This window comes from Nocardia sp. NPDC004068 (assembly GCF_042874315.1).
GTDB lineage: Bacteria > Actinomycetota > Actinomycetes > Mycobacteriales > Mycobacteriaceae > Nocardia.
On record NZ_JBIAMW010000004.1, the window covers coordinates 1 to 54,574 of the forward strand.

The window sequence follows — 54,574 nt, forward strand, 5'->3', positions numbered from 1 at the left end:
CCCCCAAGAGATGATTGGGTTGATAGGCCGGAACTGGAAGCACGGTAACGTGTGGAGGTGACCGGTACTAATAGGCCGAGGGCTTACCAACGAAGGTGCTACGCGTCCACTGTGCGGTTCTGGAACAACACACGCATGCACCCGCTGCGAGGTCCAGGGTTTCGTACCCCCTGGTGTCGGGGGTTGTTTTTTGACCCTTGTACTCGCAAGCGTGGAGCGCGGAGAGTTCCATAGTGTTACGGCGGTTATAGCGGTGGGGAAACGCCCGGTCCCATTCCGAACCCGGAAGCTAAGCCTGCCAGCGCCGATGGTACTGCACTCGACAGGGTGTGGGAGAGTAGGACACCGCCGGAACAATATTCCCGAGAAGGGGCCCAGCAATGGGCCCCTTCTCGCATATCCGGACCTTTCCGTGCCAAGCTCGAAGACATGCGAACGACCTTCACCGAGCAGCTGTCGATCCGCTACCCCATCGCCTCGGCCCCCATGGGCGGCGAGGCGGACGGCGCCCTCGCCGCGGCCGTTTCGAACGGCGGCGGATTCGGCATGATCGGCGCGGGGCGCGGTAACCGCGACTGGCTCGCGCGCGAGGCGGGCATCGCACGGGCCGCCACCGAAAAGGCTTGGGGCATCGGCTTTCTCACCTGGGCCATCGACGCCGACGCCATCGCCTACGCGCTGGACTTCGAACCGGCCGCCATCATGCTCTCCTTCGGCGATCCCGCGCCCTTCGCGAGCCGTGTGCACGACTCCCCGGCGAAACTCATCCTCCAGGTGACCGACCTCGACGAGGCCCGCCGCGCCCTCGACGCCGGGGCCGACATCATCGTGGCCCAGGGCAGCGACGCGGGAGGCCACTGCGGCGAGAACGGTATCGGCACACTGTCGTTCGTCCCCGCCGTCGTCGACCTCGCGGGCCCCACCCCGGTCCTCGCCGCGGGCGGTATCGCCGACGGTCGCGGACTGGCCGCGGCCCTCACCCTCGGAGCGTCCGGGGCCCTCCTCGGCACCCGCTTCCAGGCCACTCCCGAGGCGCTGGTCTCCGCCGAACTGACCGGGGCCCTCCTCGCCGCCGACGGCCAGGACACCGAGATCAACCGCACCCTCGACATAGCCCGCGGCGCCCCCTGGCCGCACCGCTACCCGGCCCGCACCCTCACCAACCCGTTCCTCGACGAGTGGCGCGACCGCGACGACGAACTCCGTTCGGACACAACGGCATTGGAGCGCTATCGCACCGCGGCCGCCACGGGTGACCTCGACGCGGTCCCCGTCTGGGCGAGCCAGGCCGTGGGTCTGATCAAAACATCCGTGTCGGCCGAGCGGATCGTCGCCGAGATCGTCGCCGAGGCCGAACGAGCCCTCGCCCGCGCCACTGCCGACTGAGCGGGCGACTCAGCCCCCCAGCGCGATCCGCACCGCCTCGGCGGCGGAGTCGACGACCGCACCCGCGTCGACCGGTACCCCCGCCGCGTCCACGACCCGCCAACCACCCAGCGAGACAACGGGAATCCCACCCCGCCGCCGCGCCAACGCGAGTTCCGACAGCGTTCCCCACGATCCGCCGATCACGATCACCGCGTCCGCCGACTCGACCAGGATCGCGTTCCGGGCCTCCCCCATATTCGTGTACAGCACGGCCGACAGCCCCGGACAGACCGCCGCGCGATCGGTGTCGGGCCGCACGCCGATGACCAATCCGCCGGCGCCACCGGCACCCTCGGCCACCGCCGCCATCACCCCGACCCCACCGCCGCACAACACGGTGGCCCCCGCCGCGGCCAACAGCCGACCGACCTCGCGCGCCCGCTCCGCGTCGACCGCCGCGCAATCCCGCGGCCCGCAGACCGCGACCTGAACGCCCATGGCCTCTCCTCCTCATCGCGTGCGGACCGACGACCGCTCGGCTGTACCGGGTATGCCCGGCTTGCCGCAATAAGTATCGCGGCATGTTTCCCCGCCACAATCAACAGCGCGGTGAGAATTCACAATAAGGTTTAAAAAAATCCTCCAAAAAAGTCTTCCCAAGTCGACTTCCGTCGACTAACGTCTCTTTCGGCAAATAGCCAGTGACCCAGCGGACGCAGTTTCTGAAGCGCTTCCCAGGTCAAGGAGACAACTTTCGGCTAACAAACCGAAAGTAGGAGGTCCAACCGAAGAGCCCGATCTTTGACGAGGGGATCGGGCCCTTCGGTAAAGTCCTGCGCAATGTCACAGGAAACGAACGCGGGCAGGATGTACGCCGGGCAGCCCGTAGAAGACCGGCAACGGCAACGGCGTGCGCGTTTTCTGGAGTCCGGATTGACGGTGTTCGCCCGGGACGGCTATGCCAACAGCTCGGTCGGAGCCATCTGCAAAGACGCCGGACTCTCCTCACGGCAGTTCTACGAGGAGTTCACCGGGCGCGAATCGCTGTTGCTCGAGCTCTACGAACATATCGACCGGGAATCGCGCGCTGCGGTGTCCGCGGCGCTGGAGGCGCACGCGGGACACGGGTCGGTCGAGACCATCGAGGCCGCCGTGCGGGCCTACGTCGAGGCCATCGGCCGCGATCCGCGCCGCGCCCGGGTCGCGCTGGTCGAGGTGGTCGGCGCGGGTCCCAAGGTCGAGAAGTTCCGGCTCGAATTGCGGCGGAGTTGGGGTTCGATCCTGGCCGGTGCGGCGGAAGACGCCGCGCTGCAAGGGGAGATCCCGCCGGGTGACTACGAGATGCGCAGTCTCGCCATCATCGGTGCGGTCAACTATGTCGTGGACGCCTGGTGCGGTTCGGAGCCGCGTGGCTCCCTCGACGACGTCATCCGGGTGCTGCGGCGGATCATCATCGGCGCGGTCAGCGCGTAGCTGACGTGCCGGGTTCCGATCTAGACTCGCTGGTATGCACGTCCACGAGGGGGATGGGACGGCCCCGAGTTTCGTTGTCTGCGGGGACAATCCACTGGTCCATCAACTGGCCCTGGAGCTGGTGACCAGGTTCCCGGACGGGAGCGTGACCGTGGTGCTGCCCAATCTCGACGGCACGTACGTCCCCCAGCTGCAACGGCTGGAGCGGGTGCGGATCCAGTGCTCGACCCGGCTCGACGAGGAGACGCTGCGCGCGGCCGGGGTCGCGCACGCCCGCGCGCTGGCCCTGGTTGATCAGGCGGATGTGGAGAACTTCCACGCCGCGCTGCGCGCCTACGAACTCAACGGGCAGATCCGGCTGGTGATCCGAATGTTCAACACCGGCCTCGGGTTTCGCATCCGCAGCCTGTTCGCCGACTGCGTGGTGCTGTCCATCTCCGAGATCGCCGCGCCGTCGTTCATCGCGGCCGCGCTCGGCGAGGAGGCCCTGGACTACCTGCGCATCGGGGAGCGCACCCTGTACGTGTCGAGCACCCCGGAGGCGCCGTCGGGGAAGGTCGTGTGCGCGCTGACCGAGCAGGCGGGCGAGATCCGGTTGCTGCCACCGGAACAGGGCGGGGAGCGGGCGCTGGCGGTGATGGACCGCGCGCCCTACCGCCCCGACCGCGCGGGCCGCTGGTTCCGGGTGCTGCGCAATCTGGCGCGCAACAACCTGGTTCGGCTCATGCTGCTGCTGTTGACCTGCATCACCATCGGGTGCGGGCTGATGATCGCGATCGGAAACGGTTGGAGCGACGCCGTTTACGAGACGCTGCTCGACGCGGCCGGGGCCGCGCAGCCCGAGCACGCGCGCTCGCCCGCGTTCAAGGTGTTGCAGGTCGGGGTCGTCTTCATCGGGCTGGCGCTGACCCCCGTGGTCACCGCGATGGTCGTGGGCGGGGTGCTGCGCGCCCAGCTGTCGGAGACGGCCGGGCCCGATCCGGCGGACTTCACCGATCACGTCGTGGTCGCCGGGCTCGGCAATGTCGGCTCCCGCGTGATGGAGCAGCTGTGCGATCTGGGCGTGCCGGTGGTCGGGCTCGACAACGACGAGAACGCCCGCGGCATCACATTGGCCCGCTCGCTCGGGGTGCCCGTGGTCATCGGGCAGGCCACCTGGGAGGACTCGCTCCAGGCCGTCGGGGTGTCCCGCGCCCGCGCGCTGTTGCTGCTGACCAGCAGCGATGCGGTGAATCTGGAGGCGGCCCTGCTCGGTCAGTACTACCGCGAGGATCTGCGGGTGGTGTTGCGCCTGTTCGACGACGATCTGGCCGAGCGGGTGCAGCGCACCCTCGGAAAGGCCGTGGTGCGCAGCGTATTCCAGCTCGCGGCCGAGGGTTTCGCGATGGCCGTCTCCGAACGCCGCGTGATCGCGACCCTGTCGGTCGACCGCGAGACCCTCCTGGTCGCCGAGGTGCCCGTCGAGGCCGGTTCGGTGTTGGCGGGCAGGCAGATTCGCGCCGCCGACATGTCCGACCACATCCGCATCCTGGCCCTGCAACGCACCGTCGGCGCCGAACTCGAATGGCAGCCCGACCCCGAAACCCTCCTGGCCGAGGGCAACCAACTCGTCGTCGTCACCACCCGCGCGGGCCTGAACGAACTCCTGAGCCGCAGCGAGGGTCGCGCCGCCTGAGCGGAGGGCAACCACCTCGTCGTCGTGACCACCCGCGCGGGCCTGAACGAACTCCTGAGCCGCAGCGAGGGTCGCGCCGCCTGAGCGGAGGGCAACCACCTCGTCGTCACCACCCGTGCGGGTCTGAACGAACTCCTGAGCCGCAGCGAGGGTCGTGCCGCCTGAGCGGAGGCGGCGAAGTAGCGTGCCCGGCATGGAGACTGTTCCGGTCCAGGTGCCCGACGGCAGTATCGTGCCGGTTCGGTTGGTCGCGGCTCGGGGGCCGCATCGGCGCGCGATCACGCCGGACGCGCCGCGGGCGGTGGTCGTGATCATTCCGGGGCTGGGGGTGCCGGGGGCGTACTACGAGTTGTTCGCCGATCACCTGTCCCGGCGCGGATTCGATGTGGCGATCGGCTCGATCCGGGGCAACGGGGACAGCAAACCGGCGCCGGGGCCGTCGAGCGACTACGGCTATCAGGAGCTGGTTTCGGTGGACTTCCCGGCGATGTTCGAGGTGGTGCGCGAGCGGTTCCCGGACAGCACGCCGATCCTGTTGGGGCACAGCCTCGGTGGGCAGTTGAGCGTCCTGTACGCCGCGCGGGTGCGCGGGCGGCTGGGCGGGCTGATCCTGGTCGCCTCGGGCACGCCCTACTACCGGGGCTTCGGCGGGATCGCGCGCTCGGCCATGCTGCTCGGCCCCTCGGCCATCTCACTGACGGCGAATCTCGCCGGGGTCTGGCCGGGGGACCGGATCACCGCGGGCGGCTTCGGGCGGCAGTCCAAGGTGCTGGTATCGGACTGGGCGCGCTTGGCCCGCTCCGGCCGGTTCGAACCGGCCGGAGCGGATATCGACTACGAGGAGCGCCTCGCCCGGCTGACGCTGCCGGTGCTGTCGATCACCATCGCGGGCGACGAACTCGCGCCCCGCGGTTCGGCCGACCATCTGCTCGCGAAGCTGCCCCGGGCGCGGGTGAGCCGGTGGCGGCAGCCGGAACGCCTGGGGCACAACGGCTGGATCGTCGACCCGGCCTCGACCGTCGACCGCATCGAGAGGTGGATCCGCGACCGCTAACGCTCCAGCAGCATCTGGGTGAAGAACTCGTAGATCAGCGCCGCCTGGAAGGCCATCTGCTTGTTGTCGGCCGCGCCGCCGTGCCCGCCCTCGATGTTCTCGTGGTACCAGACGGTGTGGCCCTGCTCCTCGAGCAACGCGGCCATCTTGCGGGCGTGGCCCGGGTGCACGCGGTCGTCGCGGGTGGAGGTGGTCAGCAGGATCGGCGGGTAGGTCGCGTCGGCGCGGGCGTTCTGATACGGCGAGTACTCGCGGATGTAGGCCCACTCCTCCGGCTTGTCCGGGTCGCCGTACTCGGCCATCCAGGACGCCCCGGCCAGCAGCAGGTGGTAGCGCCGCATATCCAGCAGCGGCACCTGACACACGATGGCCCCGAACAGTTCCGGGTAGCGGGTGAGCATGACGCCCATGAGCAGCCCGCCGTTGCTGCCGCCCACCGCGCCCAGCTGCGGCGCGGTGGTGATGTCGCGGTCGGTGAGGTCGCGGGCGATGGCGGCGAAGTCCTCGTACACCTTGTGCCGGTTGGCCTTCTGCGCCTGGGTGTGCCATTCGGGGCCGTATTCGCCGCCGCCGCGGATATTGGTCATCACCCAGGTGCCGCCGCGTTCCAGCCAGCCCATCCCGGACGCCCCGCTGTAGGCGGGCGTGCGGGACACCTCGAATCCGCCGTACCCCGACATGACCGTCGGTCCCGGCTCGCCCCTGCGGTCACGGTGCCGAATCACGAAGTAGGGCACCATGGTTCCGTCGTCGGACCGCGCGAAGAACTGCTCGGTCTCGATCCCGGCCGCGTCGAAGAAACTCGGCTCCTGCTTGAGCAATTCGGTGCCGCCGCCCACCGAACTCGCCAGCAGCGTCGCGGGTGTGGTGAATCCGCTTGTGGTGAGCATGAATTCGTCCCCGCCTTCCAGCGGGTCCAGGTTCAGGACGTTGGTCGTGGCCATGGGCGGGGTGTCGGCGAGTGGCTGGCGTGACCAGCCGCGGGCTCCTTCCCTTGTTCCCCCGGCGCTGCGGGCTCCCTCCCCTGTTCCCCCGGCACGCTTTTCGCCGGGGGAGAGCACGTACAACTTCGTCTGCACATCCTCCAACGTGATCAGGATGAGGTGGTTTTCCGTCCACCCGTACCCGTGCAGCGACGTATGCGCATCGGGAGTGAAGATCACCTCGAAATCCCTTGCGCCCGAAAGGAATTCCTCCAGATCACATGCCAGTAGCGCCCCCGCCGGGTACGTCCTCCCCCCGACCTCCCACGGCGACTTCAACCGCAGCAGCAACCAATCCTTGTACCAGGACTCCGAGGCATCGGAGGGCACGTCGATGTGCCGCAGACCGCCGTCCTCGTCCAGCAGGTAGACGGACTCGTTGAAGAAGTCCGTGGCCCGCCCGACATAGTGCCGCTCGTACCCGGGCGTCCGGTCGTACCCGGCGGAGACGAGCACATCCTCCGTCGAGCCCTCGAACACCGTGACCGCCTCGCTCAACGGCGTCCCGCGCCGCCACCGCTTGGCGATCCGGGCGTATCCGGAGTCGGTCAGCGATCCGGGCCCGAAATCCGTTCCGACATAGACGGTGTCGGCGTCGATCCAGCGGATCTGCGATTTGGCCTCGGGCAGGTGGAAGCCGCCGTCGGCGGGCTCCCGGAACGTCTTTGTGGTCAGGTCGAACTCCCGGACCACCTTCGCGTCCGCGCCGCCGCGTGACAGGCTGATCAGCGCCAGCGTCTGCTCGGGCCGCAGCACCGCGGCCCCGCCCCACACCCAGTTCTCCCCCTCGGCGGCCGCGAGCGCGTCGAGGTCGATCAGCACCTCCCACTCGGGCTCGGGCTTGCGGTACTCCGCGAAAGTCGTTCGCCGCCACAGCCCCTTCGGATGTTCGGCGTCGCGCCAGAAGTTGTACAGCCACGCCCCTCGCCGCGTCGGATACGGCACCCGCGCATCGGTGTCGAGCATGTCCAGAATCCGATGTTCGAGATCCGCGAACCGATCCGAGGCGGCGAACCGCTCCACCACCACCTCGTTGTGCGCCCGCGCCCACGCCAACGGCCGCTCCCCGGTCACCTCCTCGAGCCACAGATAAGGATCCGACACCTGCTCCTCGACGCCTGTCATGTCGTCATTCTCGCCGACGCCCACCGGAACCGGGTGGTCGGAGCCAACCGTACGAACTCACCACACCGAAGGCGGCGCCAAACAACACTGCGTTAGGCTCGAGGTCGTGACTTCCCACTACGATGTCGTCGTTCTCGGTGCTGGTCCCGGCGGGTATGTCGCCGCGATCCGCGCCGCTCAACTCGGCCTGCGAACAGCGATCGTCGAGCAGAAATATTGGGGTGGCGTGTGCCTGAACGTCGGGTGCATTCCGTCCAAGGCGCTGCTGCGCAATGCGGAGCTGGCGCACATCTTCACCAAGGAAGCGAAGACGTTCGGTATCAGCGGGCAGGCGAGCTTCGATTTCGGCGCCGCCTTCGATCGCAGCCGTAAGGTCGCCGACGGCCGCGTCAAGGGCGTGCACTTCCTGATGAAGAAGAACAAGATCGACGAGTACGACGGGAAGGGCACCTTCACCGACGCGCACACGCTGTCGGTCGAGCTGTCCAAGGGCGGCACCGAGCAGATCACGTTCGACAACGTCATCATCGCCACCGGCACCATCACCAAACTGCTGCCGGGCACCCAGCTGTCGCAGAACGTGGTCACCTACGAGGAACAGATCATGACCCGCGACCTGCCGGGTTCGATCCTCATCGTGGGCGCGGGCGCGATCGGCATGGAATTCGGCTACGTGCTGAAGAACTACGGCGTCGACGTGCGCATCGTGGAGTTCCTGGATCGCGCGCTGCCCAACGAGGACGCCGACGTGTCCAAGGAGATCACCAAGGCGTACAAGAAGCTTGGGATCACGATCACCACCGGCGCCGCGGTCCAGTCCATCGAGGACAACGGTTCCAAGGTCACGGTCAGCATCAAGGACAACAAGTCCGGCAATGTCGAGACCGTCACCGTCGACAAGGTGTTGCAGGCCGTCGGTTTCGCGCCGCGGGTGGAGGGCTACGGCCTGGAGAACACCGGCGTGCAGCTGACCGAGCGCGGCGCGATCGCCATCGACGACTTCATGCGCACCAACGTGCCGCACATCTACGCCATCGGCGATGTCACCGCCAAACTGCAACTGGCCCATGTGGCCGAGGTGCAGGGCGTGGTCGCGGCCGAGGCCATCGGCGGCGCGGAGACCCTGCCGATCGGCGACTACCGGATGATGCCGCGCGCCACCTTCTGTCAGCCGCAGGTCGCGAGCTTCGGCCTCACCGAGCAGCAGGCCCGCGACGAGGGCTACGACGTCAAGGTCGCCACCTTCCCGTTCACCGCCAACGGCAAGGCGCACGGCCTGGGCGACCCGACCGGCTTCGTGAAGCTGATCTCCGACACCAAGTACGGCGAACTGCTCGGTGGCCACCTCATCGGCCCCGACGTCTCCGAACTGCTCCCCGAACTGACCCTGGCCCAGAAGTGGGATCTCACGGTCAACGAACTCGCCCGCAACGTGCACACCCACCCGACGCTGAGCGAGGCGTTGCAGGAGGCCATCCACGGCCTCGCGGGTCATATGATCAACTTCTGAAAAGCACTGCGCCGCAACGGCTCCGCGTCCCGATGGGCGCGGAGCCGTTCTCATTCTCGACGGTAGGCGGCCTGCGCCGCGGTGATCGTGTCCAGATTGGATTCGAGGGTGACGACGAGCGCCTCGAGGTGCTCGGCGACGCGCGCGCCGAGTTCGGTGAGGGTGTACTCGACGCGCGGCGGAATGGCCTGCACCACCTCGCGGTGGATCATCCCGTCGCGCTCGAGCGCCTGCAATGTCTGTGACAGCATCCGCTCGCTGACCCCGTCGACCCGGCGGCGCAGCGCGCTGAATCGGTAGGGGCCCTCGCGCAGGGCGACCAGGGCCAGCGTGCCCCAGCGGCTCGCGACGTTCTGCAACACCGGGCGCGAGGCGCAGTTCCGGGCGAAGACATCGGCCTCCAGCGTCGGATCGGCGCTGTCGGCCTGCTGGACGTGCCGCGTGCTCATGACCCCGATGCTACCCATCTCTCCGGTAGGGCTGGAATGTATAGTACTAACTATTAGTTAGTGCTCTTTGTTCCGTAAGGCATTCAACCTGGAGGTAGTCATGACCGTCGCCGTTACCGGAGCCAGCGGGCAGCTGGGCCGACTCGTCGTGGAGGCGTTGATCCGCCGCGGGGCCGGGCCGATCGTCGCGATCGTGCGCGATCCGGCCAAGGTCGCCGATCTGGCCGAGCGCGGCGTCGAGGTCCGGCAGGCGTCCTACGCCGACGCCGAGGCCGTCGAACGCGCGCTCACCGGAGTGGACCGGCTGCTGCTGGTGTCGGGCAACGAGTTCGGCGCGCGCGTCGATCAGCACGCCACCGTGATCCGCGCCGCCGAACGGGCGGGGGTGGACCTGCTCGTCTACACCAGCATTCCCGGCGCCGAGGACAATCCGATGATCCTGGCCGAGGAGCATCGCGGCACCGAGGAGGTGCTCGCGAAAGCCGCTGTGCCGCATACCGTTCTGCGCAACGGCTGGTACTGGGAGAACTACGCGGGCGCGCTGCCCGCCGCCGTCGCGAGCGGAGTCCTCTACGGCGCCGCCGGAACCGGCCGGGTCGCGGGCGCCGCCCGCGCCGACTACGCCGAGGCCGCGGCCGTCGTGCTCACCACCGAGGGCCACGCCGGGCGGATCTACGAACTGGGCGGCGACGAACGGCTCACGTATTCCGATATCGCTCAGGCGATGTCCCAGGCGTCCGGTGCGCCCGTGCGCTATCAGAACCTTCCCGGCGACGACTACGCCGCCGCGCTGGAGAAGGCGGGTATCCCCGCCGCCCATGCCCGCGCCCTCGCCGACGCCGATGTCGCCATCGGCACCGGTGTCCTCGATGTCACGAGCGGCGATCTGCGAAAGCTGCTCGGCCGCTCGACCACTCCCGCGGTCGAGGTGTTTCGCGCCGCGCTGAACGGGTAGCACCGATACGCGCCGTTCGACACGATCCGGCGTCACATGGGATGGGATGGACAGGGGTTCCCGGCTCGGCGGGAACCCCTGTGCCCGTTCAGGATTCGGTCAGCCACTGCACCAGCTGGATGACGATCCCGTTGGGATCGCGGGTCTGGAAGAAGCGCTCGCCCCACGGTTCGGTCGCGATCGGCGTCTCGATCGGCACACCCGCGGCGCGCACCCGCTCGTATTCGGCATCGATGTCCTCGACGACGAAGACCACGAGGGTCCCCTGCCCCGCGTCGCCCGCGATCCGCGCCGGGGCGAAGGTGGGCAGGCCGGTCCGCAGGTAGATCACGTTGAATCCGGCATCGGGCCGCGACAGCGAGTAGAACCCGTCCGCCGACATCTGGACCTCGAATCCGAAGTGCTCGGTCAGGAATGTCGCGGAGGCTTCGGGATCGGGGACGTTCAAGGACAGGGCGGAGCCGGTGATCTTCATGCCTTAAACTCTATACTAAGTACGGAGGTGAGTGCGTGAGCGAGCGCAGCAGCGCGGGAGATCCCGCCCGGACGCTGGAGTTGTTGTGGGGCAGGCCCGAAAACGCGCCGACGCGGGGGCCGAAACAGCGCAGCAGCGTCGCGGAGGTCGTGCGCGCCGCCGTCGAGATCGCCGACGCCGAGGGCCTCGAGGCGCTCACCATGCGCGCGGTCGCCAAACGGCTCGGCCTCACTCCGATGGCGACCTACACCTACGTGCCGGGCAAGGCGGAACTGCTCGATCTCATGCTCGACGCGGTCTACCGGGACATGGATCGCGCCGATCTGACCGGAATGCCTTGGCGGCGCAGGGTTTCGGTGATCGCCGAGGAGAACCGCGACCTGCTGTCCCGGCATCCGTGGGTGGCCTACGTGCCCACCACCCGCCCGCCGCTGGGCCCGGGCCTGGCCGCGAAATACGAGCACGAACTCGCCGCCTTCGACGGCCTCGGCCTCGACGACGTGACCATGGACGCGGCCGTGACCCACGTCCTCGGCTTCGTCACCGCGGTCGCCCGCATCGCCATCGACACCGCCCGCGCCGCGAACGCCAGCGGGATGTCCGATCACGAGTGGTGGGAGCGCACCGGCCCGGTGCTCGCGCGCGTCTTCGATCCCGAGCGCTATCCGCTCGCCGCCCGTGTCGGCGCGGCCGCCGGGAACGCCCATGACAGCGCCTACAACGCCGACCACGCGTGGGAATTCGGGCTCGCCCGGGTGCTGGACGGGCTCGCGGTCCTCATCGAGGGCCGTTAGGGCACCAGCGGCCGAACCTGTTCGGCGACGAACCGCACGAAACCGGCGAGGTCGGGTTCGTCGGCGGTGGGTTGCAGGGTCACCGATTGCGCGCCCGCCTCGGCGAATTCGGCCACGGCGGCGGCGACCGCGTGCGCGTCCCCGGCGACGCCGAGGCCCGCGGTGTCGGCGGCGCCCATCTCGCGCAGATCCGCGGCCAGCCGTTCGGCCGCGCCCGGTCCCGTCGCCACGGACAGGTTGGCGACCACCAGCGGCGGTTCCGGACGACCGGACGAGGCGTGCCCCTCGCCCACGAGAACCGTTGCGGCACGGAACTTCTCGAGGCTCGTGGAGGCGGTGAGGATGACGCCGTCGGCGACCTCGCCCACCAGCCGCAGGGTGCGCGGCCCGGTCGCCGCCGCCAGCACGGGCGGGGCGGCCGCGGGCGGCCACTCCAGGGCCACCTCGTCGAGCCGCACGTACCGGCCGCGCACGCTGACCTTCTCCCCGCCGAGCAGGCGGCGCAGCGCCGAGACGTACTCGCCCAGCAGGGTCACCGGGGATTCCACCCGCGCGCCCGCCTGCCCCATCCACTCCTGCACCCCGTGCCCCACACCCCAGCTGCCGCGCCCGGGGAACATGCGCTCGAGGGTCGCGATCTCCATGGCCGTGAGGGCCACATTGCGGAACGGCACCGGGAACACGCCCACCCCGACGCGCACCCGTTCGGTCCAGGCCAGGGCGGCCGCGGCGGTCGCGACGCCGCCCTCGAAGAAGCTGTCCTCCCACAACCAGAGCTCGTCGAGGCCGGATTCGTCGGCGACGCGGGCGATCTCCCGCAGCCGTTCGGGCGGATTCTGCGGGCGGAACGCGATTCCCAGCGCCGTCATCAGTGGTCGCTCTGGATGCGCAGGGTCGTGATGGTCGCCGCCAGGCCCTCGTACTGGTTGACCAGCAGCACGATCTCGATGAGCCGCCGCTCGTCGTAGTGCGCGGCCAGCGCGGACCAGGTCTCGTCGCCGATGTCGCGGGTGGTGACGAGCTCGTCGACCGCGGTGAGCAGCGCGCGTTCGCGCTCCGACCAGCCGGGCGCGCCCGGACCGACGCGCAGCCGGTCCAGGATCTCGGGGGTGATGCCCGCGCGCCTGCCCAGCCGGATGTGATGGTCGGTCTCGTATTCGCAGTCACGCAGATGCGCCACCCGCAGGATCACCAGTTCGGTGTCGAAGCGGCGCAGTTTTCCGCCCGGCATCAGCCGCCCGGAGTAGTGCAACCAGCCGCGGAACAGGCCGCCGGTGCGCCCCAGCGTGCTGAACAGGTGAGCGTCCGACGTCCCGGCCGCCCGCGAGATCACTTGCCAGGCAAGCCAATTGACGGGCCCCAACTCCCGCAACCGACCCGGTTCGATACGCGGCTGTCTCGAGACCATGCCTCACGCTAACACGGCCCGGTCCGGCCGCACCTGCCCCGAATTCGGTGAGTTCGCGGCCTGCTCGGCGCGGCGCGGGGAGCAGGAGCGTTCGGTGAGCCGGAGCGCCCGGTGAGTCCGAAGCCGCGCGCGTCAGTCCCGCAGGGCCTGACCCAGTTTGGTGAGTTCGAGGGCCTGTTGGGCGCGGGCCAGGACGTGGGTGCGGGAACGGTCGATGTGAGCGAGGAGCAGGTTCAGGGCGGCGGCGAGGTCACCGGCGAGGATGTGTTCGGCGATGGCGATGTGGTCGGCGGTCATCGTCGCGATGCGGTCGGCGGTGGGCACGTCGAGGGAGCGGATCGGGCGTACCCGGGCGTGCACGGTGGCCAAAGCGTCGGCCAGCGCCGTGTTGCCCGCGGCGGCCAGCAGGGTGGCGTGGAACTGCTCGTCGGCGCTCACCAGCTCGGCCCCCGGATCGGGTGGATCCTCCCGCAGCCGCCGCCACACCCCCAGCTCCCGCCGCACCGCCAGCTGATCGTGCGACAGCTCGCCGCGGCAGCGCCGAATCCCCCTGGCCTCCAACACCATTCGCAACTCGTACAGGTCGCCGAGCTCGTCCACGCGCGGCCGGTACGGATACAGTCCGTCGCCGTGCCGTTCCACCAGCCCGTCGGCGAGCAGCCGGGCCAGCGCCTCGCGCACCGGGGTGCGCGAGACGCCGTAGGCGTCGGCGAGGCGTTCCTCGCCGAGCCGTTCGGTCGGCGCGAGCGCCCCGGCCGCCAGGTCGCGGCGCATCGACCGATACACCCGCTCACCCAGTGACACTCGCCCCCTGCGCGACATCGGGTGGCCCCGTCAGATCGCCATCGCCGCGCGCACCGTGGACTCCGCGCCCGCTCCGCCCGCGCCCGTGGAGGCGACGCGGCCCGACTGGAGGACGTAGTACCGCTGCGCGGCCTGCAACGCGAAGCCGATGTGCTGTTCCACCAGCAGCACGCTCAGTCCGCCCCGCTCGGTGAGCCCGATGATGGTGCGCTCGATCTCGGCCACCACCGACGGCTGGATGCCCTCGGTGGGTTCGTCGAGGATCAGCAGCCGCGGCTCGGTGATCAGCGCCCGCGCGATGGCCAGCTGTTGACGCTGACCGCCCGACAGCAGACCGGCCTTGCGCGGCAACAGCTCCCGCAGCGCGGGGAACAGCGTGAGCGCCTCCTCGATCAGCGCCTTACCCCGTTTGCGGCCGTCGGCGACGACCTGGAGGTTCTCGGCGGTGCTCAGCTGCGGGAAGCTCTGCTGGCCCTGCGGCACGTAGGCGATGCCGCGCCGCACTCGCCGCGCGGGCGTCAGTTTGGTGATCGCCTCGCCGTCGAACCGGATCACCCCCGAGCGCACCGGCACCAGCCCGACCGCGGCCCGCAACAGCGTGGTCTTGCCCGCGCCGTTGTGGCCCATCACCGCGACGACGCCGTCGTCGGGCACGGTCAGCGACACCCCGTGGATCACCTCGGTGCGTCCGTAACCGGCGTGGATGTCAACGAGTTCCAGCATCGGCAGCCTCCTCGGGATAGGTTTCCACGGCCGCGGCCGTGCCCAGATAGACCTCCTGGACCTTCGGATCGGCCTGCACCTGTTCGACCGTGCCCTCGCTGAGCACCCGGCCCCCGGCGAGCACGGTCACCGAGTCGGCGAAGGCGCGCATGAAGTCCATATCGTGTTCGACGACGACCACCACCCGCTCGGAACCGATGCGGCGCAACAGGTTTCCGGTCTCCTCGCGCTCCTCGGCGCTCATCCCGGCGACCGGCTCGTCGAGCAACAGCACCGAGGCGTTCTGCACCAGCAGCATGCCGATCTCCAGCCACTGCTTCTGGCCGTGCGCGAGGATGCCCGCGGGCCGGTCCCGCAGCGCGGTCAAACCGGTTGTCTCCAGGGCCGATTCGATGGCGGGTAGGACCGACCTGCGCCGCCGCAGCAGGGTCAGCGCCGAGCGGCCCGCGCCCGCCGCGATGTCGAGGTTCTGCAACACCGTGAGCTGTTCGAAGACGCTGGCGGTCTGGAACGTGCGCCCCACGCCGAGCCGCGCGATCTGGTGCACCTTGCGGTTCAGCAGTTCGGTGCCGGTCTTGCGCGCCGAACCCGTGGCGGGGACCAGGCCGGTGATCGCGTCGATGAGCGTGGTCTTGCCCGCGCCGTTGGGTCCGATGAGGAACCGCAGATCCCCTTGCAGGACGGTCAGATCCACCTCGCTCACGGCCCGGAAGCCGTCGAAGGTCACCGACAGCCCGCGGATCTCGAGGTATTCGCCGTTCATCGCGCCTCCACTTTCAGCTCCTCGGCGGGCACGTCGGGCACCGGCGCGGTCGCGGTGACCGGTTTGCGCAGCCGCCGCACGAAATCCGTTGCCAGCGGCCCGAATCCGGCCAGTCCGGCGGGAATGAACCCGACGACCACGATGAACAGCGCACCCTGGAGATACGTCCAGCCGGACGGGAAGTGTTCGGAGAACGTGGACTGCGCCCACGCCACCCCGATCGCGCCCAGCACCGGCCCGAGCAGCGTGGTCCGCCCGCCGATCGCCACCCCGATCAGGAAGACGATCGAGGGCACCACACCGATGTCGGCGGGCGAGATGATCCCGACGATCGGGGTGAACAGCGCGCCCGCGATCCCGGCGAAGAACGCCGCCACCACATAGGCGACGATCTTGATATTGGCCGGATCGTAGCCGAGGAACCGCACCCGCTCCTCCTGATCGCGCACGGCGATCAGCAGTTCCCCGTACCGGCTGCGCATCAGCTGTCGCGCGATCGCCACCACGATCAGCAGCGCCGCCGCGGCGATGAAGAACAGCATCCGCCGGTTCACCGGATCGCTGAGCCGGAAGCCGAAGAACGCCCGGAAGTCGCTGAGCCCGGTGAACCCGCCGATGGTCTGCTGCCCGGTGAGCAGGATCGCCAGCGCGGCGGTCAATGCCTGGGACAGGATCGCGAAGTAGGCGCCCTTGACCCGCCGCTTGAACACCCCGAAGCCGAGCAGCGCCGCCACCAGCGCGGGCAGCACCAGGATCGCGAGGATCGCCACCGGCGCGGACGCGAACGGCCGCCAGTACGAGGGCAATTCGCCGATCCCGGCGATCTGCATGAACTCCGGCACGTCCTGATGGGTGTGCGCGGCGTCGGCCAGTTGCAGATGCATGGCCATGATGTAGGCCCCGATGCCGAAGAACACGCCCTGGCCGAGGGTGAGCATTCCGCCTCGGCCCCACGCCAATCCGATGCCCACCGCCACGATCGCGAAGCACAGGAACTTCGCCAGCAGATTCAGCCGGAAGTCGCTGAGCACGGCCGGGGCCAGCGCGAACAGGACGATGGCCGCGACGGCGAAACCGCCCGCGGTCCGCAACCACCCACTCATGCCAAACTCCTCGTCCGAACGGTGAACAGCCCCTGCGGCCGCACCTGTAGGAAGACGACGATGAGCACGAACACGATCACCTTCGCCACCGACGCCGTGGTCGAGTACTCGATGAACGAATTCAGCAGCCCCAGCGCGAACGCCGCCAGCACCGTGCCCTTGATCTGCCCGAGCCCGCCGATCACCACGACCAGGAACGCGTCCACCAGATAGCTCTGCCCGATCGTCGGGCTCGTCGACCCGATCAGCGTGAGCGCCACCCCCGCCACCGCGGCCAGCCCCGATCCGATGAAGAACGTGCCGATATCCGTTGCGCGACTGGACACTCCGCTGGTCTCGGCGAGGTCGCGGTTCTGCACGACCGCGCGGATGCGCCGCCCGAGCGGGGTCAGCCGCAGCACCGCCGCGAGGATCGCGACCGCGACCACGGCCAGCGCCAGGATGAAGATGCGTGTCTTGGGCACGACCGTGCCCAGGACGGTGAGCCCGCCCGAGAGCCAGCTCGGCGCGACCACGTTCTTTGCGGGCGCGCCGAAGATGTCGCGCACCAGCTGTTGCAGCACCAGGCCGACACCGAAGGTGACCAGCAGCGTGTCCAGCGGCCGGTCGTACATCCAGCGGATCAGCAGCGTCTCCAGCGCGACGCCGAGCAGCCCGCCGACGAGGAATCCGGCGAACAGCGCGACGATCAACGCCACCCCGGTCGCGTGGATGTACTGCTCGACCAGATACGTCGTGTAGCAGCCCGCCATGATGAATTCGCCGTGGGCCATGTTGATCACGCCCATCTGACCGAAGGTCAGCGACAGGCCCAGCGCGGCCAGCAGCAGGATCGATCCGAGACTGAGCCCGGTAAACAATTGCCCGATCGCCACTTCCATTTGGTAACTCCCTAATTCGCAACGGCCGGTGGGGTTTCCCCCACCGGCCGCCCCTCATCGTCGGCCCGTGGCTACTTCAGGCCCTTGGCCCAGTCGTAGGACTTCAGGTACGGGTCCGGCGTCACCGGCTTGCCGGAATCCCATACCGTGTAGATCAGGCCGTCCGGGTGGATCTCACCGATCCGCGCGGTCTTGGTGATGTGATGGTTGGCGCCGGTCACGGTGACCGGGCCCTCGGGGGCGTCGAAGCTCACCCCGTCGGCCGCGTTCTGAATGTCGCCCACCGCGAACGACTTCGCCTTCTCGACCATGTTCTTCCACAGGAACACCGAGGTGTACGCGGCCTCCATCGGGTCGGAGGTGGGCTTGTCCGCGCCGAACGCGGCCTTGTAGGCGGTGACGAACGCCTTGTTCTGCGGGGAGTCGACGGTCTGGTAGTAGTTCCACGCGGTCAGCTGTCCCGCGATGTTCTGCGGCCCGATCCCGGCGACCTCCTCCTCGGCGATGGACACCGAGACGACCGGCATGTCGGCGGGTTTGAGTCCGGCGTTGGCGTATTCGCGGAAGAACGCGACATTGGAATCGCCGTTGAGGGTGTTGAACACCGCGCCCGCCTTGGCATTTCGCACCTTGTTCACGATCGTGGAGAAATCGGTCGAGCCCAGCGGGGCGTAGTCCTCGCCCTTGATCTCGATGCCGTTGGCCGCCGCGTACGCCTTGATCTCCCGGTTGGCGGTCTGCGGGAACACGTAGTCGCTGCCGACCAGATACAGCGAGGTGATGCCGCGCTGCTTCAGATAATCCAGGGCCGGGACGATCTGCTGATTGGTGGTCGCGCCGGTGTAGAAGATGTTCTTGCTGTCCTCGAGTCCCTCGTACTGCACGGGATAGAACAGCAGCGAATTCAGCGATTCGAACTTCGGCTTCATGGCCTTGCGGCTCGACGAGGTCCAGCCGCCGAAAACCGCCGCGACACAATCGGAGCTGATCAGCTTCTCCGCCTTCTCGGCGAACGTCTTCGGATCCGAGGCGCCGTCCTCGGTGACCACCTGAATCTTCTTGCCCAGCACGCCTCCCGCGGCGTTGATCTGATCGACCGCCAGCTTGGTCGAATTGGCGACCGTGACCTCACTGATGGCCATCGTCCCGGTCAGCGAATGTAGGGAACCGACCTTGATGGTGTCCTTGGAGGTGTCGACGCAGGACGCCGCGCTCGTTCCGGAACCGGAATCGTCGCGAGATCCGCAGCCGGACAGCAACACTGCCGACAGGGCGAGGGCGGTGGGCACCGCGATCACACGAGAGACAGACATGGGCAGAACTTCTTTCTGTATACAGCGGGTGTATCCGCGTGCGCCGAAGAGTAGGCGGGAAGTGTTGCCGCTGAATATTTCTCGGTGACAGCCCGATTTCGAATGTTTCGTCGCTGTGAATTCTGAGGAGCGCCAGCGTTGTACGTAGGGGGTGATCGAGGCGGACTCCGCCCCGGGTCAGCGCAGGACGTACGGGGAGATCGAGCTGCGGTGTTCGCTGATGTCCAGGGATTTGCCCAGCGGGGGGAACGCGCGCTGCGGGCAGTTGGCGCGCTCGCAGACGCGGCAGCCCGCGCCGATGGGAGTCGCCTTGGGGTCGTTGAGATCCAGGCCGTCGGCGTAGACGACCCGACCGGCGTGGCGCAGTTCGCAACCCAGGCCGATGGCGAAGGTCTTGCTCGGCTCGCCGTAGCGGGTGGCGCGGCGCTCGACGGTGCGCGCGATCCACAGGTACTTGCGGCCGTCGGGCATCTGCGCGATCTGGGTCATGATCCGGCCCGGCGAGGCGAAGGTCTCGTAGACGTTCCACAGCGGACAGGTGCCGCCCGCGGAGGAGAAGTGGAAACCGGTGGCGGACTGGCGTTTCGACATGTTCCCCGCGCGGTCGACGCGCACGAACGAGAACGGCACCCCGCGCAGCTTCGGCCGTTGCAGCGTCGAGAGCCGGTGACAGACCGTCTCGTAACTCTGGGTGAAGAACGCCGAGAGCCGCTCGATGTCGTAGCGGAAGTCCTCGGCCACCTCGTGGAAGGTGGAGTACGGCAGCACGGTCGCGGCCGCGAAGTAGTTGGCCAGCCCCAGCCGCGCGAGCTTGCGGGTGTCCTCGGAGGCGAAAGCGGCCTCCTCGACCAGCTTTTCGATCAGGTCGCCGCACTCCAGATAGGCCAGTTCGGAGGCGAGTTTGAACACCCGCTGCCCGCCGGACAGATAGGGCGCGATCTCCAGGCGGCGTTCGGCGGCGTCGAAGCGGTGCAGCACCCCGTCGCCCAGATCGATGCGCTCGACGATCTGCACGCCGTGCGCGGTGGTGAGCCGCCGCGCGATCTCGCGCTTGAGGTCCCCGCCGTGGAACCGCATCCGGGTCGCGAGTTCCTCGGCGGCGGTATCCAATTCGTGGATGTAGTTCTGCCGCTGGTAGAAGAAGTCGCGGACCTCCTCGTGCGGGCGGGAGATCGCGCCCGAACCGCTGCCGTCGGAGAACCGGTCCTCGGTCGCGGCGGCCAGCTGGGCGGTGGTGTTGCGGTAGCGGCGATGCATGTTCACCATGGCCCGCGCCAGGCTCGGATGCGCCGAGACCATCTCCGCGATCTCCTGGGCGTCGGCCTCGATGCCGAGCTCCTGGTCCATCACGACCTCCTGCAACTCCGCGATGAGCCGGGTGTCGTCCTGGGAGGAGAAGAAGCTGGCGTCCACGCCGAAGATCTCGCTGATGCGCAGCAGCACCGGCACGGTCAGCGGGCGGACATCGTGCTCGATCTGGTTGAGGTAGCTCGCCGAGATCTCCAGCTTCTTGGCGAGCGAGACCTGGCTCAGCCCCCGCTCGGTGCGCAGCTGACGCAGCCGCGCCCCGACGTACGTCTTGGCCATATCCCGAGTCTATGGACGTTTCACAGGGGTGCCAACCAGAAGTTAGCAGGTCTGTTGCGCGATGTGTCACACCCGCGCGTTACGGTCGGACGCGTGCTGTTCTCCCGAGTCGTCGAGGCGTCGCAGGCAGTGCGGGCGACGACCTCGCGCAAGACCAAGATCGCCACGCTCGCCGAGTTGCTGGCGCAGGCGGGGCCGGAGGAGCTCGCCCAGGTCGTCGCGTGGGTGTCGGGTGAGCTCGTGCAGGGCCGCATCGGCACCGGCTGGCGCACGCTCACGAGCCTCGACGTCGCCCCGGCGGCCGAACCCGCGCTGACCGTCGCCGCGGTCGACGCCGCGTTCGGCGAACTCGCGGCGACCGCCGGTTCGGGCTCGGCGGCCCGGCGGCGCGAGCTGCTGACCGCCCTGTTCGGCGCGGCCACTCCCGACGAACGCGAATTCCTGCTGCGCCTGCTCACCGGCGAGCTGCGCCAGGGCGCGCTGACCGCGATCGTCGCCGAGGCCGTCGCCCGCGCCGCCGAGGTGCCGGTCGAGCAGGTGCGCCGGGCCTACATGCTCTCCGGTCAGCTGCCGGTGACGGCGGTCGCGGCCCTGACCGGTGGGGTGGCGGCGCTGGCGGAGTTCCGGCTCGAGGTGGGGCGGCCGATCCAGCCCATGCTCGCCTCCCCGGGGGCGACCCTCGACGACGCGCTCGCCGAATTCGACGGCGAGGTGAGCGTCGAGCACAAGATGGACGGCGCGCGAATCCAGGTGCACCGCAAGGGTTCCCGGGTGTGGGTGTTCACTCGCACGCTACGCGACATCACCTCCGGCGTGCCCGAACTGGTCCGGCTCGTCACTGAATTGCCCTGCGAGAGTGTGGTTCTCGACGGCGAGACGCTGGCCTTGACCGATGCCGGGCGGCCGCGGCCGTTCCAGGAGACCATGAGCCGCTTCGCCACCGTCGATCCGGCGCTGCGGCCCCCCGCGGTGAACTCCACCCGCGAACTGCTGCTGCACCCGTACTTCTTCGACTGCCTGCACCTCGACGGCGTCGACCTGCTCGACGCCCCCCTGAGCGAGCGGCGCGCCGCGCTCACGAAAGTGGCGGGCGGGCACGGTATTCCGGCCCTCATCCGCCCCGACGCCGAGGCCGCGGCCGAATACTTCGACGGCGCCCTGGCCGCGGGGCACGAGGGCGTGATGGTCAAATCGCTGTCGGCGCCCTATGCGGCCGGGCGGCGCGGCCGCGCCTGGCAGAAGATCAAACCCGCGCACACCCTCGACCTCGTCGTGCTCGGCGCGGAATGGGGCTACGGCCGCCGTACGGGTTATCTGTCGAATCTGCATCTGGGCGCGCGCGACCCGGACGGCGGCGACCCGATCATGGTGGGCAAGACGTTCAAGGGCCTCACCGACGCGCTGTTGGCCTGGCAGACAGCCGAATTCCCGCGCCACGAACGCACCCGCGACGAGCACACCGTCTACCTGCGGCCGGAGCTGGTGGTCGAGATCGCCCTCGACGGCGTCCAGACCAGCCCGCGCTACCCCGGCGGCGTCGCGCTGCGCTTCGCCCGCGTCGTGCGCTACCGGCCCGACACGGAGGCCGCCGACGCGGACACCATCGACGCGGTGCGCGCGCTGTTACCGCCCGGGGCGTCCTGACAGCCGATTCACAGTTTCGTCGCGGACGACCTCGAGGTTCGGCGCCCACCATCGAGGAGTCGGTTCGTCCCGATATGGATCAACTGCCCTGATCCATCCTCGAGCCGCGGCGGCGCCACCCTCGCGGCGTCGCCGTGGGTTCGGAAACTCAGCGACTTCTCAGGCGCATCGCGGCGAACGCCCCGCTTCCCGGGCGCACACTGGGTACCGAGAACCCCGAACCATTTTGCCCGCTGCCAGGCGACGCTACCCCCTGCGTGTCGCCTGGCAGCACCCTTTTCGGTGCTCGCCTGGCGGGGCCTTCTCAGTACTCGCCCGGCAGCGCCCCCTCAGTACTCGTACTCGTTCAGTCGCGGTAGTCGGCAGCGGCCCGCGTCGATCTCCGACACCAGGTCCGCGTAGGCGGTCGCCAGTTCCGACAGCCGTCGCCAGGCGTCGTGGGCCAGCCAGTCCGGCGTGCTGGTCAGGGCGAGATAGGCGAGCGCGGAGAACTGCGCGAGCCGGTCGACGACCGTGCCCACGGTCTCGGTGTGCAGCCGGGCGCCCCCGGGCGCGGGCGGCAGTTTCGCGATCACCCACCGATCGATCTCGTGCACCAGCTGCGCGCGCTCGCGATCGATCTCGGCGGTCTCGGCCGCGGCGAGCCGCCGCTCGTGCAGTTCGGCCAGCCGCCGCGCACAACGCAGCACGAAGTGATCGCCGGGCTCGAGCCCCCGGCACGCTTGCAGCAGAAGGTCTTTCGGGGGGAGCGATACCACGGCCGCAATATTGCCCGTCCGATATCTCTGATCGGCAACGGAATCCGGTCCGCCCACTGTGATCTTGATCGTTCACGACATCGGGCTGTCGCCCACCTGTGAGATGCCACGATTCCCGGTGCGCGCCTGAACATCTCGCAGCAGCACCCGCAGCAGCTCCGCCAGCTCGTGCCGTTGCTCCGGGGTCAGGGTGTCGAGCAGCTCGAGTTCACGATGCAGCACGGAATCGACCGTGCGCTCCACCAATTCGTGGCCCGCGTCGGTGAGTTCGACCCAGACGGTGCGATTCGCGGGGTCGGTGCGGCGGCGAACCAGCCCGTCGCGCTCGGCGCGGGCGACCCGTTGCGAGATCGCGCCCGGGGTGACGAGCGTGCGCTCGGCGAGCTGGCGGGTACTGAGCGTGTACGGGGACGAACTGCGCCGCAGGACACTGAGCAGATCCAGGGTCGCGGTGTCGACGCCCGCGCCCGCCAGCACCCGGCGGCGGTCCTCACCGAACAGCTTGGCCAGCTGCCACAGCCGCGTGACGATCCCGATCGAATCCGTCGGCGTCCCAGGACGTTCCCGCTGCCAGGCCGCCGCGATCTCATCGGCCCCGTCGGTGTGCTCCATCCGAACCCTCCGCTTGCGATTTAGACCTAAACGACTATCGTTGCTGTCGTACGTTTAGACCTAAACACCCTATCGGAGGCTCTCTGATGGCACGCACAGTCCTGGTCACCGGCGGCGGCACCGGCATCGGCTACGCCATCGCCGAACGCTTCGCCGCGGACGGTGACACGGTCTACCTGACCGGCCGCCGAACCGAGGTCCTGGAAAAGGCGGCCGCCACCCTCGGCCCCACCGCCCACCCCCTGACCTGCGATCACGCCGACCCCGAAGCCGTTGCCGCACTGGTCGACCGGCTGCCCGACCGCCTCGACGTCCTGGTCAACAACGCCGGCGGCAACACCGGCTTCGACCTCCCCGCGGTCGAGAACCTGACCGACCTCGCCCACCGCTGGTGGTCCAACCTCAACGCCAACCTCCTCAGCGCGGTGCTCACGGCCAACGCCGTCGCCGACCGCCTACCCGAAGGCGGCTCGGTGATCAGCCTGGGCTCCATCGCTGCCCCCCAAGGCTCCGACTCCTACGGCGCCGCCAAGGCCGCCCTCGCCTCCTGGAACATCCACCTGGCCCGAACCCTCGGCCCACGCCGAATCACCGCCAATGTGGTCGCGCCGGGGTACATCGCGGATACGGAATTCTTCCGGGACAAGCTGACGGAGGAGCGGCGGAACACGTTGGTGGGCAACACATTAACGGGACGCCCCGGTGATCCGACCGATATCGCCGAGACGGTGTATTTCCTGGCGTCCCCGGGCGCTCGGCACATCACCGCCCAGACGATCTACGTCAACGGTGGCTCGTACGCGACGCACTGAACCACCCGACCGACGCTGAGGGCCGCCCGACGCCACCTCACGAGTGGCCGTCAGGATCGTTCCACCGCGGAAATCGCCGCACTATCCGCCGAGCGACCCCCGCGAAGCCCCCGGATTGCGACTCCCACCGGTCGCCATTCGATGCCCATGCCTCGAGCTGAATTCCGATCCACCGACCCTCGGCGTCGACGAGGCACCGCTCCTCCGCGTTCCCGGCACAAATCGCCTCGACCACCCCGAGCGCGGGAACCGGCCGACTCCGGTCGTCTGCGACGAAGTCCCGCGTCATGGCGAAGCACCATCCGGTCTCGATACGAGCCGACTCGTCATCGAACCGTGTCACGCGGATATGACAGGAAACGTTGCCTTCCTTGGCTTTTCGAGCCGATAGCAAGACCACGTCCTCATAGAGGTACGTCTCGGCGTCGTACTCGACCGCGAGATCGCACAACGCGGCAACGAACTCCTCCCAGGTGCCCTGCACACTCACCGCTGTACTCCTGGTCCCTCGCGACGAGCCCGCCTCATCCCCGCGCAGCGCCCTCTGGCCATATCACCTCGACAGATATCCCCTTCTCCCGCGCCAACGCCACCACGCTTCCGGTGCCGCTGCGCTCGCCGTCCTGCCCGTCCCACACCGCGATCAGCCGATCGCAACTCGCCAGCACGGCTTCGTTCGCCGCCTCATACGCATCGGCGTCCGCCTCCTCGAACTCCATCACCCGAACCGAGGCGGCCCGCCGGACGAACTCGTCGAACTGCGGCGCGTGGTCGGGCTTCACCTTCCGTTCGCGGTATGTGCGGGCGGGCAGCACGACCTCGAGGCGGCCCCCGCAGTCGAGCACGGCTTGGGCGAACACCGAATCAGCCCCGCGCGCTATGCAACTGATGCCGACGAGGTCGGCGGGGTCGCCCGCGCCGGACAGCTTGCGCCTGATCTCGTCGTACACGAGAGGCACCGTGTCGGCCGTGATGTTCATGTGCCCGGTTACGCCGATTCGCACTCCGCGCTCTCCTCCTTCGGGAAGTACCGCAACAACACGACGTCTCCGATCCGCGTGCTGTCCACCAACCGCATCCGACGCCGCGTACCGCCCGGAAACTCCGCAGGATTCACGAATCGCGGCGCATTGGCTTGGCCGATCAGGAGCGGCGCGACGGCGATGTGGAGTTCGTCCGCGAGACCGGCGGAAAGCACCGCGGTATGGATGCTCGTACCCCCTTCGATCATCAGTCGCTCGATACCTCGCTGCCCCAGATCGTCCAGCACAGAACCGAATTCGACGTTCTCCCCGAGCGAGACCACCGTCGCCAATTCCCCGAGACGATCGCGCAGCGTCTTCCCCCCGGTGTCGGTGGTGTAGACGATCGGCCGTCGATCCTCGACCCCGTGATGCCAGAACTTGGCCTCTGGATCGAGCTCTCCCGAGGCGGAGACGACGATCTTCTGCAAATGAGCCGGTTTACCCGCGGCCACCCGAGCCGAAAGCCGAGCCTCGTTCTTGATGATCAGCCGCGGATTGTCCCGCCGAAGCGTCTCGGCCCCAATGAGAATCGCATCGCACTCGGCCCGCACCTGATCCACCCGGTCGAAGTCCTCGGGGTTGGAGAGGTTGAGCCGCTCGGGCACCAGGTCGTCGATGTAACCGTCGACGCTGACCGCGACGGACAAGACTACGTACGGTCGGGGCATCCCAATCCTTTTCCCAGCTCCCGCGCTTCAACCGCGCGCGGCACCTCTCGGCCAGATCACGTCCACGGGTAGCCCGCGCTTCTGTGCCATAGCCACCACGCTCCCCGTGCCGCTGCGCTCACCGTCCTGCCCGTCCCACACGGCGATCAATCGGTCACAGCTTCCGAGTACGGCCTCGTTCGCCGCCTCATATGCGTCGGCATTCGCCTCGTCGAAATCCATGACTCGAACCTCGGCGGCTCGCTGAACGAATTCATCGAACTGCGGCGCGTGGTCGGGCTTCACTTTCCGCTCGCGATAGGTCCGTGACGGGAGCACGACCTCGAGGCGGCCTCCAGAATCGAGGATGGCTTGGGCGAACACCGAATCCGCGCCGCGCGCAATGCAACTCACCCCGACGAGATCCGTGCCGTCTGCACTGGGGAGTCTGCGCACGATCTCGTTGTACACAAGGGGCACCGTTTCGGCCGTGATGTTCATGTGCCCGGTCACGCCTATTCGCAATTTCCGATCCTCCTACACCATCACATCAACGAGGGCGCATCCGTTGGCGGCACTTGTCGGGCAGAGCCGTGACGCCGGTCCCTGCGCATATGACCTGCATACCTGAAACCTCATCCCTTCGGTCGGCGCTTAGGCCAGCAGAACAACGTGATCATGCGGGCCACTGTGCATACCGTGGACGTATGTCGACCGACCTCGTGAGCTGGGCAGCCGATCTCGCACGGCAGCACCTCGCGCGCCTGCCTCGGCGGACGGCCCACGTCGAAGGGGTGGCTCGCCGGGCAGCCCTCGCGGCCGAGGTGGTGGACGATCCGGTGTTGCTCGTGGCGGCTGCTTGGCTGCACGATATCGGCTACGCGCCGCACCTGATTCGGACGGGTTTCCATCCCATTGACGGCGCTGAGTTCCTGCGAGAAGCGGGCGCGCCGGAACGCTTGTGCGCCCTGGTGGCGCATCACTCGTGCGCCTGCGTCGAGGCGCGTAACCGACAGCTTCGCATTGATGACTGGTCCGACGAGTTCACGCCGCTGCGGGACGCTCTGTGGTGGGCCGACATGACCACGACAGCCGATGGTCGCGACACGACCTTCTCGGCCCGCTTGGCGGACATCCACGAACGATACGGCGCGGAACACGTTGTCGCGCGGTCGATCAGGGAAGCGGAGCCCGCCTTGCGGGAGGCTGTGCGACGGACGGAGGAACGGATCGTTCTTCACGTGAAGTAGGGTGTGCCGCTGCGGTTCTCGTGCTGCGCCTGCTCAATTCGCAGACGGATGGACGGATGGATGTCGAGCGAGGACAGCTCTCGAGACTCGATCCAACGCACGGCCTTCGATTCCGAGCTGGTTCGCAATCTGCCGCCGATCGGGTCGGCGGTGAAACAGATCGAGAACTCCTGGCGTACTTCGCCGTCCTCGTAGGCGATGACGTGCCGTGGATCGGAGAAGATGCCGACCAAATCGGTCGGACGAACAACGATGCCCGTCTCTTCCTCGACCTCGCGAACTACGGCGTCGGCGACCGTCTCCCCGACCTCCATCCCACCTCCGGGAATCGAATAACGGTCGTTGTCGGTTCGATGAATCATCAGGATCCGCCCCTGCTCGTCGCGGACAATCGCGGAGACCGCGACCTTGAGGCTATTCGCCTGTGGTGCACGGGGATCGTCGTAGTAATCAGTTCTCATGCCGCGCCCTGCTTATGCTTACCTTCGCCCGCCTCTGTCCATACCTGCTCGAAACTCGTTGTGTAAGTGTCGAAAAGGTCCCCGCCGGGCAGGCGACGCAGGTGCATGGCGGGCGCGTACGCCCCAGGCTGTCCGTAGACGTGCATGTTCACCACCATCTCGTCGTCGAACCGGAAGATGGAGTTGTAGAGCGTCGTCTGGTGATAGCGCAGTTCGACGCTGTCGAAGACGGTGAGCGGTCGAATCAGCGCGAGAGCGTTCTGAATACGCGCGGCCACCGTACCTCCGGCGAGACGCTCCTCGCTGGCTCGCTTCTCGGCCTCGTCGGCGGCGGGATCGCCGAACAACAACCGAATGGAGATGCCCTCGCTTACCTTGCGGTGAAGCGCCTTCGCGGTTGCGGGATCTTCCGTGAGAAAGAGCCCGGCCAATACGAGGATGTCGATCCGCTCGACGGCGGCATCGACCAGCCTGCTCCACAGGTCGTGCGGTACGGAATTCCGATGCGGATAGACCTTGACGACCTCGGAGCCGCCTATCGCGCTTACTCGCTCGGGAGCGATGGCGTCCGGCCACAGGTAGTTCTCGGTCTCCTTGACCAGGGACGCCACTTTGTGGCGGTGGCGCGGATAGGGTGTGCGCCCCTTGGCGATCCAGCGTTCCACAGTCTTCTCGTCGACACCCGTCGCTTCGGCGACGTGCGCAATGTCGAGTCCATTCCGAAGCAGCGCTTCCCGCAGTCGCTCGTTGGGCACACCGCCTCCTGGACGTCTCTGGACTTTCTCAATATAGCAAGACGTCCCCAGATGTCCAGGTATGCGGTCACTATGTCGCCGAAATCGGCGGAAAGTGTTGTCCGTCAAGCGTTTCAGCTCAACGGAGGAGAGGAGGTAAATGTGATGCGTCGCTCGGAAGCATCAGGACTGGAAGCCTTTTGGCGAGTCGAGCATCAGCGGGTCGCGGTGGTCGCCGTGCGCAATATCGTCAGCGGCGAGTCCCTACTGGCCTTCACGCCGGGTACCGAGCCGGATCTGGTGTCGGTGCGAGAGAAATGGCCGGAATACGAGAATCTATGGAATGCGGTACGCCACGACCTGTGGAACTTCTTCGGCGATCCGCACGCCCCGAATCCCTTGCGAGACAATCGAACGACGGACTCATGATTCCAAACTACTTCTGATTGCGAGGTAATTCTCATGGTTGCAGAAGGTTCTTCGCTCGCGCGTCGGGCGCTCGGTCGACAGTTGAACGCATTGCGGGAAAAGGCTGAGATCAATCAGGCTCAGGCCGCTCGGATCCTGGGGATCTCTCCCCAGACGATGGGTCGGTTGGAGGATGGGCTCTCGGTACGATCGGCGTCCGACTTGTATATGAACACCCTGTGTGATCGGTATCAGGTGTCCGATGAGATGCGCCGGTTGATTTTGGATCTTGCCGAGGAGGTTCGATCCACCGCCAAACATGGTGGGGGATGGTGGCGTGCCTACGCCGACAGTGTCAATGGGTTCGATTACCGGCCCGCCTTGCTGAATGCTGCTGTGAGGTTGACGGCGTGGAATGTGATCATTCTGCCGGAAATTATACGGACAGTGAACTATTGGCGGGCCGTCACGTGGACGAGATACCCCCATTTGCCCACCGACCAGATCGAAGAGCGAATCGACCGGTCCGTGCGACGGCAACGGTGCCTGGACGATCCGAACTTCACGGTCGAAATTCTGTTGTCGGAGGCCGCGATCCGTGAGGAGATGGGCGGTCTTGCGGTTATGAACGAACAGCGGCGGTACCTCGTCGAAATCGGTCAGCGACCGAATGTCACGGTACGTCTGGTCCCCTTCAAAGCCCGCGGCCATATCGGAGCCGTCGTCGGTTCTTTCTCGCTCTTGCGTTTCCCCCTCCTGCCGCAGACCAAGTTCGTCGAACCGCCGATTGTCTACATCGAGGAATACGTCGGCGATCTCTACCTCGAACGATCGGAGGAGGTCCGCTGCTACGATGCCGTGCTCGCCGAACTTCGGCGGGTGGCCTTGGATGAAAACGACTCCAGGAGAATGCTTTTGGGTCTGGCGTGCGGAGGATGATCCCTACACCAAATCCACCTGCACCCCCGCATCCCTGATAGCCGCAACGGATTCCGGATCAGCAGCCGTATCCATCACCAACACATCAATATCCCCAATAGGACAAATCCGAGCCAACGCCGTCTTCTCCAACTTGTCCGCCGTAGCCACCGTGATCACCCGATCCGCTCTCCGTACCATCTCCGCATTGATCCCGGACTCGTCCAGATGACGCCCCTGCGCGCCACCCTCGGCCGTGATCGCGTTGACGCCGAGAATGCAAGTGTCCAAACGTAATTCGGCCATGGCGCGCTCGGCCAAGGGGCCGTGCAGCTCGTACGACTCCCGCCGCGCCTGCCCGCCGATGCAAATCGTGCGCAGGTGCGGGCGGAGCACCATCTCTCCAGCGATATTCAAAGCGTTGGTGACGATGGTCAACTCCGCCAGGTCGGCGCGCCCGGCGAGGGCGCGCGCGACCGCGGTCGTGGTCGTCCCCCCGTTGATCCCGACCACCTCACCCGGATTCACCAGGCTCGCGGCGTGTTCCGCGATTCGCTGCTTGGCCGCGTCCGCGCCTCGATACCTGGCGGGTAGGTCGTAGGCGACCGACGTCGCCACGATCCCCCCATGCGTCCGCGTCGCCAACTGCTGATCCGCCAATGCCGTGAAGTCCCGCCGAATCGTCGCGGGCGACACCCCCAACCGCTCCGCGGCCTCCTCCACCGACAACCGACCGCTGTCGGCCAGCAACTCCAGCAGCCTCGTCCAGCGCACGGAACGGTCTGTGGCGGAGGTCATTTCACGCTTCCGGCGGTGAGTCCGGCTACCAGGCGTTTCTCGATGAGGGCGAACAGGATCACTACGGGCACGATGCCGACGGTAGAGATGGCGAAGACATATTGCCAAGCCGTGTCGTATTGGCCGACGAACTTGGTGAGGGCGACCGAGAGCGGCTGGTTCTCGGGGGTGGTGAGGATCACCAGGCTGGCGGCGAATTCGTTCCAGCAGGAGACGAACGCGAAGATGGTCGCGGTGACGATGCCGGGCCAGACCAGCGGCAGGCTCACCCGGGTGAGGATCTGCAGGCGGCTCAGGCCATCGAGTTGGGCGGCCTCCTCGATCTCGACGGGGATCGAGGCGAAGAAGCTGTGCAGAATCCAGACCGCGAACGACAGGTTGAACGCGGCGTTCACCAGGATCATGGCCAGCCAGGTGTCGTTGATGCCGAGCGTGAAGAATTCCCGTAGCAAACCCGTAACCAGCACCACCGGCTGCAACATCTGGGTTACCAGCACCAGGCCGAGGAACGCGGCCTTCCCCGGAAAGCGCCGCCGCGCGGTGTAATACGCCGCGGGGATCGCCACCAGCAGGACCACCGCCGTCGCGCACACCGAGATGATCAGGGTGCTCACCAGATTGAACGGCAGCGGCGTCTCCGGCGTGTGCCACATGGTCGCGTAGTTACCGGGCCGCCACTGCTCGGGCAGATAGGTCGGCGGAATCCGTAGTATTTCCGCTCTCGGCTTGAGCGAGCCCAGCACCATGACGAGGTACGGGATCAGGAACAGTGCCGCCAGCACGACGCCGACCGCCGTCAGATCCCAGCGACGCCGCGTCTTCCGTGACGAATGCCGCGGCGCCGCAACACTTTCCGCGACCAGCTCATCGGCCGCCCGCTCGACGGTGACGGGATTGGATGCGCTCATCGCGCCTCCTCGCGCGCCGAGCGGGTGAGCCGCACATACACCGCGATGATCACCACGATCAGCACGAAGTTGAGCACGCTCATGGCCGCCGCCGTGGCGACCTGCTGGTTCTGTCGAATCAGCTTGAAGGTCAGGGTGGTGGTCGTATCCGCGTCGAAACCCGCGATGCTGCCGGTCAGCACCTGGAGGATCGGCAGGGAATTGAACACGTTGATGATGTTGATGATCGTCGCCACCGCGATCGCCGGACGTAACTGCGGCAGCGTCAGATGCCGGTAGCGCTGCCAGGCACCCGCCCCGTCGACCCGGCCCGCCTCCTCGATCTCCGCCGGAATCCCTTGCAGCCCAGCGAGAATCGTGTACGTCGTGAACGGCACCGAGACGAACACCGCCACCCCGATCGCCACCAGGAACGCCGGACCCGCCTGTTTGGTGAACCCGAAACCCCGGTCCAGCACGCCGATGTCGACGAGGAACCGGTTCGCGATGCCCACATCCGGGTCCAGCAGGTAGGCGAAGATCGTCGTCGTCATCACCACCGACGCCGCCCACGGCACCAGGATCGCCAGCCGCACCAGCGTGCGCCCCGGGAAATCCTTGTTCAGGAACTGCGCCAGCGCCGCCGAGAACACCAACGTCAGCAGCACGACCGCGACCACCCAGACCACGGTGTGCAGCAGAATCGAGCCCAACTCGTCGATGGCGAACAACTTGCGGAAGTTCGCCAGCCCGGCCGGGCCGCGATCCTGCCCGTACGGGCTCAGATCGCGGGTGCTGGTCCACACCATGTACCCGGCCGGGAAGGCGACGACGCCGGCGATCAGCACCAGCACCGGGCCGATCCACGGCAGCGCGCGGAGCGCTCTCAACTCGCCGCCTGCTGGATCTTGCCCAGCACCGCGCCCGGATCGGCACCCTGGGCGACCGTACCCATCTGTTGGCGGATTGCGCCCTGAGCCGCACCCCACTTGGGGTTGTTGCTCGGGTAGAACCGCGCCGCGGGCAGCGTCGCCCCGAACGCCTTGGTGACCGGATCCTCGGCGAGCGCCTGTGCGCCGCTGTTGGTGATCGGGATGAAATGTTCGGCCTTCACGAAGCCGGCGTAGACCTGCGGGGAGTAGAAGTAGGTCAGGAACTTCTTGATCGCGGCCTGCTTCTTGCCGTCCTTCTTGAACGCCATCAGATGATCGGCCACGCCGAGCGTGACATGCTCACCGGTCTTGGTCGGCGACGGCGCGGTCGCGTACTTCAGGCCCGGATTCTTCTGCGCGATCTGGCCGATGGTCGGGGGCAGGCCCTCGATCATGCCGATCTTGCCCTGGATGAACGCGTTGATGACGTCGGCTCGGTTGGTCGCGCCCGGATTCGCTTGCGTCGCACCGGATTCGGCGAGGGCCTTCATCGCCTGGACGCCCTCGCGGTTCTGCGGGGTGTCGATGGTGATCTTGTCACCGTCGGACCAGTTGCCGCCCGCGCCGAAGGTCCAGATCGAGGTCTCGCCCTGCGCCTCCTCGCTGCCCAGCGGCAGGCCGTAGCCGGAGACGCCGCCGCCCAGCGCCTGGATCTTCTTGGCGTCGTCGGTCAGCTCGGCCCAGGTTTTGGGCGGGGCGTCGATCCCGGCGCGGGTGAACAGGTCGGTGTTGAAGAACAGGGTGCGGGTGGAGGCGAAAAGCGGTAGCGCCCACTGGGTTTCGTTGATGGAGGCGTTCTTGGCGAAGCCCGGCTGGATGTCGGTGAGCACCGACTGCTCGACGATGTCGGTCGCCGGATACAGCTTGCCGTCGGTCGCGAAGCTCGAGTACGCGTCGATATTGAGGATGTCCGGCGTGGTGGAGTCGCTCTGCAACTTGGTGCGCACCACGTCGTTGATCGAATCCCAGGACTCCGTTTGCAGATTGACCTTGATGTCCGGATTCTGCTTCTGGAAGTCGGAGATGATCTTGTCCCATTCCGACTTGGTGCCGTCGCTGTAGACCGGGGCCAGGAAGGACAGGGAGTTGGGGTCGGCGTCGTCGGACTTCGAGCCGCCGAACCCGCAGGAGGACACCGCCAATGCCAGGCCGGTGAGCAGCGCGAACGACGAAAGAGCGCCGCGGAGTGGACGTTTCACGAGCGAGACCTTTCAATGAACAATCCGTTTGAAAGGAATGTAGCGCCTGGAGTGATCGAATGTGACCGTTTTGGTTGTTAAGTTGACATGAACGATCATTCGGGTTGATCCTGGGGACGTGCCGACCTCTGCTGACCGCATCCCCGAAACCCACCTGGCCGCCGAGGTGGCCACCCAGCCCGACGACTGGACCCGGGCCGCGACCGTCGCCGCCGAGCACGCCACGCTCCTGCCGCGTCCCGGCGAGCGGGTCGCCGTCATCGGCTGTGGTACCTCGCTTTTCATGTCCCGTGCCATTGCCGAACTACGGGAATCGTCCGGGCAGGGCCTCACCGACGCCTGGCCCGCCAGCGCGGTCCGCGACCGCGAGTACGACCGGTATCTGGTGATCTGCCGTTCCGGCACCACCACGGAGGTCGTCGACGCCATGCGCGCGATCCCCTCCGGGGTGCCGCGTACGGTGATCTGTTCGAGCCCCGGCACGCCGGTGCTGGAGCTGGGCGATCCGATCCTCATCGATGCGGTGGACGAACGCTCGGTGGTCCAGACACGTTTCGCCACAACGACTTTGGCGATCCTGCGGTGGCATCTGGGTGAAGACCTGTCCACGGCCGTCGCTCAGGCGCGGGAGGTGCTCGCCGAGGATCCGGCCGCCGCCCTCGCCGACGTCCGGCATGCCGAGCAGATCACCTTCGTGGGCCTGGGATTCGCTGCGGCCATTGCCGAGGAGGCCGGGCTCAAGCTGCGGGAATCCTGCCAATCGTGGGCGGAGAGCTATTTGGCTACGGAATATCGGCACGGCCCGATCAGCATTGCCGGGCCGGGGCGGGCGGTGTGGGCGTTCGGGTCGGTGGATCCCTCGCTGGCGCAGGAGGTTCGGGCCGCGGGGGCGCATTTCGAGCAGCGCGATATCGATCCGATGGCCGATCTTGTTCGATTGCATCGGTTGTGTGTGCTGCGGTCGGCGGATCTGGGGTTGGATCCGGATCATCCGCGGGGGTTGAACCGGTCGGTGATCCTCGAGTGACGGGGCGGTGGTGAGCGCCGTGGGTGGGGAAGGGCGTGGGCGGGCGGCTCGATGGGGTGTCGGTTCGGCGGGCGGTGGTGGTCGGGTAACGGATGACTCGGGTGGAGCTCGGGATCGGGCCGATGGTGGTCGGGTAACGGATGACTCGGCTGAGGCTCGGGATCGGGCCGGTGGTGGCCGGGCAGCGGATAATTCGGCTGGAGGTCGAGGTCGGGCCGGTGGCGGGGCGACTGGGGGATCGGTCGGTGACGCTTGGGCGAGCGGGGACGAGGTTGCCGGGGACGGGTTGGTGTTGGCTGTCGATGTCGGGGGAACCACGATCAAGGGGGAGATCACGAATTCCGCTGGGGCCGTGCTGAATTCGGGTACAGTGGCGACTCCTCGTGGGGCGGCGGCATTCGATGCCGTGGGTGATCTCGGGGCGGCTTTGCTGTCCGATGTGTCGGCCGAACACGGGCCGGTGGTGCGCGCGGCGGTGGTGTTGCCGGGCATTGTCGATCCCGAGCGGGGGCTGGCGGTGTTCAGCAGCAATGTGGGTTGGCGGGATGTGGTGGTGGGGAACCGGTTTCGGGATCGGTGGGGCATGCCGGTGCTGATCGAGCACGACGTGGCGGTGGCGGGGTGGGCGGAGTGGCGGTTCGGGGCGGGGCGGGGGTTCGACGATGTGTGCGTGGTCATTCTCGGGACGGGGATCAGTGGGACGTTGTCCGTCGATGGGCGACTCGTGCGCGGGGCGGCGGGGCAGGCGGGCGAGTACGGGCACATTCCCGTGCGTCATCGGGACGGATTGCCCTGTCCCTGCGGCAGTTTCGGATGTGTGGAGACCGTGGCCTCGGGCGCGGCCATCGCTCGGGCGTATACCGCTCGCACGGGCCGGACCGTGCCGGGAGCGGAGGCCGTCTTCGCGGTCCTCGACGCCGATCCCGATGCCCGCGCGGTGGTCGACGACGCGGTGGACGCCCTGGCCGAGGGGCTGTTCGGGGTGATTCACGCGTCCTGCCCGAGTGTGGTCGTGCTCGGCGGCGGGCTGGCGGGGGCGGGGGCCGTGCTGGTCGACGCGGTGCAGGAGCGTTTCGATCGGCTGGTGCGGGTGGCGGGGGTGCCTCGGGTGGTACTGGGGGAGTACGGGGCTCGTGCGGGTTTGGTGGGAGCGGCGCGGTATGCGCGGTTGGGGAGGTTGGCATGAGGGACTCGGGCTCGCATGCCTGTTCGTTCGCCTCGGGCGATGTGACCTGGAGGTCGCTCCTGTGCTCGGAGAAATCTCCGGCCCGGGGTTCGCGATCTTGCTCGCGTCGGGACGCTCTCGGGTCATGCTCGGTCGGGCAAGCTTGCGGCCGGAGATCAGGTGGAGCGGAAGGTGGGTGGGTGTGAACGAGCTGGTGCTTCGAGGGCGGATCGTCAGCGGGGGCGGGGTCGTCGATGACGCTGTGGTGACAGTTCGTGGGCAGCGGGTTGTCGCCGTGCAGGCGCTGTCGGAGTGGGCCCCGGGGCAGGCGGGCTCGGAGATTCCGCCGTTTCTCGGGACCGTCCTGCCGGGTCTGGTCGATATTCACAACCACGGTGGTTTCGGTTCTCGATTCGATACCCGCGATCCGGAGGAGGCGCGAGCGGCGGCGCGATTTCACCATCGGGAGGGGACCACCAGCGTGGTGGCGAGCGTGGTGACCGGGCCGGGGGACGAGATGGTGGCTCAGGTGCGGGCGCTGGCGGAAGTCGTTGCGAGCGGGGATGTTTCGGCGATTCATGCCGAAGGGCCGTTTCTCTCGGTGGCGCGGTGCGGGGCGCAGGATCCGCGGTTTCTGATCGATCCCGACATCGGGTTGATCGAACGGTTGTTGGCCGCGGGGGGCGGCGCGGTGCGGATGATGACATTGGCGCCGGAGCGCACGGGGTTCGGCGAGGCGGCACGGGTGTTGTCCGGGAATGGTGTGGTTGTCGCGTTGGGACATAGCGACGCGTCCTACACCGAGTTTCGTGCGGCGTTGCGGCCGCACGGACCGGGCGCCGTCGTCACCCACCTGGCCAATGGCATGCCGCCGCTGCATCATCGCGCCCCGGGACCGGTGGCCGCGGGGCTGGTCGCCGCCGCCGACTCGGACGTGTACGTCGAACTGATCGGCGACGGTGTCCACGTCGATGCGGGCTTCGGCGCCTTGGCCTTCGCCACCGCGCGCGGACGGGTCGCGCTCATCACCGACGCCATGCAGGCCGCGGGCCTCCCCGACGGCGACTACCGATTGGGTACGCAACAAGTACGGGTCGAGAACGGGACCGCCCGCATCGCCAACGGCTCGATCGCGGGCGGCACCTCGACGCTGCTGCGCTGCCTGCGCTGGGCCGTGCGGGAATGCGGTGTGCCGCTCGTGGACGCGGTGCGCGCGGCGACGGCGACGCCCGCCGCGGCGCTCGGTCTGACCGATGTGGGCGATTTGCGGCCCGGCATGTTCGCCGATGCGGTAGTGGTGGACGACCAACTGGGGTTGCGTCGTGTGCTGCGTCAGGGACAGTGGTTGACGTGATCCTCACCGTCACCATGAACCCGGCCTACGACATGACCTACCGCGTGGAACAGTTCGAACGCGGAAAGGTTCACCGGGTGCTCTCGGTCGAACAACGTATCGGGGGCAAGGGCATCAATGTCGCCCGGGTGCTCAATCAACTCGGAAGGTACGCGCGCGCAACGGGTTTCGCCGATTTCACCTTCGCCGCGGCCGCCGAGTTGGAACTGCCCGTCGACTTCGTGCACGCGCTGCCCTGGGTGCGCCGCACGCTCGTGATCAGCGAATCCGACGACGGCACGGCGACCTCGCTGTGGGAACCCGGTGCGCGGGTGAGCGATCCGTACGCGGTGGATCAACTCATGGTCCGGGTCAACGGGCTGCTGCCCGACACGAACGGCATGGTGGTGTCGGGCTCGCTGCCCGGCGGCGTCGGTCCGCAGGTGCCCGCCAAGCTGGCGCGCGCCGCGCTGGCCGCCGGGGTGCCGACCATCTGCGACGTCGACGGCCGGGCGCTGGAGCTGGCGTCGGAGGTGCCCGGGGTGGTGCTGATGCCCAATCGCGATGAGCTGCACCAACTCACCGGCGTCGCGGCCGACACGCCCGAACAGGTGGTCGCCGCGGTGCGGCCCCTGCTCGAGCGCGGGGTACGCGCGGTGGTCGCAACCCGCGGCGGCGCGGGCATGGTCGCGGTCACGGCCGACCGCGCCTGGTCGGCCTCGATCCCCGAACCCATGGCCGGAAACCCCACGGGCGCGGGCGACGCCGCGGCCGCGGCCGTCATCGGCGCCCTGGCCGCCGACGACAAACCCGACTGGCCGCGGTTACTGATCGACGCCGTCGCCACCTCCGCCGCGGCCGTGGTCATCCCCGTCGCCGGGGAGATCGACCGCACGGTCCGCACCCGCCTGGCCCCCGCCGTCGTGATCACCGAATTGAGCATCACCTAGGAGAAACCGCATGACCCTGCTGCCTGTCCCCGACCTGATCGCCGCCGCTCGGCCCGGTGGTCTGGGGGCGTTCAATGTGATCGCCCTCGAGCATGCGGAGGCGATTGCTGCGGCGGCTGAGTCGGTGAAAAGGCCTGCGGTGCTTCAGATTTCGCGGAATACGGTGCGGTACCACGGTTCGATGAAGCCTTTGGTGCGGGCGTGTCTCGCGATCGCGGAGGACAGTTCGGCGCCGTTGGCGGTGCATTTGGATCACGCCACTGAGCGCGAGTTGATCGAGGAGGCTGTGGAATTGGGGGTCACGTCGGTGATGTACGACGGTTCCACGCTCGACTACGCCGAAAACGTCTCCAGCACAGCCGAAATTGTGCGCTGGTGCCATGAGCGCGACGTTTTTGTCGAGGCCGAACTCGGTGAGATCGGCGGCAAGGACGGGGCCCACGCTCCTTGGGTTCGCACCGATCCGGACGAATCGGTCGCCTTCGTCGCCGCGACGGGGGTCGACGCCTTGGCCGTGGCCGTCGGCTCCTCCCATGCCATGTCCACTCGAGATGCCCGCCTCGACGACGAGTTGATCGCGCGCCTGGCCGCGAAGGTTCCGGTTCCGCTGGTCCTGCACGGCTCGTCTGGCGTTCCCGACGAGGGCCTGCGCTCGGCGGTCGTGCACGGCATGACCAAGATCAATATCGCGACTCGGTTGAATATCGTTCTGGCGGAATCGGTTCGAGGGACGCTCGGCTCCGACGATGGGTTGTCCGATCCGCGAAAGTACTTGGGGCCCGGACGATCCGCTGTCCGGGCCGAGGTCGAACGACTGCTCCGACTGCTCGTGTAGCTCCGGGGCGGAGGCAGGCCGGGATCAGTGGCCCGCATTCGCCCGTGGGTCTGTAGTCGACACGGCCCGAAACCCGCTCGCGTCGATCACGATAGCGGCCTGACCACCGATTGTGTCGAGTTCGTACAGCGACTCGGCCAGGTGGGTGGACATCAGCATCCGCCACTCCTCCCACGCATTCGCCTCGCCCGCGTCGGCGGCGACACCTCGGAAGTATTCACGCAACGCCTCGTCGGTGATCATGAACGCCACGGGCGGGTCCAGCACCCTGCCCCGACGCGCGACAAGAGTCAAAACGCCTTCGACGGAAGTGATTTGCAGCCCCATCGCCCGCCCGGCCTCGATCACCGATTCGATCAGCTCGGACACCGTCGGTTCGACCATAACCGGCCCTCTCTGATTGCGGGTCACCAGACCCTAGTCGTCGGGGTTGATGTGCTGGCAGCGTCCACCCGGAAACGCGGTGACGACGCGACCATCAGGGGCCACGATCACCGTCGGCTCCACGGTCTTCGCGATCTGACCGGTGGCCTTGTTGACCAGGTAGATCTGGCCCGAGTAGCACCAGGTTCCGTTGGGGCCCTGACCGCTGACATCGGGTTGATCCAACGACTTCGCGATGGCCATATCGACCACCTGACGCCAGTTCACACCCTCGATGTCAGCCAGATTCGACCACTCCGGATTGTCGTAGACGTGGCGCTTATAGATGTGCCAGTATCCCCATCTTTCATTGCCGCACTTGAGAACCGCGTGGTTGGCGGTCTCGTTGTAATCCCGTACGACCTTGTCGGAATGGCTGTCGGCGGCAACTGCCGGGCAGGCCCCCCACGTCCTGGCCTGGTCAGGGCTCTTGGGATAGTCGGCCTGGGCCGGACCGGCGACGAGTCCCGCGAACGCGAGACCGGCGATCAGAGCGGAAGCTGGTCTGATCGCCGCCATTACCAATGCTTTCATTGCCATTCCTGTCGTTCGACAGGGGAAGCTGTTCAACTGCAACGGATCCCCCCGTACTGCTACCTACAGTGGCTTTGACGCCTCTGAAGGCTCCCTGGTTCCACCGGGCCTGACGAGGTTCACCCCACGACCACGAACCCAGCCGCACCCCTTATTCGGATCCGCACCCGTTTCGGGGGTCTACAAGGGGTGCGAATCCGAATAAAGGGTGCGGCTGGGTTCGTGTACCTGGGGTCAGGTGAAGATGATGCTGGCGACGTGGGTGGGGTGGGACTGGTGGCCTGGAGGAAGGGGATAGGCGGCGCCCTCGCCGTCTTCTTCCGGGTGGAGCCAGGCTGTGGTGTCGGTGTTGTTCGTGAGGGGCGTGTTGGGCCAGAGTTGCACGTTGTAGGCGATGGTGTCGACTGGGTTGGTGAGGGTTTGGGGGGTGCCTTCGGTGTCGATGTAGGTGAACGTGCCTCGTGCCATTCTTGCTCCCTTCGGGATGGATTATCCCATGTCAGGGGTGGTTTTTGAGGGGGTGGGTGGGGGTCGGTGGGGAACTGTGACGGCGTGGTGGCGGGGTTGTTATCCGACCGGGCGGTACAGTTCGGGGTGATGTCCGAAGGTGAGGTCGGGGCTCAGCGGATGCCGGGGCCGGTGCGCGTGGCGCAGCTGGTGGCTTTGGGGATGGCTGGGATGGGGATCGTGTGTACGGCGTCGGCGGGGTGGTTGCTCGGGGGGAGGCTGGCGTTGGTGACGGGGCTCGCGTTCGTGCCCGCGTGGTTGCTGGGTGGGTTGGCGTTGGCGTTCGGGGCGGAGGGGGACAGCATTCGGGTGGCGGCGATTCTGCTGTCGGGGCTGAACATGTTGTGGACGATTCCGTCGATCACCGCAGGTCATCCGCCGGGGTGGCTGGGGCCCGCGGCCTCGTTGGTGATGATCGTGCTGCTGTTTCGGCGGTCGAGTCGGCGGTGGTTCGAACCGGGGTGGTAACGCGGCCGAAATATGGTGGGCCGTTTCGCAATACCCGTGCAACCGGGTGCTCCTAGGGTGACCGATATGAGCAGTACTGAGGCCGCGGCGACCGGGATCCACATCAGCGGGCTCGCCAAGTCGTTCCGGGTCGGGCGGCGGACCGTGCGGGCGCTGGACTCGGTGGATCTGCACACCGAGCAGGGGGAGTTCCTGTCGCTGTTGGGGCCGTCGGGGTGCGGGAAGTCGACGGTGTTGCGCATTCTGGCGGGGCTCGAGACGCCGACGGCGGGGACCGCGCGCATCGATGGGGCGACCCCGGCGGAGTTGCGGCGGCGGCACGCGTTCGGCATCGCCTTCCAGGATTCGGCGCTGTTGCCCTGGCGGAGTGTGGAATCCAATATCCGGCTGCCCTTGCAGGTCGCGGGGCTGAAGGCCGAGCCCGGGCTGATCGCGGACCTGATCTCCCTCGTCGGGCTCGAGGGATTCGAGAAGGCCAAACCCGCCCAGCTGAGCGGCGGTATGCGACAACGGGTTTCGATCGCCCGCGCGCTGGTGGTCAAGCCGACCGTGCTGCTGCTGGACGAACCGTTCGGCGCCCTCGACGACATGACCCGGCAGCGCCTCAATCTGGAGCTGCTGCGCATCTGGACCGAGAAGCCCGCCACCACGCTCATGGTCACCCACGGCATCGCCGAGGCGGTCTTCCTCTCCGATGTCGTGGCCGTGATGAGCCCGCGCCCCGGCCGGGTGGTCGAGATGGTGAAGATCGACCTCCCCCGCCCCCGCACCCCGGAGATGATGCGCTCCCCGGAGTTCCACCGGCTGCACGACTACCTCTCGGAACTGCTGTTCGGCCGCGGTGGCAGCGGCGGCATCGAGGGCGAAGCCGAGCTGTTGGAGCACGGCGGCGGCAGCAACGCGAGGGCCGCGGAGCCGACCGGGCGCGGCAGTGCGGGGGAGGCGGAATCGTTGGGAGACAGCGGTAACGGCGGCGATGAGGGGGAGGCGGAGTCGCGGGGTCGCGGCGACGGCGAGCTGGCGGGGCGGAGCGGCGAAGCGGGGGTGGAGCGATGAAACGGTTGGTCGGAGCGCTGGGGATTCTGGCGCTGATCGTGTTGTGGTGGGTGCTGGCGGAATTGAGAGTCGCGGGTGGAACCATTCCGGGGCCGTGGACGGTCGTGCACACCATGTACACCGACGGCTGGGCGCTGTACGGGCCCAATTTCCGGATCACCGCGTGGGGGGCGATCAAGGGGTTCGTCTGGGGTAACGGGCTGGCTATCGCGTTGGCCCTACTGGTGATGTTGGTGCCGCCCATCGAATCGCTGGCGACGCAGTTGGCGATTCTGAGTTATTGCACGCCGTTGCTCGCGTTGGGGCCGATCATCCTGGTGGTGTTCGGGGGGCGCACGCCCACGGTGTTTCTCGCGGCGATGTACTGCTTCTTCACCACGATGGTGGGGACGGTCGCGGGGTTGCGGTCGGCGGATCGGACGAGCCTGGATCTGGTGCGGGCCTACGGGGGTGGGCGGTGGCAGCGGTTGTGGCGGGTGCAGGTGGTGGCCGCGGTGCCGAATACGTTGGCGGCGTTGAAGATCGCGGCGCCGTCGGCGGTGCTCGGGGCGATCATCGGGGAGTATCTCGGCGGGGTGGACAGCGGTATCGGGGTGGCGCTGACGGCGGCGCAGACCTCCTACAACGTGCCGCGCACCTGGGGGATGGCGTTGGCGGCGGCGGCGCTGGCGGGGCTCGGCTACGCCGTCGTGGCGCTGGTGGCGCGGTTGGTGGCGCCGTGGACGGGGCAGGGGGCGCGGTCGTGAACGCACTGCGGCGGATCGGGAAATTCCTTTTCACCCTTGCGATTTCGATGGTCCTCATGGTCGTCATCTGGTACGCGTTCCTCGCGGCCTTCCCGCAGGTGGGTCCGCGGGTCGGGAAGACGCCCACCGATGTGTGGACCTATCTGTCCGGCAGCGACAGCGCGCGGACCGCGATCGTGTCGGATCTGCAGATCACCCTGCGCGACGCGGCGATCGGATTCGGGGTGGGGATGCTGGCCGCGCTGGTCATGGCGGCGCTGTTCGTGACGCTGCCCGCGGTCGAGCAGTCGTTCCTGCCGGTGGCGATGCTGCTGCGGTCGGTGCCGCTGGTCGCGTTGACGCCGATCATCGTGCTGGTGTTCGGACGCGGGCTGGTCGGGGTGACGGTGCTGGCCGCGATCGTGGTGTTCTTCCCGGCGCTGGTGATGATCTCGACCGGGCTGCGGTCGGCGTCGGCGCAGGCGATGGAACTCGTTGCGGCCTACGGCGGTTCGCGATGGACGCGACTGCGCCTGGTGGCGGTTCCGGCGGCGCTGCCGTCGGTGTTCGCCGCCGCCCGGATCTCGGTGCCGGGCGCGCTCATCGGGGCGCTGCTGGGCGAGTGGCTGGGCAGCGGAACGGGGTTGGGCGCCAGCCTGATCCGCGCGATCCCCACCTTCCAGTACAACAAGCTGTGGGCCTCGATCGCCGTGGTCACGGTGGTGTCGGTGCTGCTGTACGCGATCGTGGGCGTGGTCGAGAACGTGGTGCTGGCCCGGTTCGGACCCGATGCCGGGCGCGGCTGAGCGGCGAAGTTAACCTGTCGCACACATTCGATCCGGCGAAAGCAAAGAAAACGCAATCGAGACGCCCTAGATTTCCGACATGACTCGCGTGACAGGCCCCTCGTCGGCCCGGAAGCCTTCCCTGGACCGACGGTCCTTCCTTCGTTACTCGGCGCTGTCGGGGCTCGTGCTCGGCGGGGCGGGCGTGCTCGCGGCCTGCGGCAAGGACTCGTCCTCGGGGAACGCCAACGGCTCCACGCCCGACGGCTCCAAATACGGCACGGTCGCCGTGCAACTGTCCTGGCTGAAGAACATCGAATTCGCGGGCGAGTACTTCGCCGACAGCAAGGGCTACTTCCGCGACGCCGGATTCGGGCATGTGAACCTCGTGGCGGGCGGCGCGGCCAGCACCTCGGTGGAGGCCGGGCTCGACACCGGCAAGATCTGGCTGGGCATGTCCGCGCCGCAGACCACCGCGCCCGCGGTGCTGGGCGGCCTGCCCGCGAAGATCATCGGCACCACCTATCAGAAGAACCCGTTCTGCATCGTCAGCTCCGCCGCCAAACCGATCACCTCCCCGATCGAGATGCGCGGCCGCAAGATCGGCGTGCAGGACACCAATCAGCTCATCTTCGAGGCGCTGCTGACGGCGAACAATATGACGCCCAAGGACGTTCAGATCGTGCCCGCGCAGTTCGATCCCACCCCGCTGGCCAACGGCGAGGTCGACGGCTGGGTCAGCTATGTGACGAACGAGCCGATCACCCTGGCGGCCAAGGGCTTTCAGACCGCGCACTTCCTGTTCGCCGACTACGGCCTGCCGCTGACCGCCGAGACGCTGACCGTGCGGCAGCAGACCATCGACTCCGAGCGCGACAAGCTGAAGGCGTTCCTGGCCGCGGAGATCAAGGGCTGGAAGGACGCGGTCGCGAATCCGGCCGAGGGCGCGCGGCTCGCGGTCGAGGTCTACGGCAAGGACCAGCGTCTGGATCTGGCCGAGCAGACCCAGGAGGCGAAGGCGCAGAACGATCTGGTGGTCTCCGACGACACCAAGGCCAACGGGCTGTTCCTGATGAGCGACAAGCTCATCGCCCAGAACATCGAGGCGCTCGGCAAGGCCAAGATCGCCATCAAGGCCGAGCAACTGTTCGACATGTCGGTGCTCAAGGAACTGTTCGCCGCGCAGCCGGAGCTGAAATAGGCTCCGCCGCAACGGCTTACGAGACGGGTACGGCCGCGCGCGCCCGGGCCCGCGCCGCGACGAGTTCGGCGGCGACGGCGACGGCGGTCTCCATCGGCGTGCGCGCCCCGATGTCGAGTCCGGCGGGGGCGTGCAGGCGGGCCAGGGTGGCCTCGTCGAAACCGCCCGCCTGCAACGCCTCCACCCGGTTGGCGTGCGCGCCGCGCGAGCCCAGCGCGCCGAGGTAGCCGAACTCCGGTAGTCGCAGCGCGACCGTCAGCAGCGGGATCTCGAACTTCGGATCCTGCGACACCACGACCAGGGCCGTGTCCGCGGTGATCTCGCCCGCGGCGGCCTGGGCGTTGAGGTAGCGGTGCGGCCAGTCCACCACCACCTCCGCGCCGGGGAAGGTCGCGGTGGCGGCGAAGGTCTCGCGGGCGTCGCAGACGGTGACGCGGTAACCGAGCAACCGGCCCTGCACGGCGAGGGCGGCCCCGAAGGGGTTGGCGCCGAAGATGATCAGCCGCGGCGGCGCGGTGTAGGAGGACACGAAGATGTCCGACTCCGGCAGCGACACCATCTCGGTGTTGTGGCGGCGGTCGGTGACCAGATGCTGGCCGATCACCTCCGGGTCCGCGTGCCACACCACGGTGAACACCGTGACCGGTTTGTAGGCGGCGATATCGGCTGCGACGGAGGCGAATTCGGGAAAGTGGCCGCGCGAGAACGGTTCCACGAACACGTCCATGGTGCCGCAGTCGGCGCTCACCTCGAGTCCGGTCTGCGCGTCGAAGCGGCGCAGTTCGCGGCGGCCGGTGCGGGCGGCGTCGAGCGCGGCCTCGTAGACGGCCTTCTCGTAGCAGCCGTCGGACACCGAACCGTGCACCCCGCCGTCGGGGTCCACCAGCATCATCGAACCCACCGGCAGCGGCGAGGGTCCGAAGGTGCGCACCAAGGTCGCCAGGCCCCCCGTCCGGCCACTGTTCCACACCCGCAAGAGGTCATCGACGATGTCGCGCATCACACTGCTCCCGGCTCAGCGTGCGGGGGTGGGCGGGTAGTCGTGGTCTCGACCCGTCGCCAAATCGTCGCACGTGACGGCCACGATATCGCCTCTTTCGGACAGAAAGGAGCGAGCGCCCGAATTTCCTTGCGCAGTTTCCACGACCGCTGCCCAATGTTCATGAGATAGCACAACCGGATGGCCGGGTTGGTTGTGAAATACCGCGCGCGCCAAGCCCGTTGGCGCGTCGCGAGCCGCCGCGAGCACCCGCGCGACGACGTCGGCGCCCACGTCCGGGGTATCGATCGGGAGCACGGCGACGCGGTCCACCGGCGCGCCCGCGAGGGCCCGCAGACCGGTGCGCAGCGAGGCGCCGACGCCGACCGCCCAGTCGGCGGCCCAGACCGCTTGCGCGCCCGCCGGAATCGCGATCCGGGGCGCGGCGCAGACCAGCAGCTCGCCGGAGTCGGCGCGCCGCGCGGGGCCGGTCGCGCCGAGCACCACCAGCACCGGATCGCAGCCGCCGCCGCGCAGTGCCGCGACCGCCCCGCGCAACCAGGCCCCGTTCTCGGCCAGCACCTTCGGGCGGCCGTAGCGGGTGCCGGCGCCCGCGGCGAGCAGCAGGCCCGCGCAGCGTCCGTCGTCCATGGCCGCGAGGGTAGCCCGCGGTGGTGATCTTCGCCGTCCGACTGGCATCCGGGCAGCGGGTCGTCGATGCTGGGGACGGTGACCACCGATCCGATCGATCTGAGCGCGTTCGACGCGCTGCCCGACTCCGAGGCCGTCGCGCTGCTGCTGAGTTGCTGCACGTCACCGGCCTGGGCGCGGGAGGTGGCGGCGGGTCGGCCGTACACCACGATCGAGGAGGTGCTCGCGGCGGCGGACCGGGCGCTCGCGGGCGTCTCGGAGGAGGAACTGGATCGGGCGCTGGCCGGGCATCCGCGCATCGGCGCGACCACCTCGCATCCGTCCTCGGCGCGCGAGCAGGCCGCCGTCGCGAGCGCGGGCGACGAGGTGCGCGCGGCGCTGGCCGCGTGGAATCGGGAGTACGAGGCCCGCTTCGGGCACGTCTATCTCGTGCGCGCGGCGGGCCGTTCGGCCGGGGAACTGCTCGATATCCTCATGAAACGCCTGCACAACGATCCGCGCACCGAACGCGCGGTGGTGCGACGCGAACTGGCCGAGATCAATCGAATCCGGTTGCGGCGGTTGCTGCGCGATCCCGCGGAGGAGGCCCGATGACCACGCTGAGCACGCATGTTCTGGACGCGGTGCGCGGGGCGCCCGCGGCGGGGATCGCGGTCACGCTGTTCGCCGCGGACGGGACGGCGCTGGGCGCGGCGACCACCGACGCCGACGGTCGCGTCGGGGATCTGGGCGCGACCCTGCCCGCGGGCACGTATCGGCTGCGGTTCGATACCGCGGCCTATTTCGCGGCGCGCGGGCAGGAGACGTTCTATCCCGAGGTGACCATCGCGTTCGGCGTCGGCGCGAGCGGGCATTATCACGTTCCGCTGCTGTTGTCGCCGTTCGCGTACTCGACCTATCGCGGCAGCTGAAATAGCGTCGACATCTGCGCGCAATCCCGAACTCCTAGCCTGGAAACGGCTCCGGGTGAAAGCAGGTGTGGCGTGGATCTGGATACGATTCGGGAATTGGTGGTGGCCCGGGATCGAAATGATCTGCGGGAGCTGACCGAGCGCACCGCGGTGCTCGCGGGCGGAACGTGGCTGTTCTCGGAACCGCAGGAGGGGCTCGAGCGGCTCGTCGACATAACCGCGTTGGGCTGGCCCGCGCTGGTCCCGGGCGACGCGGGGCTGGAGATCGCGGCGACCTGCACGCTGGCCGAATTCGAGGCGGCGGTGCGGGCGGAGTGGCCCGCGACCGCGGTGTTCCCGTGGGCGTGCCGGGCACTGCTGGCCTCGCACAAGATTCGGCGGACGGCGACGGTCGGCGGAAATGCCTGTCTCGCATTGCCCGCCGGGGCGGTGCTCGCGGCGCTCGTCGCGATGGACGCCACGGTATTGATCTGGGGCGCGGTGGAACGGGAAATGCCGGTGCGCGAATTCGTGCTCGGTCCCGGGAAAACCGTGCTGCGTTCCGGAGAGGTCGTGCGTTCCTTTCACATCGATGTTTCGAAATTGACCTCGCACACGGCATTTCGCAAGATCGCCCGGGCGCCGCTGGGGCGCTCCGGATCGGTGGTCATCGGTCGGCTCGACGGCGACGGGCGGTGCGCGGTGACGGTCAGCGCGGCGACGGTACGACCGGTGGTGCTCGAATTCGCGGCGCTGCCCGGGGCGGACGAATTCACCACGGCCGTCGCGGGTCTCGACGCGGAGGTGTGGTTCGACGATCCGCACGGCAGCCCGGCCTGGCGGCGGCACGTCTCGGCGGTGCTGGGGTGCGAGGTGCTGGCGGAACTGCGGGAGGTGGGCCGGTGAAGTTCGAGGTGGACGGCGTCGCGATCGAGATCCGGCCCCGGCCCGGTCAGTGCCTGCGGACGCTGCTGCGCGAGCACGGGCGGTTCGCGGTCAAGAAGGGCTGCGATTCGGGGGACTGCGGCGCCTGCACGGTGCTCGTGGACGGGCAGGCCGTGCACTCGTGTGTCTTTCCCGCACACCGGGTTTCGGGCCGTTCGGTCACCACGGCCGCGGGGCTCGGCACCGCCGACGATCCGCATCCGGTGCAGCGGCGGTTCGTCACCGCGGGCGGGTTCCAGTGCGGGTTCTGTACGGCCGGAATGGTGGTCACGGCGTGCGATCGCGGCGCGAAACCCGAGGAGCTGCCGGAACTGTTGAAGGGAAATCTGTGCCGCTGCACCGGATATCGAGCGATCGGGGAGGCACTCACCGACAGCGTGTCGGAGCCGGCGACCGTCACCCCGGTCGGGATGCGGGTGGTCACCGGGACCGAGCCGTTCACCATGGATTTCGCGCCGTCCGAGGGTGACGCGGCGCCGCCGTCGGCGCCGCTGCATCTCGCGGTGCTGACCAGTCCGCACCCGCACGCCCGGATCGTCTCGATCGATACCGCCGCGGCCGAGGCGATTCCGGGGGTGCGGGCGGTGCTGACCCACGCCGACAGCCCCGACGTGGCCTACTCCACCGCCCGGCACGAGCAGCGCACGGACGATCCCGACGACACCGTGGTGCTCGATCGCATTGTGCGGTTCGCCGGACAACGGGTGGCGGCCGTGGTCGCCGATTCGCTCGAGGCCGCGCGGGCGGGATGCCGGGCGCTGCGGGTGGAGTACCGGCCGCTGCCCGCGGTCTTCGAGCCGGCCGCCGCGCTCGCGCCGGACGCGCCGAAACTGCATGGGGACAAACCGGATTCGGCGCGCATCGCGGATCGGGAGCGCAATGTGGTGGCGGAGGTGCACGGGCGGTTCGGCGATGTGGACGCCGGGATCGCGGCCGCCGCCGCGGTGGTGCACGGGGTGTGGCACACGCCGCGGGCGCAGCACGTACATCTGGAGACGCACGGCAGCGTGGGGTGGCTCGACGCGAGCGGTCGGCTGGTGATCCGCACCAGCACGCAGGTGCCGTTCCTGGTTCGGGACGAACTGTGTCACCTCTTCGGGCTGCCGCGCGAACGGGTCCGTGTTCTCGCCGCGCGGGTGGGCGGCGGTTTCGGGGCGAAACAGGAGATGCTTTCGGAAGACCTTGTGGCCTTGGCGGTCCTGCGCACCGGTCGGCCGGTGGCCTACGAGTTCACCCGCTCCGACGAGTTCACCTCCGCGACCTGCCGTCATCCCATGCGGATCGAGGTGACCGCCGCGGCGGACGCGTCGGGTCGGCTCACGGCCCTGGCGGTCGACGTGCTCGCCGACGCGGGGGCGTACGGAAACCACAGCGGCGGTGTCCTGTTCCACGGGGTGAACGAGTCGGTGGCGCTGTACCGCTGCCCGAACAAGCGGGTCGACGGGCGGGCGGTGTACACCAACAATGTGCCCTCGGGGGCGTTCCGCGGCTACGGCCTCGGGCAGGTCGGCTTCGGTATCGAATCGGCGCTCGATGAGTTGGCACGGCGAATCGGGTTGAGTCCCTTCGAGTTTCGACGCCGCAACGTGATCGTTCCCGGGGACGCGCTGATCGGCGGGCCCTGCGTCGAGGACGACGATCTGGAGATCGGCAGCTATGGCCTGGACCAGTGCCTGGATCTCGCCGAACGGGCGCTGGCCCGCGACCGCGGCCGCGACCGTCCGGAGGCGGGCTGGCGGATCGGGGAGGGGATGGCCGCCGCCATGATCGCCACCGTTCCGCCGCGCGGACATCACGCCACGGCCGAGGCGGAGCTGCTGGTCGACGGGTCGTTCGAAATCCGGGTGGGCACAGCCGAATTCGGCAACGGGACCACCACCGTCCATGCCCGGCTCGCGGCGGCCGCGTTGGGGGTGGAGCCGACCCGGATCCGCGTCCGGCACGCCGATACCGATCTCGTCGGGCACGACACCGGTGCGTTCGGTTCGACCGGGATCGTGGTGGCGGGCCGGGTCGTGTACTTGGCCTGCGTCCGGTTGCGGGAGCTGATCGACGGCCGCGCCGGGGTCCTGGGTACTACCGACACGCGAAAGCTGTTGTCGGCCGGGCCGTTACGCGCGAGCGCCGACTACGACGGCGGGCAGCGGTCGGTCGCCTTCGATGTGCAGGCGTTCCGGGTCGCGGTGCATCCCGAGACCGGGCGGGTGCGGGTGCTGCGCTCGGTGCACGCCGCCGACGCCGGAACCGTCCTCGACGAACGGCAGTGCCGCGGGCAGGTGGAGGGCGGGGTGGCGCAGGCCCTCGGCGGCGCGCTGTACGAGGACATGCGCGTGGAGAACGGCGTGGTGGTCACGAGAACGCTGCGGCACTACCACATTCCGCGCTACTCCGATGTGCCGCGCACCGAGGTGTACTTCGCCGATACCGCCGACGCGTTCGGGCCGCTGGGCGCCAAGTCGATGAGCGAATCGCCCTACAATCCGGTCGCTCCCGCCCTGGCCAACGCCGTGCGCGACGCCGTCGGCGTGCGGCCGTACGCGTTGCCGCTCACGGCCGACCGCCTCTGGGCACTGTTGCGTCAGGCGAACAGCGCGCGCACGAACGGCACCGAATCGGCCAGCGAGCCGTTCACCGCGCCGTTGTGGTCCGTCGGGTAGGTGCGGACGGTGACCGGTTCGCGGTTGGCCTGGAGGGTGGCCGCGAACCGCAGCGTCTCCGGGGTGACCGTATCGGTGTCGAACAGGCCCTGGCCCAGGAACAGCGGCCGGTCGTAGCCCGTTTCGGGGAGGCCCAGGTAGCGGTACAGCAGCCCGTGCATATCGGGGACCTCGGTCAGCGGGCGGGCCATCAGCGTGCCGAGCACGACATTGTTCGCGACCATCTCCGCGCCCAGCGGTTCCACGCACTCGTGCCGGGCCCGCTCCACCCAGTAGCGGCCCGCGTCGGTCAGGAACGAGTCGACGTTCAGTTCGGGGTAGCTCGCGGCCAGGCCGTTGAGGAAGTACACCGTGTAGGCGCTGAGGTTGGGGGACAGGCGAACCGGCGGAACGCCCGGGCCCAGGGCCGCGAGCACGTCCTCGATGTAGGCGGGGGTGCCGGTGGCCACCGCGCCGCGGTAGTCCAGCTCCGGGCCGCCGAATTCGGTGGCGCGGCGGGCGGTGGCGACGGCCGCGCCGCCGCCCTGGGACTGGCCGATGACCACCCACTTGTTCGACAGCGTCGGGTAGTGGTCCTTCGCGGCGCGCACCGCGTCCACGATGTTGTGCGCCTCGACGGTGCCGTTCAGATACGGATGCTCGCCCGGTGTGCCGAGTCCGGCGTAGTCGGCGGCCACGATGGCGTAGCCCTGCCGCAGCCAGGTGCCGAGGTAGTTCCAGTCGCGGTTCACCGCGGCGGGTCCGGCCACGCTGTAGGCGCAGTCGGCGCTCAGGCCGACGGTGCCGTGCGCCCACGCGACGATCGGCCAGCCGCCCGCGGGCGGTTCGCCGGGTGGGAAGTAGACCGCGGCGCTGGCGACCGTCGGCCGGTCGCCGACCGTGGTGGTCGAGTACAGGATGCGTTCGGCGTCCGCGGAACCCGGGAGGGTCGCCGCGGGTGCGAGCGGTTCGGTCCGTTGTACCGCCCCGACCGGGGGTTCGGCCCGGGCGGCCGAGACGTCGAACAGGCTCGCCGCGGCGGCGAACGTCAGCGCGACGGCGATCCACACACTCCGCATGGTCTTCCTTTCCGGCTGGGTCCCCCGGGTACCGGACAGTCTGTCAGGAGCCGTTCGAGTGGTGTGGCACACAGCGCCGCGGCGCACCCGCGCTGTGAAAGTCGTCACATGCGGCGTGGCGTGTGATGCGGGGGCGTGAGTGGTAGTCGTCACTCAAACAGTACGAGCGTTACGCTAAACCGCAGGTCAGCCCTACGCGTGAGTAGATTTCGTCCGTGCTATTAACTCGCAAATTTTGCAGGATTAGCAGAGAAACGGACAAAGCTAGCGGAGATTCGCATTAGCAACAGGTAGACGGCACTTTTTGGTTGTGCCATCGTGTGAAAGTACACCCGATGGGCCTAGCAAGCCTGCAAATTGCCGCTCCAGCAGATGGGGCACCAGACGAACTGAGAAGTGGAGTCAGAGATGTCGAAGACCGGCACCCCGAGGACCGCTGCTGAAATCCAGAAGGACTGGGACACCAACCCTCGCTGGAAGGGCGTCTCCCGGAACTACACCGCCGAGCAGGTCGCCAAGCTGCAGGGCACCGTGGTCGAGGAGCAGACCCTCGCCCGCCGTGGCGCGGAGATCCTGTGGGAGCAGGTCAACAACGAGCCCTACATCAACGCCCTCGGCGCCCTCACGGGCAATATGGCCGTGCAGCAGGTGCGCGCCGGCCTGAAGGCCATCTACCTGTCCGGTTGGCAGGTCGCCGGTGACGCGAACCTCTCCGGCCACACCTACCCCGACCAGTCGCTGTACCCGGCCAACTCGGTTCCGGCCGTGGTCCGCCGAATCAACAACGCGCTGCTGCGCGCCGACGAGATCGCCAAGGTCGAGGGCGACAACTCGGTCGACAACTGGCTGGTGCCGATCGTCGCCGACGGCGAGGCCGGTTTCGGTGGCGCGCTGAACGTCTACGAGCTCCAGAAGGCCATGATCGCCGCCGGCGCCGCGGGCACCCACTGGGAGGACCAGCTGGCCTCGGAGAAGAAGTGTGGCCACCTGGGCGGCAAGGTCCTGATCCCGACCTCGCAGCACATCCGCACCCTGAACTCCGCGCGTCTGGCCGCCGACGTGGCCGACACCCCGACCGTGGTCATCGCGCGCACCGACGCCGAGGCCGCCACCCTGATCACCTCCGACGTCGACGAGCGCGATCAGCCGTTCATCACCGGTGAGCGGACCGCCGAGGGCTTCTACCACGTCAAGAACGGCATCGAGCCCTGCATCGCGCGGGCCAAGGCGTACGCGCCCTTCGCCGACCTGATCTGGATGGAGACCGGCACCCCGGACCTCGAGCTGGCCCGCAAGTTCGCCGAGTCGGTCAAGAGCGAGTTCCCCGACCAGCTGCTGGCCTACAACTGCTCGCCGTCCTTCAACTGGAAGAAGCACCTGGACGACGCGACCATCGCGAAGTTCCAGAAGGAGCTCGGCGCGATGGGCTTCAAGTTCCAGTTCATCACCCTGGCGGGCTTCCACGCGCTCAACTACTCGATGTTCGACCTGGCCTACGGCTACGCCCGCGAGGGTATGACCGCCTACGTCGACCTGCAGGAGCGCGAGTTCGCGGCCGAGGAGCGCGGCTACACCGCCACCAAGCACCAGCGCGAGGTGGGCGCCGGCTACTTCGACACCATCGCGACCACGGTCGACCCGAACACCTCGACCGCCGCGCTGAAGGGTTCCACCGAAGAGGGCCAGTTCCACTGAGGTGGCGTGAGAGTTCCACCGAAGTGGACCAGTTCCACCGAGGTGGCGCATGAGCCGGAGCCCGGTCCGCATCACCCGGGCTCCGGCCTTCCCGGGGCGTGAAAACGCCTCGGACACAAGCCAACAGCCGTCCACATAGGGCGCACATCGGCCCTTCCCGCTGAACAGCCCCGGCGGGAAGGGCATCCCTATAACGTTTCCCGTCGAGGGCGCGAGGTTCTACGAGAGCCGATACCGTCCCTACCGACAATCACCGACAGCAGACCACAGGAGCGGGACGTGAGCAGCGAGAAGATTCAACGCGTCGGTGTCATCGGCGCCGGACAGATGGGTGCCGGAATCGCGGAGGTGTGCGCGCGGGCGCACGTCGACGTGCTCGTGTTCGAGCAGACGCGGGAACTGGCCGCCGCCGGTCGCGCCCGCATCCTGCGGTCGCTGGATCGCGGCGTGTCCTCGGGCAAGATCACCGAGCGGGAGCGCGAGCAGGCCGCCTGGCGGCTGCGCTTCACCTCCGATCTCGGCGACTTCGCCGACCGCCAGCTGGTGGTCGAGGCGGTCGTGGAGAACGAGGAGGTCAAGACCTCGATCTTCGCCGAACTCGACAAGGTCGTCACCGATCCCGACGCCGTGCTGGCCTCCAACACCTCCTCCATCCCGATCATGAAGGTCGCCGTCTCCACCACCCAGCCCGAGCGGGTCGTGGGCATGCACTTCTTCAATCCGGTTCCGGTGCTGCCGCTGGTCGAGCTCGTGACCACGCTCAAGACCAGCGAGGCCGTCTCCAAGCGCGCCGAGGCGTTCGCCTCCGACGTGCTGGGCAAGCAGGTCGTGCGGTCGGCCGACCGCTCCGGCTTCGTCGTGAACGCGCTGCTGGTGCCGTACCTGCTGTCGGCCATCCGCATGGTCGAATCCGGCTTCGCCACCAAGGAGGACGTGGACAAGGCCATGGTGCTCGGCTGCGCTCACCCCATGGGCCCGCTGGCGCTCACCGATCTGGTCGGCCTCGACACGGTCAAGTCCATCGCCGACTCCATGTACGCGGAGTTCAAGGAGCCCTTGTACTCCGCGCCGCCGCTGCTGATGCGCATGGTCGAGGCCGGGTTGCTGGGGAAGAAGACCGGGGCCGGGTTCTACCAGTACGGGAAGTGATGTCGTCCCGCGG

Annotated in this window: 58 protein-coding genes, 2 rRNA genes and 1 pseudogene; 30 read left to right on the top strand and 31 right to left on the bottom strand. The window is 68.1% G+C overall.

Annotated elements, in window-relative coordinates:
• From ACFYTQ_RS10855 to ACFYTQ_RS10865, 3 genes are all read left to right on the top strand, one after another.
• Positions 1-91: ribosomal RNA gene (locus tag ACFYTQ_RS10855) — 23S ribosomal RNA — on the top strand; the annotation flags it as partial.
• A gap of 146 nt (positions 92-237) precedes the next feature.
• A 5S ribosomal RNA gene (gene rrf / locus ACFYTQ_RS10860) occupies positions 238-354 on the top strand.
• 75 nt (positions 355-429) lie between these two features.
• Entirely contained in the window at positions 430-1,386 is a 957-nt protein-coding gene (locus tag ACFYTQ_RS10865; RefSeq protein WP_387359235.1) for an NAD(P)H-dependent flavin oxidoreductase, read from the top strand.
• A 9-nt stretch (positions 1,387-1,395) separates the two neighbouring features.
• Here ACFYTQ_RS10865 and ACFYTQ_RS10870 read toward each other — a convergent pair whose 3' ends face one another.
• Complete coding sequence (locus ACFYTQ_RS10870) at positions 1,396-1,866, bottom strand: LOG family protein (protein WP_387359237.1); 471 nt, start codon at positions 1,864-1,866, stop codon at positions 1,396-1,398.
• Positions 1,867-2,208: 342 nt separating this feature from the next.
• Here ACFYTQ_RS10870 and ACFYTQ_RS10875 point away from each other — a divergent pair, with 342 nt between their 5' ends.
• The 3 genes from ACFYTQ_RS10875 (at position 2,209) to ACFYTQ_RS10885 (ending at position 5,570) form a co-directional block, all read left to right on the top strand.
• Positions 2,209-2,841 (top strand): TetR/AcrR family transcriptional regulator, encoded by a 633-nt coding sequence (locus tag ACFYTQ_RS10875; RefSeq protein WP_387359238.1) that lies wholly within the window; start codon positions 2,209-2,211, stop codon positions 2,839-2,841.
• A 34-nt stretch (positions 2,842-2,875) separates the two neighbouring features.
• A complete protein-coding gene (locus ACFYTQ_RS10880; protein WP_387359240.1) occupies positions 2,876-4,516 on the top strand; it encodes an NAD-binding protein in 1,641 nt (546 codons plus the stop codon).
• A gap of 193 nt (positions 4,517-4,709) precedes the next feature.
• Complete coding sequence (locus ACFYTQ_RS10885) at positions 4,710-5,570, top strand: alpha/beta fold hydrolase (RefSeq protein ID WP_387359242.1); 861 nt, start codon at positions 4,710-4,712, stop codon at positions 5,568-5,570.
• On the opposite strand, the gene ACFYTQ_RS10890 is transcribed toward ACFYTQ_RS10885, so the two are convergent.
• Positions 5,567-7,678: a prolyl oligopeptidase family protein gene (locus tag ACFYTQ_RS10890; RefSeq protein WP_387359244.1), complete on the bottom strand. Its 2,112-nt coding sequence runs from the start codon at positions 7,676-7,678 to the stop codon at positions 5,567-5,569. The genes ACFYTQ_RS10885 and ACFYTQ_RS10890 overlap by 4 nt on opposite strands.
• A gap of 106 nt (positions 7,679-7,784) precedes the next feature.
• Here ACFYTQ_RS10890 and lpdA point away from each other — a divergent pair, with 106 nt between their 5' ends.
• Positions 7,785-9,188 (top strand): dihydrolipoyl dehydrogenase, encoded by a 1,404-nt coding sequence (lpdA, locus tag ACFYTQ_RS10895; protein ID WP_387359246.1) that lies wholly within the window; start codon positions 7,785-7,787, stop codon positions 9,186-9,188.
• A 50-nt stretch (positions 9,189-9,238) separates the two neighbouring features.
• Here the strand turns inward: lpdA and ACFYTQ_RS10900 are convergent, their stop codons facing one another.
• Positions 9,239-9,637: a winged helix-turn-helix transcriptional regulator gene (locus ACFYTQ_RS10900; protein ID WP_387359248.1), complete on the bottom strand. Its 399-nt coding sequence runs from the start codon at positions 9,635-9,637 to the stop codon at positions 9,239-9,241.
• Between the two features lie 100 nt (positions 9,638-9,737).
• Here ACFYTQ_RS10900 and ACFYTQ_RS10905 point away from each other — a divergent pair, with 100 nt between their 5' ends.
• Positions 9,738-10,592, top strand: coding sequence for an SDR family oxidoreductase (locus tag ACFYTQ_RS10905; protein WP_387359250.1), 855 nt, complete (start codon positions 9,738-9,740; stop codon positions 10,590-10,592).
• Positions 10,593-10,680: 88 nt separating this feature from the next.
• On the opposite strand, the gene ACFYTQ_RS10910 is transcribed toward ACFYTQ_RS10905, so the two are convergent.
• Positions 10,681-11,067: a VOC family protein gene (locus ACFYTQ_RS10910; RefSeq protein WP_387359252.1), complete on the bottom strand. Its 387-nt coding sequence runs from the start codon at positions 11,065-11,067 to the stop codon at positions 10,681-10,683.
• A gap of 35 nt (positions 11,068-11,102) precedes the next feature.
• Between ACFYTQ_RS10910 and ACFYTQ_RS10915 the strand changes: the two genes are divergently transcribed.
• Positions 11,103-11,861, top strand: a complete 759-nt coding sequence (locus ACFYTQ_RS10915) for a TetR/AcrR family transcriptional regulator (protein WP_387359254.1) — start codon at positions 11,103-11,105, stop codon at positions 11,859-11,861.
• Here ACFYTQ_RS10915 and ACFYTQ_RS10920 read toward each other — a convergent pair.
• The 9 genes from ACFYTQ_RS10920 to ramB form a co-directional block, all read right to left on the bottom strand.
• On the bottom strand, positions 11,858-12,730 hold the full coding sequence (locus ACFYTQ_RS10920; RefSeq protein WP_387359256.1) for an LLM class flavin-dependent oxidoreductase: 873 nt from the start codon (positions 12,728-12,730) through the stop codon (positions 11,858-11,860). The two genes, ACFYTQ_RS10915 and ACFYTQ_RS10920, sit on opposite strands and share 4 nt — an antisense overlap.
• Entirely contained in the window at positions 12,730-13,269 is a 540-nt protein-coding gene (locus tag ACFYTQ_RS10925; RefSeq protein ID WP_387359258.1) for a carboxymuconolactone decarboxylase family protein, read from the bottom strand. The genes ACFYTQ_RS10920 and ACFYTQ_RS10925 overlap by 1 nt, the downstream gene beginning before the upstream one ends.
• Before the next feature lie 132 nt (positions 13,270-13,401).
• A complete protein-coding gene (locus ACFYTQ_RS10930) occupies positions 13,402-14,091 on the bottom strand; it encodes a GntR family transcriptional regulator (protein WP_387359260.1) in 690 nt (229 codons plus the stop codon).
• Between the two features lie 12 nt (positions 14,092-14,103).
• Positions 14,104-14,796, bottom strand: coding sequence for an urea ABC transporter ATP-binding subunit UrtE (urtE, locus tag ACFYTQ_RS10935; RefSeq protein WP_387359262.1), 693 nt, complete (start codon positions 14,794-14,796; stop codon positions 14,104-14,106).
• Entirely contained in the window at positions 14,780-15,559 is a 780-nt protein-coding gene (gene urtD / locus ACFYTQ_RS10940; protein ID WP_387359264.1) for an urea ABC transporter ATP-binding protein UrtD, read from the bottom strand. The genes urtE and urtD overlap by 17 nt, the downstream gene beginning before the upstream one ends.
• On the bottom strand, positions 15,556-16,662 hold the full coding sequence (gene urtC, locus ACFYTQ_RS10945; RefSeq protein WP_387359266.1) for an urea ABC transporter permease subunit UrtC: 1,107 nt from the start codon (positions 16,660-16,662) through the stop codon (positions 15,556-15,558). Before urtC ends, urtD begins: the two co-directional genes overlap by 4 nt.
• On the bottom strand, positions 16,659-17,543 hold the full coding sequence (urtB, locus tag ACFYTQ_RS10950) for an urea ABC transporter permease subunit UrtB (protein ID WP_387359268.1): 885 nt from the start codon (positions 17,541-17,543) through the stop codon (positions 16,659-16,661). Before urtB ends, urtC begins: the two co-directional genes overlap by 4 nt.
• A gap of 71 nt (positions 17,544-17,614) precedes the next feature.
• Positions 17,615-18,856, bottom strand: coding sequence for an urea ABC transporter substrate-binding protein (urtA, locus tag ACFYTQ_RS10955; protein ID WP_387359270.1), 1,242 nt, complete (start codon positions 18,854-18,856; stop codon positions 17,615-17,617).
• Positions 18,857-19,033: 177 nt separating this feature from the next.
• Positions 19,034-20,443, bottom strand: coding sequence for an acetate metabolism transcriptional regulator RamB (gene ramB / locus ACFYTQ_RS10960; RefSeq protein ID WP_387359272.1), 1,410 nt, complete (start codon positions 20,441-20,443; stop codon positions 19,034-19,036).
• A 93-nt stretch (positions 20,444-20,536) separates the two neighbouring features.
• Here ramB and ACFYTQ_RS10965 point away from each other — a divergent pair, with 93 nt between their 5' ends.
• Positions 20,537-22,087 (top strand): ATP-dependent DNA ligase, encoded by a 1,551-nt coding sequence (locus ACFYTQ_RS10965; protein WP_387359273.1) that lies wholly within the window; start codon positions 20,537-20,539, stop codon positions 22,085-22,087.
• A 329-nt stretch (positions 22,088-22,416) separates the two neighbouring features.
• Here the strand turns inward: ACFYTQ_RS10965 and ACFYTQ_RS10970 are convergent, their stop codons facing one another.
• Both ACFYTQ_RS10970 and ACFYTQ_RS10975 read right to left on the bottom strand, forming a co-directional pair.
• On the bottom strand, positions 22,417-22,845 hold the full coding sequence (locus ACFYTQ_RS10970; RefSeq protein ID WP_387359276.1) for a DUF4254 domain-containing protein: 429 nt from the start codon (positions 22,843-22,845) through the stop codon (positions 22,417-22,419).
• A gap of 72 nt (positions 22,846-22,917) precedes the next feature.
• Positions 22,918-23,457, bottom strand: coding sequence for a MarR family winged helix-turn-helix transcriptional regulator (locus tag ACFYTQ_RS10975; RefSeq protein ID WP_387359277.1), 540 nt, complete (start codon positions 23,455-23,457; stop codon positions 22,918-22,920).
• An 86-nt stretch (positions 23,458-23,543) separates the two neighbouring features.
• On the opposite strand from ACFYTQ_RS10975, the gene ACFYTQ_RS10980 reads away from it, so the two are divergent.
• A complete protein-coding gene (locus ACFYTQ_RS10980; protein ID WP_387359279.1) occupies positions 23,544-24,269 on the top strand; it encodes an SDR family NAD(P)-dependent oxidoreductase in 726 nt (241 codons plus the stop codon).
• Between the two features lie 37 nt (positions 24,270-24,306).
• On the opposite strand, the gene ACFYTQ_RS10985 is transcribed toward ACFYTQ_RS10980, so the two are convergent.
• The 4 genes from ACFYTQ_RS10985 to ACFYTQ_RS11000 are packed head-to-tail and all read right to left on the bottom strand — an operon-like array spanning position 24,307 to position 26,442.
• Entirely contained in the window at positions 24,307-24,759 is a 453-nt protein-coding gene (locus ACFYTQ_RS10985; RefSeq protein WP_387359281.1) for a hypothetical protein, read from the bottom strand.
• Positions 24,760-24,793: 34 nt separating this feature from the next.
• The gene (locus ACFYTQ_RS10990; RefSeq protein ID WP_387359283.1) at positions 24,794-25,273 is read right to left on the bottom strand and encodes a hypothetical protein; all 480 of its coding nucleotides are present in this window, start codon (positions 25,271-25,273) and stop codon (positions 24,794-24,796) included.
• The gene (locus tag ACFYTQ_RS10995) at positions 25,258-25,962 is read right to left on the bottom strand and encodes a RibD family protein (RefSeq protein ID WP_387359285.1); all 705 of its coding nucleotides are present in this window, start codon (positions 25,960-25,962) and stop codon (positions 25,258-25,260) included. Before ACFYTQ_RS10995 ends, ACFYTQ_RS10990 begins: the two co-directional genes overlap by 16 nt.
• Before the next feature lie 27 nt (positions 25,963-25,989).
• A complete protein-coding gene (locus tag ACFYTQ_RS11000; RefSeq protein WP_387359287.1) occupies positions 25,990-26,442 on the bottom strand; it encodes a hypothetical protein in 453 nt (150 codons plus the stop codon).
• Between the two features lie 206 nt (positions 26,443-26,648).
• Between ACFYTQ_RS11000 and ACFYTQ_RS11005 the strand changes: the two genes are divergently transcribed.
• Positions 26,649-27,191, top strand: a complete 543-nt coding sequence (locus ACFYTQ_RS11005; RefSeq protein ID WP_387359289.1) for an HD domain-containing protein — start codon at positions 26,649-26,651, stop codon at positions 27,189-27,191.
• On the opposite strand, the gene ACFYTQ_RS11010 is transcribed toward ACFYTQ_RS11005, so the two are convergent.
• Both ACFYTQ_RS11010 and ACFYTQ_RS11015 read right to left on the bottom strand, forming a co-directional pair.
• Positions 27,179-27,652, bottom strand: coding sequence for an NUDIX hydrolase (locus ACFYTQ_RS11010; protein WP_387359291.1), 474 nt, complete (start codon positions 27,650-27,652; stop codon positions 27,179-27,181). The genes ACFYTQ_RS11005 and ACFYTQ_RS11010 overlap by 13 nt on opposite strands.
• Complete coding sequence (locus ACFYTQ_RS11015) at positions 27,649-28,407, bottom strand: XRE family transcriptional regulator (RefSeq protein WP_387359293.1); 759 nt, start codon at positions 28,405-28,407, stop codon at positions 27,649-27,651. The genes ACFYTQ_RS11010 and ACFYTQ_RS11015 overlap by 4 nt, the downstream gene beginning before the upstream one ends.
• A gap of 72 nt (positions 28,408-28,479) precedes the next feature.
• On the opposite strand from ACFYTQ_RS11015, the gene ACFYTQ_RS11020 reads away from it, so the two are divergent.
• Together ACFYTQ_RS11020 and ACFYTQ_RS11025 are read left to right on the top strand one after the other, a co-directional pair.
• Entirely contained in the window at positions 28,480-28,815 is a 336-nt protein-coding gene (locus tag ACFYTQ_RS11020) for a hypothetical protein (protein ID WP_387359295.1), read from the top strand.
• 33 nt (positions 28,816-28,848) lie between these two features.
• Positions 28,849-29,733: a helix-turn-helix domain-containing protein gene (locus ACFYTQ_RS11025; RefSeq protein WP_387359297.1), complete on the top strand. Its 885-nt coding sequence runs from the start codon at positions 28,849-28,851 to the stop codon at positions 29,731-29,733.
• Positions 29,734-29,736: 3 nt separating this feature from the next.
• Here ACFYTQ_RS11025 and ACFYTQ_RS11030 read toward each other — a convergent pair whose 3' ends face one another.
• From ACFYTQ_RS11030 to ACFYTQ_RS11045, 4 genes are read right to left on the bottom strand one after another with little or no spacing between them, the layout of a single operon-like run.
• Positions 29,737-30,510, bottom strand: a complete 774-nt coding sequence (locus tag ACFYTQ_RS11030; RefSeq protein ID WP_387359299.1) for a DeoR/GlpR family DNA-binding transcription regulator — start codon at positions 30,508-30,510, stop codon at positions 29,737-29,739.
• The gene (locus tag ACFYTQ_RS11035) at positions 30,507-31,418 is read right to left on the bottom strand and encodes a carbohydrate ABC transporter permease (protein WP_387359301.1); all 912 of its coding nucleotides are present in this window, start codon (positions 31,416-31,418) and stop codon (positions 30,507-30,509) included. Before ACFYTQ_RS11035 ends, ACFYTQ_RS11030 begins: the two co-directional genes overlap by 4 nt.
• Entirely contained in the window at positions 31,415-32,287 is an 873-nt protein-coding gene (locus tag ACFYTQ_RS11040) for a carbohydrate ABC transporter permease (RefSeq protein ID WP_387359303.1), read from the bottom strand. The genes ACFYTQ_RS11035 and ACFYTQ_RS11040 overlap by 4 nt, the downstream gene beginning before the upstream one ends.
• Positions 32,284-33,528, bottom strand: coding sequence for an extracellular solute-binding protein (locus ACFYTQ_RS11045; RefSeq protein WP_387359305.1), 1,245 nt, complete (start codon positions 33,526-33,528; stop codon positions 32,284-32,286). The genes ACFYTQ_RS11040 and ACFYTQ_RS11045 overlap by 4 nt, the downstream gene beginning before the upstream one ends.
• A gap of 118 nt (positions 33,529-33,646) precedes the next feature.
• Here ACFYTQ_RS11045 and ACFYTQ_RS11050 point away from each other — a divergent pair, with 118 nt between their 5' ends.
• The 5 genes from ACFYTQ_RS11050 (at position 33,647) to ACFYTQ_RS11070 (ending at position 38,838) form a co-directional block, all read left to right on the top strand.
• On the top strand, positions 33,647-34,555 hold the full coding sequence (locus ACFYTQ_RS11050) for an SIS domain-containing protein (protein WP_387359307.1): 909 nt from the start codon (positions 33,647-33,649) through the stop codon (positions 34,553-34,555).
• A 289-nt stretch (positions 34,556-34,844) separates the two neighbouring features.
• Positions 34,845-35,741, top strand: coding sequence for an ROK family protein (locus ACFYTQ_RS11055; RefSeq protein ID WP_387359310.1), 897 nt, complete (start codon positions 34,845-34,847; stop codon positions 35,739-35,741).
• A 181-nt stretch (positions 35,742-35,922) separates the two neighbouring features.
• Positions 35,923-37,074 carry an N-acetylglucosamine-6-phosphate deacetylase gene (locus tag ACFYTQ_RS11060; RefSeq protein ID WP_387359313.1) on the top strand — a complete coding sequence of 384 codons (1,152 nt, stop codon included), beginning with the start codon at positions 35,923-35,925 and terminating at the stop codon, positions 37,072-37,074.
• Positions 37,071-38,003, top strand: coding sequence for a hexose kinase (locus ACFYTQ_RS11065; protein WP_387359315.1), 933 nt, complete (start codon positions 37,071-37,073; stop codon positions 38,001-38,003). Before ACFYTQ_RS11060 ends, ACFYTQ_RS11065 begins: the two co-directional genes overlap by 4 nt.
• A gap of 10 nt (positions 38,004-38,013) precedes the next feature.
• Entirely contained in the window at positions 38,014-38,838 is an 825-nt protein-coding gene (locus ACFYTQ_RS11070) for a class II fructose-bisphosphate aldolase (protein WP_387359317.1), read from the top strand.
• A 24-nt stretch (positions 38,839-38,862) separates the two neighbouring features.
• Here the strand turns inward: ACFYTQ_RS11070 and ACFYTQ_RS11075 are convergent, their stop codons facing one another.
• The 3 genes from ACFYTQ_RS11075 to ACFYTQ_RS11085 all read right to left on the bottom strand — a co-directional run bounded on the left by ACFYTQ_RS11075 (position 38,863) and on the right by ACFYTQ_RS11085 (position 40,263).
• Complete coding sequence (locus ACFYTQ_RS11075; RefSeq protein ID WP_387359319.1) at positions 38,863-39,207, bottom strand: hypothetical protein; 345 nt, start codon at positions 39,205-39,207, stop codon at positions 38,863-38,865.
• A 48-nt stretch (positions 39,208-39,255) separates the two neighbouring features.
• Positions 39,256-39,795 (bottom strand): hypothetical protein, encoded by a 540-nt coding sequence (locus tag ACFYTQ_RS11080; RefSeq protein WP_387359321.1) that lies wholly within the window; start codon positions 39,793-39,795, stop codon positions 39,256-39,258.
• Between the two features lie 234 nt (positions 39,796-40,029).
• On the bottom strand, positions 40,030-40,263 hold the full coding sequence (locus tag ACFYTQ_RS11085) for a hypothetical protein (RefSeq protein WP_387359323.1): 234 nt from the start codon (positions 40,261-40,263) through the stop codon (positions 40,030-40,032).
• A gap of 129 nt (positions 40,264-40,392) precedes the next feature.
• Between ACFYTQ_RS11085 and ACFYTQ_RS11090 the strand changes: the two genes are divergently transcribed.
• The 5 genes and pseudogenes from ACFYTQ_RS11090 (at position 40,393) to ACFYTQ_RS11110 (ending at position 44,537) form a co-directional block, all read left to right on the top strand.
• Positions 40,393-40,770: a hypothetical protein gene (locus ACFYTQ_RS11090; protein WP_387359325.1), complete on the top strand. Its 378-nt coding sequence runs from the start codon at positions 40,393-40,395 to the stop codon at positions 40,768-40,770.
• Positions 40,771-40,836: 66 nt separating this feature from the next.
• Positions 40,837-41,616 (top strand): annotated as a pseudogene (locus ACFYTQ_RS11095) (ABC transporter ATP-binding protein); the annotation flags it as partial.
• 206 nt (positions 41,617-41,822) lie between these two features.
• Entirely contained in the window at positions 41,823-42,572 is a 750-nt protein-coding gene (locus ACFYTQ_RS11100) for an ABC transporter permease (RefSeq protein ID WP_387359326.1), read from the top strand.
• Positions 42,573-42,619: 47 nt separating this feature from the next.
• On the top strand, positions 42,620-43,357 hold the full coding sequence (locus tag ACFYTQ_RS11105) for an ABC transporter permease (RefSeq protein WP_387360159.1): 738 nt from the start codon (positions 42,620-42,622) through the stop codon (positions 43,355-43,357).
• A 79-nt stretch (positions 43,358-43,436) separates the two neighbouring features.
• Positions 43,437-44,537: an ABC transporter substrate-binding protein gene (locus tag ACFYTQ_RS11110; RefSeq protein WP_387359328.1), complete on the top strand. Its 1,101-nt coding sequence runs from the start codon at positions 43,437-43,439 to the stop codon at positions 44,535-44,537.
• 16 nt (positions 44,538-44,553) lie between these two features.
• On the opposite strand, the gene ACFYTQ_RS11115 is transcribed toward ACFYTQ_RS11110, so the two are convergent.
• Positions 44,554-45,537, bottom strand: coding sequence for an XdhC family protein (locus ACFYTQ_RS11115; RefSeq protein WP_387359330.1), 984 nt, complete (start codon positions 45,535-45,537; stop codon positions 44,554-44,556).
• A gap of 15 nt (positions 45,538-45,552) precedes the next feature.
• The gene (locus tag ACFYTQ_RS11120; RefSeq protein ID WP_387359332.1) at positions 45,553-46,167 is read right to left on the bottom strand and encodes an NTP transferase domain-containing protein; all 615 of its coding nucleotides are present in this window, start codon (positions 46,165-46,167) and stop codon (positions 45,553-45,555) included.
• Positions 46,168-46,245: 78 nt separating this feature from the next.
• Here ACFYTQ_RS11120 and uraD point away from each other — a divergent pair, with 78 nt between their 5' ends.
• The 4 genes from uraD to ACFYTQ_RS11140 all read left to right on the top strand — a co-directional run bounded on the left by uraD (position 46,246) and on the right by ACFYTQ_RS11140 (position 50,659).
• Positions 46,246-46,761, top strand: coding sequence for a 2-oxo-4-hydroxy-4-carboxy-5-ureidoimidazoline decarboxylase (gene uraD, locus ACFYTQ_RS11125; protein ID WP_387359334.1), 516 nt, complete (start codon positions 46,246-46,248; stop codon positions 46,759-46,761).
• Positions 46,758-47,078 carry a hydroxyisourate hydrolase gene (gene uraH, locus ACFYTQ_RS11130; protein ID WP_387359336.1) on the top strand — a complete coding sequence of 107 codons (321 nt, stop codon included), beginning with the start codon at positions 46,758-46,760 and terminating at the stop codon, positions 47,076-47,078. The genes uraD and uraH overlap by 4 nt, the downstream gene beginning before the upstream one ends.
• A gap of 72 nt (positions 47,079-47,150) precedes the next feature.
• Complete coding sequence (locus tag ACFYTQ_RS11135) at positions 47,151-47,963, top strand: FAD binding domain-containing protein (protein ID WP_387359338.1); 813 nt, start codon at positions 47,151-47,153, stop codon at positions 47,961-47,963.
• On the top strand, positions 47,960-50,659 hold the full coding sequence (locus ACFYTQ_RS11140) for a molybdopterin-dependent oxidoreductase (protein ID WP_387359340.1): 2,700 nt from the start codon (positions 47,960-47,962) through the stop codon (positions 50,657-50,659). Before ACFYTQ_RS11135 ends, ACFYTQ_RS11140 begins: the two co-directional genes overlap by 4 nt.
• On the opposite strand, the gene ACFYTQ_RS11145 is transcribed toward ACFYTQ_RS11140, so the two are convergent.
• Positions 50,581-51,717 carry a lipase family protein gene (locus ACFYTQ_RS11145; RefSeq protein WP_387359342.1) on the bottom strand — a complete coding sequence of 379 codons (1,137 nt, stop codon included), beginning with the start codon at positions 51,715-51,717 and terminating at the stop codon, positions 50,581-50,583. The two genes, ACFYTQ_RS11140 and ACFYTQ_RS11145, sit on opposite strands and share 79 nt — an antisense overlap.
• A gap of 408 nt (positions 51,718-52,125) precedes the next feature.
• Between ACFYTQ_RS11145 and aceA the strand changes: the two genes are divergently transcribed.
• A complete protein-coding gene (gene aceA, locus ACFYTQ_RS11150) occupies positions 52,126-53,412 on the top strand; it encodes an isocitrate lyase (protein ID WP_387359344.1) in 1,287 nt (428 codons plus the stop codon).
• Between the two features lie 279 nt (positions 53,413-53,691).
• Positions 53,692-54,561: a 3-hydroxybutyryl-CoA dehydrogenase gene (locus tag ACFYTQ_RS11155; RefSeq protein WP_387359346.1), complete on the top strand. Its 870-nt coding sequence runs from the start codon at positions 53,692-53,694 to the stop codon at positions 54,559-54,561.
• Positions 54,562-54,574: the final 13 nt, after the last annotated feature.

Coding starts and splice junctions, on each gene's coding strand:
- ACFYTQ_RS11110 (WP_387359328.1), top strand. CDS start 43,437: ATGACTCGCGTGACAGGCCCCTCGTCGGCCCGGAAGCCTTCCCTGGAC.
- urtE (WP_387359262.1), bottom strand. CDS start 14,796: ATGCTGGAACTCGTTGACATCCACGCCGGTTACGGACGCACCGAGGTG.
- ACFYTQ_RS11105 (WP_387360159.1), top strand. CDS start 42,620: ATGGTCCTCATGGTCGTCATCTGGTACGCGTTCCTCGCGGCCTTCCCG.
- ACFYTQ_RS11090 (WP_387359325.1), top strand. CDS start 40,393: ATGTCCGAAGGTGAGGTCGGGGCTCAGCGGATGCCGGGGCCGGTGCGC.
- ACFYTQ_RS10880 (WP_387359240.1), top strand. CDS start 2,876: ATGCACGTCCACGAGGGGGATGGGACGGCCCCGAGTTTCGTTGTCTGC.
- ACFYTQ_RS10910 (WP_387359252.1), bottom strand. CDS start 11,067: ATGAAGATCACCGGCTCCGCCCTGTCCTTGAACGTCCCCGATCCCGAA.
- ramB (WP_387359272.1), bottom strand. CDS start 20,443: ATGGCCAAGACGTACGTCGGGGCGCGGCTGCGTCAGCTGCGCACCGAG.
- ACFYTQ_RS11035 (WP_387359301.1), bottom strand. CDS start 31,418: ATGAGCGCATCCAATCCCGTCACCGTCGAGCGGGCGGCCGATGAGCTG.
- urtD (WP_387359264.1), bottom strand. CDS start 15,559: ATGAACGGCGAATACCTCGAGATCCGCGGGCTGTCGGTGACCTTCGAC.
- ACFYTQ_RS11025 (WP_387359297.1), top strand. CDS start 28,849: ATGGTTGCAGAAGGTTCTTCGCTCGCGCGTCGGGCGCTCGGTCGACAG.
- ACFYTQ_RS11010 (WP_387359291.1), bottom strand. CDS start 27,652: ATGAGAACTGATTACTACGACGATCCCCGTGCACCACAGGCGAATAGC.
- ACFYTQ_RS11100 (WP_387359326.1), top strand. CDS start 41,823: ATGAAACGGTTGGTCGGAGCGCTGGGGATTCTGGCGCTGATCGTGTTG.
- ACFYTQ_RS10920 (WP_387359256.1), bottom strand. CDS start 12,730: ATGACGGCGCTGGGAATCGCGTTCCGCCCGCAGAATCCGCCCGAACGG.
- ACFYTQ_RS10975 (WP_387359277.1), bottom strand. CDS start 23,457: ATGGAGCACACCGACGGGGCCGATGAGATCGCGGCGGCCTGGCAGCGG.
- ACFYTQ_RS10905 (WP_387359250.1), top strand. CDS start 9,738: ATGACCGTCGCCGTTACCGGAGCCAGCGGGCAGCTGGGCCGACTCGTC.
- ACFYTQ_RS10925 (WP_387359258.1), bottom strand. CDS start 13,269: ATGGTCTCGAGACAGCCGCGTATCGAACCGGGTCGGTTGCGGGAGTTG.
- ACFYTQ_RS10870 (WP_387359237.1), bottom strand. CDS start 1,866: ATGGGCGTTCAGGTCGCGGTCTGCGGGCCGCGGGATTGCGCGGCGGTC.
- ACFYTQ_RS10980 (WP_387359279.1), top strand. CDS start 23,544: ATGGCACGCACAGTCCTGGTCACCGGCGGCGGCACCGGCATCGGCTAC.
- ACFYTQ_RS11020 (WP_387359295.1), top strand. CDS start 28,480: ATGTCGCCGAAATCGGCGGAAAGTGTTGTCCGTCAAGCGTTTCAGCTC.
- ACFYTQ_RS11120 (WP_387359332.1), bottom strand. CDS start 46,167: ATGGACGACGGACGCTGCGCGGGCCTGCTGCTCGCCGCGGGCGCCGGC.
- ACFYTQ_RS10865 (WP_387359235.1), top strand. CDS start 430: ATGCGAACGACCTTCACCGAGCAGCTGTCGATCCGCTACCCCATCGCC.
- ACFYTQ_RS10900 (WP_387359248.1), bottom strand. CDS start 9,637: ATGAGCACGCGGCACGTCCAGCAGGCCGACAGCGCCGATCCGACGCTG.
- ACFYTQ_RS11145 (WP_387359342.1), bottom strand. CDS start 51,717: ATGCGGAGTGTGTGGATCGCCGTCGCGCTGACGTTCGCCGCCGCGGCG.
- ACFYTQ_RS11000 (WP_387359287.1), bottom strand. CDS start 26,442: ATGAACATCACGGCCGAAACGGTGCCCCTTGTGTACAACGAGATCGTG.
- ACFYTQ_RS11080 (WP_387359321.1), bottom strand. CDS start 39,795: ATGAAAGCATTGGTAATGGCGGCGATCAGACCAGCTTCCGCTCTGATC.
- urtA (WP_387359270.1), bottom strand. CDS start 18,856: ATGTCTGTCTCTCGTGTGATCGCGGTGCCCACCGCCCTCGCCCTGTCG.
- ACFYTQ_RS10875 (WP_387359238.1), top strand. CDS start 2,209: ATGTCACAGGAAACGAACGCGGGCAGGATGTACGCCGGGCAGCCCGTA.
- ACFYTQ_RS11085 (WP_387359323.1), bottom strand. CDS start 40,263: ATGGCACGAGGCACGTTCACCTACATCGACACCGAAGGCACCCCCCAA.
- ACFYTQ_RS10885 (WP_387359242.1), top strand. CDS start 4,710: ATGGAGACTGTTCCGGTCCAGGTGCCCGACGGCAGTATCGTGCCGGTT.
- ACFYTQ_RS11005 (WP_387359289.1), top strand. CDS start 26,649: ATGTCGACCGACCTCGTGAGCTGGGCAGCCGATCTCGCACGGCAGCAC.
- ACFYTQ_RS10930 (WP_387359260.1), bottom strand. CDS start 14,091: ATGTCGCGCAGGGGGCGAGTGTCACTGGGTGAGCGGGTGTATCGGTCG.
- ACFYTQ_RS11115 (WP_387359330.1), bottom strand. CDS start 45,537: ATGCGCGACATCGTCGATGACCTCTTGCGGGTGTGGAACAGTGGCCGG.
- uraH (WP_387359336.1), top strand. CDS start 46,758: ATGACCACGCTGAGCACGCATGTTCTGGACGCGGTGCGCGGGGCGCCC.
- aceA (WP_387359344.1), top strand. CDS start 52,126: ATGTCGAAGACCGGCACCCCGAGGACCGCTGCTGAAATCCAGAAGGAC.
- ACFYTQ_RS11070 (WP_387359317.1), top strand. CDS start 38,014: ATGACCCTGCTGCCTGTCCCCGACCTGATCGCCGCCGCTCGGCCCGGT.
- ACFYTQ_RS10890 (WP_387359244.1), bottom strand. CDS start 7,678: ATGACAGGCGTCGAGGAGCAGGTGTCGGATCCTTATCTGTGGCTCGAG.
- urtC (WP_387359266.1), bottom strand. CDS start 16,662: ATGAGTGGGTGGTTGCGGACCGCGGGCGGTTTCGCCGTCGCGGCCATC.
- ACFYTQ_RS11030 (WP_387359299.1), bottom strand. CDS start 30,510: ATGACCTCCGCCACAGACCGTTCCGTGCGCTGGACGAGGCTGCTGGAG.
- urtB (WP_387359268.1), bottom strand. CDS start 17,543: ATGGAAGTGGCGATCGGGCAATTGTTTACCGGGCTCAGTCTCGGATCG.
- ACFYTQ_RS10995 (WP_387359285.1), bottom strand. CDS start 25,962: ATGCCCCGACCGTACGTAGTCTTGTCCGTCGCGGTCAGCGTCGACGGT.